Annotated in this window: 55 protein-coding genes and 1 other annotated feature (1 of these 56 only partly in view); of the genes, 40 read left to right on the forward strand and 15 right to left on the reverse strand. The window is 54.7% G+C overall.

From position 1 onward, the window contains the following. The 4 genes from dnaA to gyrB all read left to right on the forward strand — a co-directional run. Positions 1-1395: chromosomal replication initiator protein DnaA (dnaA, locus tag ACLHV9_RS00005; RefSeq protein ID WP_230122613.1), on the forward strand; the 1395-nt coding region annotated here is incomplete at its 5' end. 4 nt (positions 1396-1399) lie between these two features. Then, on the forward strand, positions 1400-2500 hold the full coding sequence (gene dnaN / locus ACLHV9_RS00010) for a DNA polymerase III subunit beta (protein ID WP_008500170.1): 1101 nt from the start codon (positions 1400-1402) through the stop codon (positions 2498-2500). Then, on the forward strand, positions 2500-3573 hold the full coding sequence (gene recF / locus ACLHV9_RS00015; protein WP_013094779.1) for a DNA replication/repair protein RecF: 1074 nt from the start codon (positions 2500-2502) through the stop codon (positions 3571-3573). Before dnaN ends, recF begins: the two co-directional genes overlap by 1 nt. Before the next feature lie 28 nt (positions 3574-3601). After that, complete coding sequence (gyrB, locus tag ACLHV9_RS00020; protein WP_028017779.1) at positions 3602-6013, forward strand: DNA topoisomerase (ATP-hydrolyzing) subunit B; 2412 nt, start codon at positions 3602-3604, stop codon at positions 6011-6013. Positions 6014-6045: 32 nt separating this feature from the next. Here gyrB and ACLHV9_RS00025 read toward each other — a convergent pair whose 3' ends face one another. After that, complete coding sequence (locus tag ACLHV9_RS00025) at positions 6046-6981, reverse strand: LysR substrate-binding domain-containing protein (RefSeq protein ID WP_407220012.1); 936 nt, start codon at positions 6979-6981, stop codon at positions 6046-6048. Positions 6982-7091: 110 nt separating this feature from the next. On the opposite strand from ACLHV9_RS00025, the gene ACLHV9_RS00030 reads away from it, so the two are divergent. The 8 genes from ACLHV9_RS00030 to ACLHV9_RS00065 all read left to right on the forward strand — a co-directional run bounded on the left by ACLHV9_RS00030 (position 7092) and on the right by ACLHV9_RS00065 (position 15274). After that, entirely contained in the window at positions 7092-8117 is a 1026-nt protein-coding gene (locus tag ACLHV9_RS00030) for an NAD(P)-dependent alcohol dehydrogenase (protein WP_407220013.1), read from the forward strand. 115 nt (positions 8118-8232) lie between these two features. Further along, entirely contained in the window at positions 8233-9045 is an 813-nt protein-coding gene (gene yidA, locus ACLHV9_RS00035) for a sugar-phosphatase (RefSeq protein WP_208594876.1), read from the forward strand. A 225-nt stretch (positions 9046-9270) separates the two neighbouring features. Beyond that, positions 9271-9960 carry a D-galactonate utilization transcriptional regulator DgoR gene (dgoR, locus tag ACLHV9_RS00040; RefSeq protein ID WP_003861109.1) on the forward strand — a complete coding sequence of 230 codons (690 nt, stop codon included), beginning with the start codon at positions 9271-9273 and terminating at the stop codon, positions 9958-9960. Then, complete coding sequence (locus ACLHV9_RS00045) at positions 9957-10835, forward strand: 2-dehydro-3-deoxygalactonokinase (RefSeq protein WP_407220014.1); 879 nt, start codon at positions 9957-9959, stop codon at positions 10833-10835. Before dgoR ends, ACLHV9_RS00045 begins: the two co-directional genes overlap by 4 nt. Next, complete coding sequence (locus ACLHV9_RS00050; RefSeq protein WP_028017784.1) at positions 10819-11436, forward strand: 2-dehydro-3-deoxy-6-phosphogalactonate aldolase; 618 nt, start codon at positions 10819-10821, stop codon at positions 11434-11436. The genes ACLHV9_RS00045 and ACLHV9_RS00050 overlap by 17 nt, the downstream gene beginning before the upstream one ends. Then, positions 11433-12581, forward strand: coding sequence for a galactonate dehydratase (gene dgoD / locus ACLHV9_RS00055; RefSeq protein WP_407220015.1), 1149 nt, complete (start codon positions 11433-11435; stop codon positions 12579-12581). The genes ACLHV9_RS00050 and dgoD overlap by 4 nt, the downstream gene beginning before the upstream one ends. A 74-nt stretch (positions 12582-12655) precedes the next feature. Continuing rightward, entirely contained in the window at positions 12656-13993 is a 1338-nt protein-coding gene (locus ACLHV9_RS00060; RefSeq protein ID WP_407220016.1) for an MFS transporter, read from the forward strand. A 51-nt stretch (positions 13994-14044) separates the two neighbouring features. Then, entirely contained in the window at positions 14045-15274 is a 1230-nt protein-coding gene (locus ACLHV9_RS00065; RefSeq protein WP_407220017.1) for a DUF3748 domain-containing protein, read from the forward strand. Here ACLHV9_RS00065 and ACLHV9_RS00070 read toward each other — a convergent pair. Continuing rightward, positions 15271-15603 (reverse strand): YceK/YidQ family lipoprotein, encoded by a 333-nt coding sequence (locus ACLHV9_RS00070; protein WP_028017788.1) that lies wholly within the window; start codon positions 15601-15603, stop codon positions 15271-15273. The two genes, ACLHV9_RS00065 and ACLHV9_RS00070, sit on opposite strands and share 4 nt — an antisense overlap. Positions 15604-15850: 247 nt before the next feature. Continuing rightward, positions 15851-15923: a sequence feature (ROSE (Repression Of Heat Shock gene Expression) occurs in the 5'-region of heat shock genes and acts as an RNA thermometer to modulate expression.), on the forward strand. On the opposite strand from ACLHV9_RS00070, the gene ibpA reads away from it, so the two are divergent. From ibpA to ACLHV9_RS00085, 3 genes are all read left to right on the forward strand, one after another. Beyond that, a complete protein-coding gene (gene ibpA / locus ACLHV9_RS00075; RefSeq protein WP_008500162.1) occupies positions 15917-16327 on the forward strand; it encodes a small heat shock chaperone IbpA in 411 nt (136 codons plus the stop codon). It overlaps the preceding feature by 7 nt. 136 nt (positions 16328-16463) lie before the next feature. Beyond that, a complete protein-coding gene (gene ibpB / locus ACLHV9_RS00080; RefSeq protein ID WP_028017790.1) occupies positions 16464-16892 on the forward strand; it encodes a small heat shock chaperone IbpB in 429 nt (142 codons plus the stop codon). A 172-nt stretch (positions 16893-17064) separates the two neighbouring features. After that, positions 17065-18726 carry a putative transporter gene (locus ACLHV9_RS00085; protein ID WP_028017791.1) on the forward strand — a complete coding sequence of 554 codons (1662 nt, stop codon included), beginning with the start codon at positions 17065-17067 and terminating at the stop codon, positions 18724-18726. Here ACLHV9_RS00085 and ACLHV9_RS00090 read toward each other — a convergent pair. Further along, positions 18694-19440, reverse strand: a complete 747-nt coding sequence (locus ACLHV9_RS00090) for a GntR family transcriptional regulator (protein ID WP_208594872.1) — start codon at positions 19438-19440, stop codon at positions 18694-18696. The two genes, ACLHV9_RS00085 and ACLHV9_RS00090, sit on opposite strands and share 33 nt — an antisense overlap. 222 nt (positions 19441-19662) lie before the next feature. On the opposite strand from ACLHV9_RS00090, the gene ACLHV9_RS00095 reads away from it, so the two are divergent. Continuing rightward, positions 19663-21285, forward strand: a complete 1623-nt coding sequence (locus ACLHV9_RS00095; protein ID WP_407220019.1) for an alpha-glucoside-specific PTS transporter subunit IIBC — start codon at positions 19663-19665, stop codon at positions 21283-21285. Then, the gene (locus ACLHV9_RS00100; protein ID WP_407220020.1) at positions 21282-22604 is read left to right on the forward strand and encodes a 6-phospho-alpha-glucosidase; all 1323 of its coding nucleotides are present in this window, start codon (positions 21282-21284) and stop codon (positions 22602-22604) included. Before ACLHV9_RS00095 ends, ACLHV9_RS00100 begins: the two co-directional genes overlap by 4 nt. On the opposite strand, the gene ACLHV9_RS00105 is transcribed toward ACLHV9_RS00100, so the two are convergent. Further along, the gene (locus tag ACLHV9_RS00105) at positions 22601-23494 is read right to left on the reverse strand and encodes a helix-turn-helix transcriptional regulator (protein WP_407220021.1); all 894 of its coding nucleotides are present in this window, start codon (positions 23492-23494) and stop codon (positions 22601-22603) included. The genes ACLHV9_RS00100 and ACLHV9_RS00105 overlap by 4 nt on opposite strands. 172 nt (positions 23495-23666) lie before the next feature. Between ACLHV9_RS00105 and ACLHV9_RS00110 the strand changes: the two genes are divergently transcribed. Genes ACLHV9_RS00110 through ACLHV9_RS00130 form a run of 5 tightly spaced genes read left to right on the forward strand, consistent with a single transcriptional unit; the run spans position 23667 to position 28684 of the window. Beyond that, positions 23667-25382: a solute:sodium symporter family transporter gene (locus ACLHV9_RS00110; RefSeq protein ID WP_128348476.1), complete on the forward strand. Its 1716-nt coding sequence runs from the start codon at positions 23667-23669 to the stop codon at positions 25380-25382. After that, positions 25379-26875 carry a sulfatase-like hydrolase/transferase gene (locus ACLHV9_RS00115; RefSeq protein WP_407220022.1) on the forward strand — a complete coding sequence of 499 codons (1497 nt, stop codon included), beginning with the start codon at positions 25379-25381 and terminating at the stop codon, positions 26873-26875. The genes ACLHV9_RS00110 and ACLHV9_RS00115 overlap by 4 nt, the downstream gene beginning before the upstream one ends. A 9-nt stretch (positions 26876-26884) precedes the next feature. After that, a complete protein-coding gene (locus ACLHV9_RS00120) occupies positions 26885-27232 on the forward strand; it encodes a YidH family protein (protein WP_128348478.1) in 348 nt (115 codons plus the stop codon). Then, entirely contained in the window at positions 27222-27581 is a 360-nt protein-coding gene (locus ACLHV9_RS00125; protein ID WP_407220023.1) for a DUF202 domain-containing protein, read from the forward strand. The genes ACLHV9_RS00120 and ACLHV9_RS00125 overlap by 11 nt, the downstream gene beginning before the upstream one ends. Further along, positions 27581-28684, forward strand: a complete 1104-nt coding sequence (locus ACLHV9_RS00130) for an anaerobic sulfatase maturase (RefSeq protein ID WP_164881348.1) — start codon at positions 27581-27583, stop codon at positions 28682-28684. Before ACLHV9_RS00125 ends, ACLHV9_RS00130 begins: the two co-directional genes overlap by 1 nt. Here the strand turns inward: ACLHV9_RS00130 and dsdA are convergent. Continuing rightward, positions 28667-29953 carry a D-serine ammonia-lyase gene (gene dsdA, locus ACLHV9_RS00135; RefSeq protein WP_407220024.1) on the reverse strand — a complete coding sequence of 429 codons (1287 nt, stop codon included), beginning with the start codon at positions 29951-29953 and terminating at the stop codon, positions 28667-28669. The genes ACLHV9_RS00130 and dsdA overlap by 18 nt on opposite strands. Positions 29954-29970: 17 nt before the next feature. After that, a complete protein-coding gene (dsdX, locus tag ACLHV9_RS00140) occupies positions 29971-31308 on the reverse strand; it encodes a D-serine transporter DsdX (RefSeq protein WP_049007066.1) in 1338 nt (445 codons plus the stop codon). Between the two features lie 204 nt (positions 31309-31512). On the opposite strand from dsdX, the gene dsdC reads away from it, so the two are divergent. Together dsdC and ACLHV9_RS00150 are read left to right on the forward strand one after the other, a co-directional pair. Then, positions 31513-32439 (forward strand): DNA-binding transcriptional regulator DsdC, encoded by a 927-nt coding sequence (gene dsdC / locus ACLHV9_RS00145; protein ID WP_128348482.1) that lies wholly within the window; start codon positions 31513-31515, stop codon positions 32437-32439. Between the two features lie 84 nt (positions 32440-32523). Continuing rightward, positions 32524-33612, forward strand: coding sequence for a cellulase family glycosylhydrolase (locus tag ACLHV9_RS00150; RefSeq protein WP_407220025.1), 1089 nt, complete (start codon positions 32524-32526; stop codon positions 33610-33612). On the opposite strand, the gene emrD is transcribed toward ACLHV9_RS00150, so the two are convergent. From emrD to tisB, 4 genes are all read right to left on the reverse strand, one after another. After that, entirely contained in the window at positions 33515-34699 is a 1185-nt protein-coding gene (gene emrD / locus ACLHV9_RS00155) for a multidrug efflux MFS transporter EmrD (RefSeq protein ID WP_407220026.1), read from the reverse strand. The two genes, ACLHV9_RS00150 and emrD, sit on opposite strands and share 98 nt — an antisense overlap. Positions 34700-34874: 175 nt before the next feature. Beyond that, on the reverse strand, positions 34875-35708 hold the full coding sequence (locus ACLHV9_RS00160) for an EamA family transporter (RefSeq protein WP_128348485.1): 834 nt from the start codon (positions 35706-35708) through the stop codon (positions 34875-34877). A gap of 62 nt (positions 35709-35770) precedes the next feature. Further along, positions 35771-36217 carry a GNAT family N-acetyltransferase gene (locus tag ACLHV9_RS00165; protein ID WP_014881927.1) on the reverse strand — a complete coding sequence of 149 codons (447 nt, stop codon included), beginning with the start codon at positions 36215-36217 and terminating at the stop codon, positions 35771-35773. 64 nt (positions 36218-36281) lie between these two features. After that, entirely contained in the window at positions 36282-36371 is a 90-nt protein-coding gene (tisB, locus tag ACLHV9_RS00170; protein WP_020684667.1) for a type I toxin-antitoxin system toxin TisB, read from the reverse strand. 521 nt (positions 36372-36892) lie between these two features. Here tisB and ivbL point away from each other — a divergent pair. The 7 genes from ivbL (at position 36893) to uhpT (ending at position 44093) form a co-directional block, all read left to right on the forward strand. Further along, positions 36893-36991: an ilvB operon leader peptide IvbL gene (gene ivbL, locus ACLHV9_RS00175; protein ID WP_057979964.1), complete on the forward strand. Its 99-nt coding sequence runs from the start codon at positions 36893-36895 to the stop codon at positions 36989-36991. Positions 36992-37097: 106 nt separating this feature from the next. Continuing rightward, the gene (gene ilvB, locus ACLHV9_RS00180) at positions 37098-38786 is read left to right on the forward strand and encodes an acetolactate synthase large subunit (RefSeq protein ID WP_407220027.1); all 1689 of its coding nucleotides are present in this window, start codon (positions 37098-37100) and stop codon (positions 38784-38786) included. Between the two features lie 3 nt (positions 38787-38789). Beyond that, positions 38790-39077, forward strand: coding sequence for an acetolactate synthase small subunit (ilvN, locus tag ACLHV9_RS00185; protein ID WP_010426528.1), 288 nt, complete (start codon positions 38790-38792; stop codon positions 39075-39077). A 77-nt stretch (positions 39078-39154) separates the two neighbouring features. Then, complete coding sequence (gene uhpA / locus ACLHV9_RS00190; RefSeq protein ID WP_407220028.1) at positions 39155-39748, forward strand: transcriptional regulator UhpA; 594 nt, start codon at positions 39155-39157, stop codon at positions 39746-39748. Next, entirely contained in the window at positions 39745-41250 is a 1506-nt protein-coding gene (gene uhpB, locus ACLHV9_RS00195; protein ID WP_407220029.1) for a signal transduction histidine-protein kinase/phosphatase UhpB, read from the forward strand. Before uhpA ends, uhpB begins: the two co-directional genes overlap by 4 nt. After that, entirely contained in the window at positions 41243-42553 is a 1311-nt protein-coding gene (locus ACLHV9_RS00200; protein WP_028017806.1) for an MFS transporter, read from the forward strand. The genes uhpB and ACLHV9_RS00200 overlap by 8 nt, the downstream gene beginning before the upstream one ends. A 142-nt stretch (positions 42554-42695) precedes the next feature. Beyond that, positions 42696-44093, forward strand: coding sequence for a hexose-6-phosphate:phosphate antiporter (gene uhpT, locus ACLHV9_RS00205; RefSeq protein WP_028017807.1), 1398 nt, complete (start codon positions 42696-42698; stop codon positions 44091-44093). A 61-nt stretch (positions 44094-44154) separates the two neighbouring features. Here uhpT and ACLHV9_RS00210 read toward each other — a convergent pair whose 3' ends face one another. After that, on the reverse strand, positions 44155-44955 hold the full coding sequence (locus ACLHV9_RS00210; RefSeq protein ID WP_108089298.1) for an MBL fold metallo-hydrolase: 801 nt from the start codon (positions 44953-44955) through the stop codon (positions 44155-44157). A gap of 197 nt (positions 44956-45152) precedes the next feature. On the opposite strand from ACLHV9_RS00210, the gene ACLHV9_RS00215 reads away from it, so the two are divergent. Continuing rightward, positions 45153-45605: a DUF1198 domain-containing protein gene (locus ACLHV9_RS00215; RefSeq protein ID WP_028017809.1), complete on the forward strand. Its 453-nt coding sequence runs from the start codon at positions 45153-45155 to the stop codon at positions 45603-45605. On the opposite strand, the gene ACLHV9_RS00220 is transcribed toward ACLHV9_RS00215, so the two are convergent. Further along, the gene (locus ACLHV9_RS00220; RefSeq protein ID WP_108089299.1) at positions 45602-46522 is read right to left on the reverse strand and encodes a LysR family transcriptional regulator; all 921 of its coding nucleotides are present in this window, start codon (positions 46520-46522) and stop codon (positions 45602-45604) included. The two genes, ACLHV9_RS00215 and ACLHV9_RS00220, sit on opposite strands and share 4 nt — an antisense overlap. A 247-nt stretch (positions 46523-46769) precedes the next feature. Between ACLHV9_RS00220 and ACLHV9_RS00225 the strand changes: the two genes are divergently transcribed. Next, a complete protein-coding gene (locus ACLHV9_RS00225) occupies positions 46770-47990 on the forward strand; it encodes an MFS transporter (RefSeq protein ID WP_108089300.1) in 1221 nt (406 codons plus the stop codon). Between the two features lie 96 nt (positions 47991-48086). Here ACLHV9_RS00225 and ACLHV9_RS00230 read toward each other — a convergent pair whose 3' ends face one another. Then, on the reverse strand, positions 48087-49085 hold the full coding sequence (locus ACLHV9_RS00230; RefSeq protein WP_108089301.1) for an aldo/keto reductase: 999 nt from the start codon (positions 49083-49085) through the stop codon (positions 48087-48089). Between the two features lie 207 nt (positions 49086-49292). On the opposite strand from ACLHV9_RS00230, the gene nepI reads away from it, so the two are divergent. Beyond that, complete coding sequence (gene nepI / locus ACLHV9_RS00235) at positions 49293-50483, forward strand: purine ribonucleoside efflux pump NepI (RefSeq protein WP_108089302.1); 1191 nt, start codon at positions 49293-49295, stop codon at positions 50481-50483. Between the two features lie 37 nt (positions 50484-50520). Here nepI and ACLHV9_RS00240 read toward each other — a convergent pair whose 3' ends face one another. After that, complete coding sequence (locus ACLHV9_RS00240; protein ID WP_108089303.1) at positions 50521-51426, reverse strand: DMT family transporter; 906 nt, start codon at positions 51424-51426, stop codon at positions 50521-50523. A 164-nt stretch (positions 51427-51590) separates the two neighbouring features. Between ACLHV9_RS00240 and ACLHV9_RS00245 the strand changes: the two genes are divergently transcribed. Next, entirely contained in the window at positions 51591-52742 is a 1152-nt protein-coding gene (locus ACLHV9_RS00245) for an IS30-like element IS30 family transposase (protein ID WP_001254932.1), read from the forward strand. 16 nt (positions 52743-52758) lie between these two features. Here the strand turns inward: ACLHV9_RS00245 and ACLHV9_RS00250 are convergent, their stop codons facing one another. Then, on the reverse strand, positions 52759-53055 hold the full coding sequence (locus ACLHV9_RS00250; protein ID WP_028017815.1) for a YicS family protein: 297 nt from the start codon (positions 53053-53055) through the stop codon (positions 52759-52761). A gap of 140 nt (positions 53056-53195) precedes the next feature. On the opposite strand from ACLHV9_RS00250, the gene ACLHV9_RS00255 reads away from it, so the two are divergent. From ACLHV9_RS00255 to ACLHV9_RS00275, 5 genes are all read left to right on the forward strand, one after another. After that, the gene (locus ACLHV9_RS00255) at positions 53196-53615 is read left to right on the forward strand and encodes a GNAT family N-acetyltransferase (RefSeq protein ID WP_108089304.1); all 420 of its coding nucleotides are present in this window, start codon (positions 53196-53198) and stop codon (positions 53613-53615) included. Between the two features lie 138 nt (positions 53616-53753). Next, the gene (gene nlpA, locus ACLHV9_RS00260; protein ID WP_028017817.1) at positions 53754-54554 is read left to right on the forward strand and encodes a lipoprotein NlpA; all 801 of its coding nucleotides are present in this window, start codon (positions 53754-53756) and stop codon (positions 54552-54554) included. Between the two features lie 124 nt (positions 54555-54678). Beyond that, complete coding sequence (locus tag ACLHV9_RS00265; RefSeq protein ID WP_028017818.1) at positions 54679-55458, forward strand: MBL fold metallo-hydrolase; 780 nt, start codon at positions 54679-54681, stop codon at positions 55456-55458. Between the two features lie 26 nt (positions 55459-55484). Next, on the forward strand, positions 55485-56438 hold the full coding sequence (locus ACLHV9_RS00270; RefSeq protein WP_028017819.1) for a GlxA family transcriptional regulator: 954 nt from the start codon (positions 55485-55487) through the stop codon (positions 56436-56438). Between the two features lie 182 nt (positions 56439-56620). Further along, positions 56621-57009, forward strand: the start of a protein-coding gene (locus ACLHV9_RS00275; RefSeq protein ID WP_407220031.1) for a ShlB/FhaC/HecB family hemolysin secretion/activation protein. The gene runs 1309 nt beyond the window's last position; only the first 389 of its 1698 coding nucleotides appear in the window; the start codon lies at positions 56621-56623; its stop codon lies beyond the right edge, outside the window.

Below are 57009 nucleotides of genomic sequence, written 5' to 3' on the forward strand. Positions count from 1 at the left end.
GTGTCACTTTCGCTTTGGCAGCAGTGTCTTGCCCGATTGCAGGATGAGTTACCAGCCACAGAATTCAGTATGTGGATCCGCCCGTTGCAGGCGGAACTGAGCGATAACACGCTGGCTTTGTATGCGCCAAACCGTTTTGTGCTCGATTGGGTAAGGGATAAGTACCTTAATAACATCAATGGACTGCTAAACGATTTCTGCGGGTCAGATGCCCCACAGCTGCGCTTTGAAGTGGGCACAAAGCCGGTCACCCAAACCGTTCGTGAAACCGTGAACGTAGCAGCGCCTGCTCAGGCTGCTCCTGCTCCGGCCCCTCGCGTCGCACCCGCTCGTCAGGGCTGGGATAATGTTCCTGCACCTGCTGAGCCAACCTACCGTTCTAACGTTAACGTTAAACACACGTTCGATAACTTCGTTGAAGGTAAGTCGAACCAGTTAGCGCGCGCGGCGGCTCGTCAGGTTGCGGATAACCCCGGAGGTGCCTACAACCCACTGTTCCTTTATGGCGGCACGGGTTTAGGTAAAACGCACCTTCTGCATGCAGTGGGTAACGGCATTATGGCGCGCAAGCCGAATGCCAAAGTGGTGTATATGCACTCCGAGCGCTTCGTTCAGGACATGGTAAAAGCCCTGCAAAACAACGCGATCGAAGAGTTTAAACGCTATTATCGTTCCGTTGACGCCCTGCTGATCGATGACATTCAATTCTTTGCTAATAAAGAACGATCGCAGGAAGAGTTTTTCCACACCTTCAATGCGCTGCTGGAAGGCAATCAACAGATCATTCTGACCTCGGATCGTTATCCAAAAGAGATCAACGGTGTTGAAGATCGTCTGAAATCCCGCTTCGGCTGGGGCCTGACTGTGGCGATCGAGCCACCAGAGCTGGAAACCCGCGTTGCGATCCTGATGAAGAAAGCCGATGAAAACGACATTCGCTTGCCGGGTGAAGTGGCGTTCTTCATTGCCAAGCGTCTGCGCTCCAACGTGCGTGAGCTGGAAGGGGCACTGAACCGTGTTATTGCTAATGCCAACTTTACTGGCCGCGCGATCACGATCGATTTTGTGCGTGAAGCGCTGCGCGATTTGCTGGCATTGCAGGAAAAATTAGTCACCATCGACAATATTCAAAAGACGGTGGCTGAGTACTACAAGATCAAAGTGGCAGATTTACTGTCTAAACGTCGTTCCCGCTCGGTGGCGCGTCCGCGTCAGATGGCGATGGCGCTGGCAAAGGAGTTAACCAACCACAGTCTGCCGGAAATCGGGGATGCGTTTGGTGGCCGTGACCATACGACCGTGCTGCACGCTTGTCGCAAGATTGAGCAGTTACGTGAAGAAAGCCACGACATAAAAGAAGATTTTTCCAATTTAATCAGAACATTATCATCGTGACGCTATGAAATTTACTGTTGAACGTGAACATTTATTAAAACCGCTGCAACAGGTGAGTGGCCCATTAGGTGGCCGCCCAACGCTGCCTATTCTCGGAAACCTGCTGCTTCAGGTCGCGGACGGTACGCTGTCGCTGACCGGCACAGACCTGGAAATGGAAATGATCGCGCGCGTTACGCTGACTCAGCCACACGACGCGGGTGCGACCACGGTTCCGGCACGTAAATTCTTTGATATTTGCCGTGGGCTGCCGGAAGGCGCTGAAATCGCCGTGCAGCTGGAGGGCGACCGCATGCTGGTGCGCTCTGGCCGCAGCCGTTTCTCGCTTTCCACGCTGCCTGCTGCGGACTTCCCGAACCTGGACGACTGGCAAAGTGAAGTTGAATTCACCCTGCCACAGGCGACGATGAAGCGTCTGATTGAAGCCACGCAGTTTTCTATGGCGCATCAGGACGTTCGATACTACTTAAACGGCATGCTGTTCGAAACCGAAGGTGAAGAGCTGCGTACCGTGGCGACCGACGGCCACCGTCTGGCGGTCTGTTCCATGCCAATTGGCGACTCGCTGCCGAACCATTCGGTGATCGTGCCGCGTAAAGGCGTGATTGAGCTGATGCGTATGCTCGACGGTGGTGATACCCCGCTGCGCGTGCAGATCGGCAGCAACAACATTCGCGCTCATGTAGGTGATTTTGTCTTCACCTCGAAGCTGGTTGACGGTCGTTTCCCGGATTATCGCCGCGTATTGCCGAAGAACCCGGACAAAACGCTGGAAGCGGGTTGCGATAGCCTCAAGCAGGCGTTTGCCCGTGCCGCCATTCTATCTAACGAGAAATTCCGCGGTGTGCGCCTGTATGTGAGTGAAAACCAGATCAAAATCACCGCTAACAACCCGGAGCAGGAAGAAGCAGAAGAAATTCTGGACGTCACCTACGCCGGAGCTGAGATGGAAATCGGCTTTAACGTCAGCTACGTGCTGGATGTGCTGAATGCACTGAAATGCGAGAACGTGCGCATCCTGCTGACCGATTCCGTTTCAAGCGTACAGATTGAAGATGCCGCATCACAGTCGGCTGCCTATGTTGTCATGCCAATGAGACTGTAATGTCGCTCACCCGTCTGTTGATCCGCGACTTTCGCAATATTGAAAGCGCGGATCTTGCTTTATCCCCGGGCTTTAACTTCCTGGTTGGCGCGAATGGCAGCGGTAAAACCAGCGTGCTGGAAGCCATCTACACGCTCGGCCATGGCCGGGCGTTTCGCAGTTTGCAGATTGGTCGCGTCATTCGCCATGAGCAGGAGTCCTTTGTTCTGCACGGGCGTTTACAGGGTGAAGAGCGGGAAACCGCCATCGGCCTGACCAAAGACAAGCAGGGCGACAGCAAGGTACGTATCGACGGTACCGACGGCCACAAGGTGGCGGAGCTGGCACTGCTGATGCCAATGCAGCTGATTACGCCGGAGGGGTTTACTTTACTCAACGGCGGCCCCAAATACAGAAGAGCGTTCCTTGACTGGGGATGCTTTCACAACGAAGCCGGTTTCTTTAACGCCTGGAGCAACCTGAAGCGCCTGCTTAAGCAGCGTAACGCTGCACTGCGCCAGGTCACCCGTTACGCCCAGCTGCGTCCGTGGGACATGGAGTTAATCCCTCTCGCGGAACAAATCAGCCGCTGGCGTGCCGAATACAGCGCAGGTATTGCCGAAGACATGGCGGATACCTGCAAACAGTTTTTACCTGAGTTCTCTCTCACCTTCTCCTTCCAGCGCGGCTGGGAGAAAGAGACGGATTATGCCGAGGTGTTAGAGAGAAACTTCGAGCGTGATCGCATGTTGACCTACACCGCGCATGGCCCGCACAAGGCGGATTTCCGCATTCGTGCCGACGGTGCGCCGGTGGAAGACACGCTGTCGCGCGGGCAGCTTAAGCTCCTGATGTGCGCGCTACGCCTGGCACAGGGGGAATTTCTCACCCGCGAGAGTGGAAGACGCTGCCTGTACCTGATAGATGATTTTGCCTCGGAACTTGACGACGCGCGGCGTGGGCTGCTTGCCAGCCGCTTAAAAGCCACGCAGTCGCAGGTTTTCGTCAGCGCCATTAGCGCTGAACACGTTATGGACATGTCGGACGAAAATTCGAAGATGTTTACCGTGGAAAAGGGTAAAATAACGGATTAACCCAAGTTGAAATGAGCGAGAAACGTTGATGTCGAATTCTTATGACTCCTCCAGTATCAAAGTCCTGAAAGGGCTGGATGCGGTGCGTAAGCGCCCGGGTATGTATATCGGCGACACGGATGACGGCACCGGTCTGCACCACATGGTATTCGAGGTGGTAGATAACGCTATCGACGAAGCGCTCGCGGGTCACTGTAAAGACATCGTGGTCACGATCCATGCGGATAACTCCGTCTCCGTCACCGATGATGGTCGTGGCATCCCAACCGGTATCCACCCGGAAGAAGGCGTGTCCGCTGCGGAAGTTATCATGACTGTGCTGCACGCAGGCGGTAAGTTCGATGATAACTCCTATAAAGTTTCCGGCGGTCTGCACGGCGTAGGTGTCTCCGTGGTTAACGCCCTTTCGCAGAAGCTGGAGCTGGTTATTCAGCGCGAAGGCAAAATTCACCGCCAGCTGTATACCCACGGCGTGCCGCAGGCACCGCTGGCCGTCACTGGCGATACCGACAAAACCGGTACCATGGTGCGCTTCTGGCCAAGCCTGGAAACCTTCACTAACGTCACCGAATTCGAGTACGACATCCTGGCAAAACGCCTGCGTGAACTGTCGTTCCTGAACTCTGGCGTCTCTATTCGTCTGCGTGATAAACGCGACAACAAAGAAGACCACTTCCATTACGAAGGTGGTATCAAGGCGTTCGTTGAGTACCTGAACAAGAACAAAACGCCAATTCATCCAAATATCTTCTACTTCTCCACCGAAAAAGACGGTATCGGCGTAGAAGTGGCACTGCAGTGGAACGATGGTTTCCAGGAAAACATCTACTGTTTCACCAACAACATTCCACAGCGTGACGGTGGTACTCACCTTGCAGGCTTCCGTGCGGCGATGACCCGTACTTTGAACGCCTACATGGACAAAGAAGGCTACAGCAAAAAAGCGAAAGTCAGCGCCACCGGTGACGATGCGCGTGAAGGCCTGATTGCTGTGGTTTCCGTGAAGGTGCCGGATCCGAAGTTCTCCTCACAGACCAAAGACAAACTGGTCTCTTCTGAGGTGAAATCGGCGGTTGAACAGCAGATGAACGAACTGCTGAGCGACTACCTGCAGGAAAACCCGTCTGACGCGAAAATCGTTGTTGGCAAAATTATTGATGCGGCGCGTGCCCGTGAAGCGGCGCGTAAAGCCCGTGAAATGACCCGTCGTAAAGGCGCACTGGACTTAGCAGGCCTGCCAGGCAAACTGGCTGACTGTCAGGAACGTGACCCGGCGCTGTCTGAACTGTACCTTGTGGAAGGGGACTCCGCGGGCGGTTCTGCGAAGCAGGGCCGTAACCGTAAGAACCAGGCTATCCTGCCGTTGAAGGGTAAAATCCTCAACGTTGAGAAAGCACGCTTCGACAAAATGCTCTCTTCTCAGGAAGTGGCGACGCTTATCACAGCACTGGGCTGCGGCATTGGCCGTGATGAGTACAACCCGGACAAACTGCGCTATCACAGCATCATCATCATGACCGATGCGGACGTCGACGGCTCGCACATCCGTACGCTGCTGTTGACCTTCTTCTATCGTCAGATGCCGGAAATCGTTGAACGTGGCCACGTCTACATTGCACAGCCACCGCTGTACAAAGTGAAGAAAGGCAAACAGGAACAGTACATTAAAGATGATGACGCGATGGATCAGTACCAAATCGCCATCGCCCTTGATGGTGCGACTCTGCACGCGAACTCCAGCGCACCAGCGCTGGCAGGTGAGCCGCTGGAACGCCTGGTGTCTGAGTTCAACGCCACGCAGAAAATGATTGGGCGTATGGAGCGCCGTTATCCGAAAGCGCTGCTGAAGGAGCTGGTTTATCAGCCAACGCTGACCGAAGCTGACCTGAGCGATGAACAAACCGTGACCCGCTGGGTGAATACCCTGGTAAGCGAGCTGAACGAGAAAGAACAGCACGGTAGCCAGTGGAAATTCGATGTTCAGCAGAACGCCGCTCAACAGTTCGAGCCGATTGTTCGCGTGCGTACCCATGGTGTCGACACCGACTATCCGCTGGAGCACGAATTTGTGACCGGCCCGGAATACCGCCGTATCTGCACGCTCGGTGAGAAGCTGCGCGGTCTGATCGAGGACGATGCGTTTATCGAACGTGGCGACCGTCGTCAGCCGGTAGCCAGCTTCGAACAGGCGCTGGATTGGCTGGTGAAAGAGTCCCGTCGCGGTCTGTCTATCCAGCGTTATAAAGGTCTGGGTGAAATGAACCCGGATCAGCTGTGGGAAACCACTATGGATCCGGAAAGCCGCCGCATGCTGCGCGTGACCGTTAAAGACGCGATTGCTGCTGACCAGCTGTTCACTACCCTGATGGGCGATGCGGTTGAACCACGTCGTGCCTTCATCGAAGAGAACGCCCTGAAAGCGGCTAATATCGATATTTAATGCCGTAATACTGCAAAACACAGGCCGCGCTTTTAGCGCGGCTTTTTTGTGGGCACAGGCATATCCAGCGACATCACTGACGGTAAACGGCTCGCCAGCGTATCTATAGCAATTCTTACCCTTAGCGGCAGATGCGGCGTCTGCTGCCAGACCGCGTGCACGTCGAAACGCACATCCGGTGCCTGCTTTAAGAGCGGGATGAGTTTTCCCTGATGAATTTCTTTGCTGACCATCCAGCAGGGCAACCACGCGATGCCGTACCCGGCCAGGGCAGCGTCGCAGATCGCCTGCAAATCATCCATATTGAGTGATGACCGGGGAATAAATGTGCGCGGCGTTCCGTCGTTGTCCATGAGTTGCCAGGGGAGCACTCTGCCTGCGCGCAGATAGTTAATGGCCGTATGCAGGGGTAAATCATCAACGCTTTGTGGCTGGCCTTTCTTCAGCAGATAATCCGGCGCGGCGCACAGCACCATGCGATGTTCCCCCAGCCTTCTGGCAACCAGCACGCTGCTGTCCTGAAGCACGCCGTTACGCACCGCCATATCAAACCCTTCCTCGACAAGATCCACCACGCGGTCACTGAATGACATTTCCAGTTCAAGTCCGGGGTGTTCCTGCGCCAGTTCAATCAACAGCGGGGCGACGCACTGGCGACCAAACAGCACCGGCATGGCAACACGCAGGCGGCCACTGACCTGCTGTTTCCCTGTTTCAAGCAGTGATTCTGCACCGCGAATTTCCTCCAGCGCGCGCAGACAGCGCTCATAAAAAAGCGCGCCGTTATCGGTCAGGCTCTGGCTGCGGGTGGTGCGCTGGAATAGACGAACGCCCAGTCGCTCTTCGAGGCGAGCGATACTTTTCCCTACCGCCGAGCGCGATAAATGCAGGCGAGTTGCGGCCTGAGCAAAACTCCCCGCCTCAACGGCGGCCACAAAAACAGGAATATCCTTCAGTGTATCAGTCATGGATTGTATCCATTATGGCGACAATAAAGAGAAAACTTATCGCCACTGGTGATGATGAGTCAACGGTAGACTGTGAGTACTGAAACTCATTTGATGGCTGGAGAAAAACAATGGCAGAGACAATGCAACGCTGGTCGATGAATGCCCTCGGGCGTGAAAACCTCAGACTCATTCAGGAACCTGTTCCACAGCCTGGTCCAGGTGAAGTGCGCGTGCGGGTGAATGCCGTTGCGCTCAACTACCGCGATAAAATGGTGATTGAAGGTAACATGCCGATTTCACGTTCCTTCCCGTTTACGCCGGCGTCTGACATGGCGGGCGTGGTGGACAGCATTGGTGAAGGTGTGACGCGTTTCAAACCCGGCGCTCGCGTCATCTCAACCTTCTTCCCTGAGTGGATCGACGGCAAGCCGCAGGCGGACGCGCGCAATTTGCCCTATAGAACGTCCGGTGGATACTTCCAGGGGATGCTGGCCGAATATGTGATTGTGAAGGCAGACTGGCTGGTGGCCGCCCCGGAAACACTGGATGACGCAGAGGCCAGCACCTTACCCTGCGCAGGGCTTACCGCATGGTTTGCGCTGGTGGAACGCGGCCAGTTACGCGCCGGGCAATCGGTGCTGGTACAGGGGACGGGCGGCGTAGCGATATTCGCCCTGCAAATTGCAAAAGCACACGGAGCTGAGGTTTTTGTCACGTCCGGAAGTGATGAAAAACTGGCACTGGCCAAAAAACTCGGGGCTGACAAAGGGATCAACAGGCTGAAAGGTGACTGGGCTGAAGCCATTCTGGCGCTGACTCAGGATCGCGGTATCGACCATATTATCGAAACCGTAGGGGGTGAAAACCTGAAGCATTCTCTGCGCGCCGTTGCCGTGCATGGACGTATCTCGGTTATCGGCGTTCTGGCCGGGACCGAAATTTCACTCCCAGCTGGCGAGCTGTTGCTGAAATCTCCGGTTATTCAGGGGATTGGCGTTGGGCATCGTCGGGCGCTGGAGGATTTCGTTCAGGCTGTCGATGTAACCGGATTAAAACCTGTGATTGAGCATCGCTACCGTTTTGACGAGCTTGAACAGGCGCTTGAGCACCTCGATCGCGGTGCGTTTGGCAAAATAGTCCTCACCCGCGAGTGAATTGTCGTTCCCCGGGATAAGCCTGAAAAGGGGTGATCTGGTTGCGCAATCTAGCTCTATTTTTGTGTGCTTAATCGCGTTAGCATGGGTTGCATTCATTTATTCCGGGGACCTCATGGCTATCAAACTCATTGCAATCGATATGGACGGCACACTGCTGCTGCCAGACCACACCATCTCTCCAGCCGTTAAAAACGCAATTGCCGCGGCACGCGCAAAGGGCGTGAATGTGGTACTGACCACTGGCCGTCCGTATGCCGGTGTGCACAGCTACCTGAAAGAGCTGCACATGAATCAGCCGGGCGATTACTGCATTACCTATAATGGCGCGCTGGTGCAGAAAGCTGCGGATGGCAGTACGGTTGCGCAAACCGCGCTGAGCTATGATGACTACCTGTTCCTCGAAAAGCTGTCCCGCGAAGTAGGTTCTCACTTTCACGCGCTCGATCGCAACACGCTCTATACCGCCAACCGTGATATCAGCTACTACACGGTACATGAATCCTACGTTGCCACCATTCCGCTGGTGTTCTGTGAAGCCGAGAAGATGGACCCGGCGACGCAGTTCCTGAAAGTGATGATGATCGACGAGCCTGAGATCCTGGATAAAGCGATTGCGCGCATCCCTGCCGAGGTGAAAGAGAAATACACCGTGCTGAAAAGCGCGCCGTACTTCCTCGAAATTCTCGATAAACGCGTGAATAAAGGTACCGGTGTTAAATCACTGGCCGATGCGCTGGGCATCAAACCTGAGGAGATTATGGCCCTGGGCGATCAGGAAAACGACATCGCGATGATTGAATACGCGGGTATGGGCGTGGCAATGGACAACGCGATCCCGTCGGTGAAAGAAGTGGCCAATTTTGTCACCAAATCCAACCTGGAAGACGGTGTGGCGTACGCCATTGAGAAATTTGTCCTGCGGTAACAGCAACCAAAATCATCAGCCTCGGTTATCAACCGGGGCTTTTTTTTGCGCTGAATTTATTTGATTGTTCTTTTTGTGATCTTGATTGTAGTACAACATTGATTGATTGTACTACATTGTCATCACGACAAAGATGAAAGGCCTCACGTTTGTACTGCAAAAGTGAGGCGAAATTCGGCGGGCACGGTAAAGTAGTGATGGACATAAAGAGCACAAGGACTCTCCATGACGCTTAACAAAACCGATCGCATTGTCATCACGCTGGGCACTCAAATTGTGGGGGGCAAATACGTCCCGGGTTCGCCGCTCCCTGCTGAGGCCGAACTGTGTGAGGAGTTTGAAACCTCGCGCAACATCATCCGGGAAGTGTTCCGCTCGCTGATGGCGAAGCGGCTGATTGAAATGAAACGCTATCGCGGCGCGTTTGTCGCTCCTCGCAACCAGTGGAACTACCTCGATACCGACGTATTGCAGTGGGTTCTGGAAAACGACTACGACCCACGGCTGATTGGCGCGATGAGTGAAGTCCGAAACCTGGTGGAACCGGCCATCGCCCGCTGGGCGGCGGAGCGCGCAACCTCCGGCGATTTGGCCCAGATTGAGTCGGCTTTAAACGACATGATCGCTAATAACCAGAACCGGGAGGCGTTCAACGAGGCGGACATTCGCTATCACGAGGCGGTGCTGCAGTCGGTGCATAACCCGGTGTTACAGCAACTTAGCGTGGCGATTAGCTCGCTACAGCGGGCGGTATTTGAACGTACCTGGATGGGCGATGAGGCCAACATGCCGAAAACGCTCCAGGAACATAAAGCGCTGTTCGATGCGATACGGCATCAGGACGGCGATGCGGCAGAGCAGGCGGCGCTCACCATGATCGCCAGCTCGACACGAAGGCTGAAGGAAATCACATGACATCTCGCTACATCGCAATTGACTGGGGATCGACCAATCTGCGCGCCTGGCTTTATCAGGGCGAGCAGTGCCTGGAGAGCAGGCAATCAGAAGCAGGCGTGACGCGCCTGAACGGTAAATCCCCCGAGGCGGTGTTAGCAGAGGTCACACAAAACTGGCGCGATGGCGCCACGCCGGTGGTAATGGCGGGCATGGTCGGCAGCAACGTGGGCTGGAAAATCGCCCCTTACCTGCCGGTTCCTGCGCATTTCTCTGCCATTGGCGAGCAGTTAACGTACGTTGATGACAATGTCTGGATTATTCCCGGCCTGTGCGTCTCTCGCGACGATAACCACAACGTGATGCGCGGCGAAGAGACACAGTTGCTTGGCGCGCGCACGCTTTCTCCTTCTTCTGTTTACGTTATGCCCGGTACGCACTGCAAGTGGGTGCAGGCCGATGCTGAGCAAATCCATGATTTTCGTACCGTAATGACCGGCGAACTGCACCATTTGCTACTGACGCATTCGCTGGTGGGGGCGGGGTTGCCAGCGCAAGAGACGTCGCCCGCAGCGTTTACCGCCGGGCTTGAGCGCGGTCTCGCATCACCTGATGTTCTGCCGAAACTCTTCGAAGTTCGCGCCTCGCACGTGCTGGGAAATCTCCCGCGCGAGCAGGTTAGCGAATTTCTCTCAGGCCTGCTGATTGGCGCAGAAGTCGCGACCATGCGCGATTTTGTCCCGACCGGGCAGGCAATCACGATTGTTGCCGGAAGCGCGTTAACGTCGCGCTATCAGCAGGCATTTCACGCTATTGGGCGTGATGTGGCGGCGATCTCCGGCGATACGGCATTTCAGGCAGGAATAAGGAGCATCGCTCATGCAGTGGCAAACTGATCTTCCCCTTATCGCGATTTTGCGCGGCATTACGCCCGATGAGGCGATCGCGCACGTAGGCGCAGTGATTGACGCCGGGTTCGATGCGGTGGAAATCCCGCTCAACTCTCCAGAGTGGAAAAAAAGTATTCCGGCCGTGGTGGATGCCTTTGGTGATAAGGCACTGATTGGCGCGGGAACCGTGTTACACCCGGAGCAGGTGGATGAGCTGGCGAAAATGGGCTGCAAGCTTATCGTCACGCCCAACATTAATCCTGAAGTGATCCGCCGCGCGGTGAGCTACGGCATGACCGTCTGTCCGGGATGTGCGACAGCTACGGAAGCCTTTACTGCCCTCGATGCGGGCGCGCAGGCGCTCAAAATTTTCCCGTCATCGGCCTTTGGCCCGGACTACATCAAAGCGCTGAAAGCGGTATTACCCGCCAGCGTGCCGGTCTTTGCCGTGGGCGGCGTAACGCCAGAAAACCTGGCGCAGTGGATGAAAGCCGGTTGTGTGGGGGCGGGGCTGGGCAGCGATCTCTATCGCGCCGGGCAGTCAGTTGAACAAACCGCGCAGCAGGCGACAGCATTTGTGAAAGCGTATCGAGAGGCAGTGAAATGAAAATTACCAAACTCACCACGTACCGTTTACCCCCGCGCTGGATGTTCCTGAAAATCGAAACCGACGAAGGCGTTGTCGGCTGGGGCGAGCCGGTGATTGAAGGGCGTGCGCGCACCGTTGAAGCGGCAGTGCATGAGCTGGGCGAATACCTGATTGGCCAGGATCCGGCGCGCATTAACGACCTGTGGCAGGTGATGTATCGCGCGGGCTTCTACCGTGGCGGCCCGATCCTGATGAGCGCTATCGCCGGTATCGACCAGGCGCTGTGGGATATCAAAGGTAAAGTCCTGAATGCGCCGGTCTGGCAATTGATGGGCGGCCTGGTACGCGACAAAATCAAAGCCTACAGCTGGGTGGGCGGCGACCGCCCTGCGGAAGTGATCGACGGCATTAAGCAGTTGCGCAATATCGGTTTTGACACCTTCAAGCTCAACGGCTGTGAAGAGATGGGCGTTATTGATAACTCGCGTGCGGTAGACCGTGCGGTAAATACCGTCGCGCAAATCCGTGAAGCCTTCGGCAACGAGATTGAGTTTGGTCTGGATTTCCACGGCCGCGTCAGTGCGCCGATGGCTAAAGTGCTGATTAAAGAGCTTGAGCCGTATCGTCCGCTGTTTATCGAAGAGCCGGTGCTGGCCGAGCAGGCAGAGTACTATCCGAAACTGGCTGAGCAGACCCATATTCCTATCGCGGCGGGTGAACGTATGTACTCGCGTTTCGAGTTCAAACGCGTGCTGGAAGCGGGCGGCATTGCCATACTGCAACCCGATCTCTCCCACGCAGGCGGCATCACCGAATGCTACAAAATTGCCGGAATGGCGGAAGCCTACGATGTGGCGCTGGCGCCGCACTGTCCGCTTGGGCCGATCGCGCTGGCCGCCTGTCTGCACGTGGACTTTGTCTCCCGCAATGCTGTGTTCCAGGAACAGAGCATGGGTATTCACTATAACAAGGGCGCGGAACTGCTCGACTTTGTGAAAAACAAAGAAGACTTCAGCATGGAAGGTGGTTTCTTTAAACCGTTAACGAAGCCGGGCCTTGGCGTGGATATTGACGAAGCCAAAGTCATTGAGCTCAGCAAAAATGCGCCGGACTGGCGTAACCCACTCTGGCGTCATGAAGACGGTTCCGTAGCCGAGTGGTAGTTCGCCGGATGGCGCTTCGCCACCGGACAAAATCCTTACCTACAAAAAATATAACCCTCTGTAAATTACAGGGCATGGTGAGCGGCTTCGCTATGCCCAAAATCTGGAGACAGATTGCGATGGATATTCCAGTTACTGCTGCAAAAACCGGGCGTCGCCGCTACCTGACGCTGATTATGATCTTTATCACCGTGGTCATTTGTTATGTCGACCGCGCCAACCTTGCCGTGGCATCGGCCCATATTCAGGAAGAGTTTGGCATCACCAAAGCGGAAATGGGCTACGTCTTTTCGGCGTTCGCCTGGCTTTATACGCTGTGTCAGATCCCCGGTGGCTGGTTCCTTGACCGCGTAGGTTCTCGTTTAACCTACTTCATCGCCATTTTCGGCTGGTCCGTGGCGACGCTGTTCCAGGGGTTCGCCACCGGGCTGATGTCGCTAATTGGTCTGCGCGCCATCACCGGGATTTTCGAAGCCCCGGCGTTCCCGACCAACAACCGCATGGTGACCAGCTGGTTCCCGGAGCATGAGCGTGCTTCTGCCGTTGGTTTTTACACTTCCGGGCAGTTTGTCGGCCTGGCGTTCCTGACGCCGCTGCTGATCTGGATCCAGGAGCTGCTGAGCTGGCACTGGGTATTTATCGTCACCGGCGGGATCGGCATTATCTGGTCGTTTATCTGGTTCAAGGTTTACCAGCCACCGCGTCTGACTAAAAGCATCACCAAAGCCGAGCTGGACTACATCCGCGACGGCGGTGGTCTGGTAGACGGCGATGCGCCAGTGAAAAAAGAGGCGCGCCAGCCGCTGACCAAAGCGGACTGGAAGCTGGTTTTCCATCGTAAGCTGGTAGGCGTTTATCTGGGTCAGTTCGCGGTTACCTCGACGCTGTGGTTCTTCCTGACCTGGTTCCCTAACTATCTGACGCAGGAAAAGGGGATCACTGCGCTGAAAGCTGGCTTTATGACTACAGTACCGTTCCTTGCGGCATTCTTCGGTGTACTGCTCTCGGGCTGGCTGGCGGATAGACTGGTGAAGAAAGGTGCCTCACTGGGGGTCGCGCGTAAGACGCCGATTATCTGCGGCCTGCTGATTTCCACCTGCATCATGGGCGCCAACTACACCAACGATCCGGTATGGATTATGACCCTGATGGCTGTGGCGTTCTTCGGCAACGGTTTTGCCTCCATCACCTGGTCACTGGTCTCATCCCTGGCGCCAATGCGCCTGATTGGCCTGACCGGTGGCGTGTTCAACTTTGTCGGTGGGCTCGGCGGCATCACTGTACCGCTGGTCATCGGCTACCTGGCACAGGATTACGGCTTTGGCCCGGCGCTGGTCTATATCTCAGCGGTAGCACTGATCGGTGCGCTCTCCTACATTCTGCTGGTGGGCGATGTGAAACGAGTAGGCTAAATCCCGCTGATGTTTTACCCTGATGCGACAACTGCGCATCAGGGTATCTCCATGAAACAAATCACCTTCGCTTCCCGCCATCACCAGCTGACCAATATCAATACCTGGACGCCGGACAGCCAGTGGCTCGTCTTTGATGTGCGCCCGTCGGGCGCATCGTTCACCGGTGAAACCATTGAGCGAGTCAATGTCAGTACGGGTGAGGTTGAGGTGATTTATCGTGCCACTGACGGCGCGCATGTCGGCGTGGTGACCGTTCATCCCGCTGAAGATAAGTATGTGTTTATCCACGGCCCGAAACACCCGGATGCAGACTGGCACTATGATTTTCACCATCGTCAGGGGGTGATTGCGCATCATGGCCAGGTGAGCAACCTGGATGCGATGGATATCACCGCGCCTTATACCGCAGGCGCGTTGCGCGGCGGCAGCCACGTACACGTCTTCAGCCCGAACGGGCAGCTCGTTAGCTTTACCTATAACGACCACGTCCTGCACGAGCGCGATCCGAAACTTGATTTACGTAACGTGGGTGTTGCCGCACCGTTTGGCCCGGTGAACCCACAGGGGAACCATCCGCGAGAATATGTCGGTGCATACTGGAGCGTGCTGGTGAGCCGCACGACGCCAACACCTCAGCCCGGCAGCGATGACATCAACCGCGCCTATGAAGAGGGCTGGGTGAGTAATGACCGGCTGGCGTTTATTGGCGATACCCTGTCAGTGCAGGGCGAGAAAGTGCCAGAACTGTTTATTGTTGAGTTGCCTGAGAACGAACAGGGCTGGAAGCAGGCGGGCGATGAGCCTTTGCAGGGTACGACAGAGACCCTGCCTGCCCCACCAGCAGGGGTTAAGCAGCGTCGTCTGACCTTTACGCATCAAAGGGCGTATCCGGGGCTTGTGAACGTGCCGCGTCACTGGGTGCGCTGTAATCCGCAAGGGACGCAGATCGCGTTTCTGATGCGAGATGATAAAGGTATTGTGCAGCTGTGGCTGATCTCTCCTGAGGGTGGCGAGACGCGCCAGTTAACCCATACGGAGAGCGGTATTCAGTCAGCGTTTAACTGGCACCCTTCCGGGAACATGCTGGGATTCGTGCTTGAAAATCGGATCGCCTGTTGCGATGCGCAGACTGGTGCGGTGACGTTTTTGACGTCCGATCACGGCAACCCACCTTCAGCAGATGCGGTAGTGTTTTCCCCAGACGGACGTTTTATTGCGTGGATGGAAGAGACAGGCGGTTTCCGTCAGCTTTGGTTAACAGAAACCGCGCAACACTAGCGTGGAGGCAATTCAGCGGGCGGAATAACGGCGTTTGTCGCCAGATTCTCCTGCTCGCTTTTTTCTACCCGTGAGCGCACAGAATTGTCCTTACGAAACATATCCCACGGCAGCAGAAGCGTATCCGCCACAGCCGTAAACGGCATATCCAGGATAACCAGGGATTTGGTGCCCCAGTTTGTATCGTCATCGGAGATCATCGCCGCGCTGGCACGTGTCCCCGGATATGTTCCTTCTTTACCGCCGGTGTGAGACATCACGCTCGAACACCCGCAAAGTAAAACTACCCCGCTGAACGTCGTCAGCTTTATCAGAACATTTTTCATCATCACTCAGTCATCATTAATGGCACTGCAAAGACCTGCAACTCAGGTTTATAGCGAGCCTTAACCAAAATGGATAGCCCGATAACCCCGCACTGTGGCAGCCATCGCAATTTAACCCTTTGTGCTGTTGTCCCAGTCTAAGCGAGATGCAAGAAAGTGCAAAAAAAAGTGCAGCTGTCGTGCTTGAAAAGCCCGGTTCAAGACCCATTTTAAGAAGGTAACCACGAAAACGAACACGCCTGATGGGTGTTCGGGGTACTAAGGCCTGTCCATGGTGGAAGGCTACATTTTCTCGCTGATTTCAGGAGTTTTATTTATGCGTAACTTCGATCTTTCTCCGCTATACCGTTCTGCAATTGGTTTTGACCGCCTGTTTAACCATTTAGAAAATAACCAAAGCCAGAGCAACGGCTACCCTCCATACAATGTTGAGCTGGTTGACGAAAACCACTACCGCATCGCGATTGCTGTCGCCGGTTTTGCAGAAAACGAACTGGAGATCACCGCCCAGGACAACCTGCTGGTGGTGAAAGGTTCCCATACGGCCGAGCAGAAAGAACGTACCTACCTTTACCAGGGCATTGCCGAGCGCAACTTTGAACGTAAGTTCCAGTTAGCTGAGAACATTCACGTTAAAGGCGCGAATCTGGTTAACGGCCTGCTGTTTATCGAACTGGAACGCGTGATCCCGGAAGAGAAAAAGCCGCGTCGTATCGAAATTAACTAATTATGCGGGTCGCCTAAGCGGCCCATCCAGAATTGCTTGCCGTAATGGGAGCATATGCGAATCCATCGGGATTTGCAGGAATAACTGCGCACAAAATTAAACTGTGCCGAACTCGCTTCTCAGAAGGAGATTTAGTATGCGTAACTACGATTTATCCCCCCTGCTGCGTCAGTGGATTGGTTTTGACAAACTGGCTAACGCCCTGCAAAGCACCACCGAGCAACAGACATTTCCGCCGTACAACATCGAAAAGAGCGATGATAACCACTATCGCATTACCCTGGCGCTGGCCGGTTTCCGTCAGGACGATTTGGATATCCAGCTTGAAGGTACGCGTCTGACCGTGAAGGGTACGCCGGAAAAACCAGAAACCGAGACCAAATGGTTACATCAGGGATTGGTCACTCAGCCGTTTAGCCTGAGCTTTACCCTGGCCGATCATATGGAAGTCTCCGGTGCGACTTTCACCAACGGGCTGTTGCATATCGACCTGACCCGTAATGTGCCGGAAGCTATCGCGCCACAGCGTATCGCCATTAGCGAGCGGCCTGCGTTAAACAGTTAACAAGCCCGCCGATCCTGTAGGTCGGGTAAGGCGTAGCCGCCACCCGACAATACTCACCGACTGCACAAAGCCCTGCTCCGGCAGGGCTTTTTTGTGCGCCATCGCCCATACAACTACGTCTGGCTCTGAGAGAATCCTCGTCATAACTAAGGTTATGCACAGGAAGTGGATCATGAGTGATATCGCGTTAACGGTTAGCGTGTTGGCCCTGGTCGCTGTAGTTGGACTGTGGATAGGTAATATCAAAATCCGTGGTGTCGGGTTTGGGATTGGCGGGGTTCTGTTTGGCGGAATTTTTGTCGGGCACTTTGCCGACAAACTCGGGCTGGTCCTCAGCGCCGAAATGCTCCACTTTATTCAGGAATTCGGTCTGATCCTCTTCGTTTATACCATCGGTATTCAGGTGGGGCCGGGCTTTTTTGCCTCACTTCGGGTTTCCGGATTACGGCTTAACCTGTTTGCTCTCGGCATTGTGGTGATGGGCGGGCTGGTTACCGCTATTCTGCATAAAGTCTTTGATATCCCATTGCCCGTGGTGTTGGGTATCTTCTCCGGGGCGGTGACCAACACGCCGGCACTCGGTGCGGGGCAGCAAATTCTGCGCGATTTGGGTATCGAACCCGGTATTGTCGACCAGATGGGGATGAGCTACGCCATGGCCTATCCGTTTGGGATTTGCGGCATTCTGCTCTCCATGTGGCTGGTACGTGTCCTGTTCCGGATTAACGTCGACAAAGAGGCGAAGGACCACGAAACCACCCTCACTAACGGCCATATGCCGATCAAAACCATCAATATTCGGGTTGATAACCCCAATCTGAACAACATGGCGATTCAGGATGTGCCGATCCTGAACAGCGCCAATATCATCTGCTCCCGCCTTAAGCGTGACGATATGCTGATGGTGCCCGCGCCCGGCACCGTCATTCAGCAAGGCGATTTGCTGCATCTTGTCGGCCAGCCAGGGGATTTAAACAACGCGCGGCTGGTGATTGGTCAGGAAGTGGATACCTCGCTCTCCACCCGCGGCACCGATATGCGCGTGGAGCGTGTGGTGGTGACTAACGAGCACGTTCTTGGCAAGAAAATACGCGATCTGCAGGTAAAAGAGCGCTACGACGTGGTGATCTCCCGTCTTAACCGTGCGGGTGTCGAGTTGGTCGCCAGCCCGGAGGCCAGCCTGCAGTTTGGGGATATCCTCAACCTGGTCGGGAGACCGTCTTCGATTGATGCTGTGGCGGATATGGTGGGTAACGCCCAGCAAAAACTGCAGCAGGTTCAGATGTTACCTGTATTTATCGGTATCGGGCTAGGCGTACTTCTGGGCTCCATTCCGCTGTACGTGCCGGGCTTCCCGGTGGCGCTCAAGCTGGGCCTGGCGGGCGGGCCGCTGATTATGGCGCTCATTCTCGGTCGTATCGGCTGCATCGGTAAGCTCTACTGGTTTATGCCACCGAGTGCCAACCTGGCGCTGCGCGAGCTCGGCATCGTGCTGTTCCTGGCCGTTGTCGGCCTGAAATCCGGCGGAGATTTTGTCGATACCCTGGTCAAGGGCGAAGGGATGAGTTGGGTCGGCTACGGGATATTTATCACGGCGATCCCGCTGCTGACGGTGGGCATTCTGGCGCGGATGTTCGCCAAAATGAACTATCTGACGCTGTGCGGTATGCTGGCGGGCTCCATGACGGACCCTCCCGCGCTGGCCTTTGCCAATAACCTGCACGCCACCAGCGGTGCGGCGGCATTGTCCTATGCCACGGTATACCCGCTGGTCATGTTCCTGCGCATCATCACCCCGCAGCTACTGGCGGTGCTGTTCTGGGGGATGAGCTAGTAATTCGTCCGGGTGGATGCGCCGCAGATGGTAGTCCACCTGGTAATCGCTGGTATTTCGGAACATCACGGAATAATTGAGGAACTCGCCGCTGTCGCTGTATGAGAGAGACGTAATTCGCAGCAGCGGCGTTTGTTCCGGCAGGTTCAGGTAACCGGCTAGCTGTTTATCTGCCAGCACCGGTGTCAGGCTCTCGTAATTACCGCTGATAGTGATCCCGCACTCCTTCTCGATGTAATCAAACTTCGACCCTTCAAGATGCGCCAGCGACAGATTGCGAAACAGCTTCACGGGCATAAAGCTGTCCTCCAGCATCAGGGGTTTCCCCTCCACGAAACGCACGCGACGCGAAAAGTAGATCCGTTCATCCACCTGTATCCGCAGCTGGCTGGCGATGGCGGGCGGTGCGGGCATGACTTCGAACTGCAACACCTTGCTCTGCACCTCTTTCCCCTGCTGACGCAGCACTTCCACCAGCCCGGTCAGGTTAGTGGTTTCGTGGTGGACATCTTTACGCGATACAAACGTCCCGCTGCCGTGGCGCCGCTCCACCAGCCCCCAACTGACCAGCAGGTCCAGTGCCTTTCGAATGGTCATTCGCGCCACGCCGAATTCCTGTGCCAACGTCTTTTCACCAGGAAGCGGGCTGCCGATGTTGTAGTCCGACGAATTCAGCCGCAGCCGTAATCTGTCGGCAATAGATTTGTAGATCACCAGTAGACCTCTCTGCCCTTTTCTGGAGGTGGATTGCGTCCTGACATGTCCATATTTACAACGAAAAGTAGACCTGACTGGTCAAAATAAAACCATGAATGCGATCACGAATCGCAGCGGCACGCCATGTTCGCGCATCAGTAAGTTCTTATGCTCACCTCAGGCCAGCAAAAAACCATAAAGGCCTCTACCCCCTACAGGTTGTTACGTGAGGATTTAAAAATGCTCAGTCAAATACAACGTTTTGGCGGTGCCATGTTTACCCCGGTGTTGCTGTTTCCGTTCGCCGGGATCGTGGTGGGAATTGCCATCATGCTTCGCAACCCGCTGTTTGTGGGCGAGGCTTTAACCGCTCCGGATAATCTTTTCGCGCAGATCGTTCACATCATTGAAGAGGGCGGCTGGGCGGTGTTTCGCAATATGCCGCTGATTTTTGCCGTCGGCCTGCCGATTGGTCTGGCGAAGCAGGCGCAGGGCCGTGCCTGTCTGGCGGTGCTGATTAGCTTCCTGACCTGGAACTACTTCATCAATGCGATGGGGATGACCTGGGGTCATTTCTTTGGCGTCGATTTCTCCGCAGAGCCCACGGCGGGAAGCGGGCTGGCGATGATTGCGGGCATCAAAACGCTGGATACCAGCATTATTGGGGCGATTGTGATTTCGGGCATCGTCACCGCGATCCATAACCGCTATTTCGACAAGCCGCTGCCGGTTTTTCTGGGGATTTTCCAGGGTACGTCGTTCGTCGTTATCCTCGCATTCTTCGTTATGATCCCCTGCGCCTGGCTGACGCTGCTGGGCTGGCCGAAAGTGCAGATGGGCATTGAGTCTCTGCAGGCCTTCTTACGTTCTGCTGGTGCATTGGGTGTCTGGGTTTATACCTTCCTGGAACGCATTCTGATCCCAACCGGATTGCATCACTTTGTCTACGGTCCGTTTATTTTCGGCCCTGCGGCAGTGGAAGGGGGGATTCAGGTCTACTGGGCGCAGCATCTGCAGGAGTTCAGCCAGAGCACGCTGCCGCTGAAAACCCTGTTCCCGGAAGGCGGATTCGCGCTGCACGGCAACTCAAAGGTGTTTGGCTCTGTCGGGATTGCGCTGGCGCTGTGGTACACCGCGTCGCCGGAAAACCGCGTCAAGGTAGCGGGGTTGCTGATCCCGGCCACGCTCACCGCCGTACTGGTGGGGATTACCGAGCCACTCGAATTCACCTTCCTGTTTATTTCGCCGCTGCTGTTTGCCGTCCACGCCGTACTGGCCGCGACGATGGCAACGGTGATGTACATCTTTGGCGTGGTAGGGAATATGGGCGGCGGCATGCTGGACCAGTTCCTGCCGCAAAACTGGATCCCAATGTTCCATAACCACGCCTCAATGATGTTCACCCAAATCAGTATCGGCGTCTGCTTTACCGGGATCTACTTCATGGTCTTCAAAACGCTGATTGAGCGTCTGAACCTCAAAACACCTGGCCGGGAAGAGAGTGAAATCAAACTCTACAGCAAGGCTGACTATAAGGCTGCGCGTGAGCAAACCACCGCCCCTGCGGCGGCCAGCCAGCAGGTTGGACAAGCTGCCGGATTCTTACAGGCACTCGGCGGTGCGGCCAATATCGAAAGCATTAACAACTGCGCCACCCGCTTACGTATCGCGCTGGTGGATATGGCGAAAACCCAAAGCGATGACGTCTTCAAAGCCCTGGGCGCACACGGTGTCGTCCGGCGCGGCAACGGCATTCAGGTGATTGTCGGCCTGCACGTTCCTCAGGTGCGCGACCAGCTGGAATCGCTGATGAAAACCCCTTTAACGAATGAACAAACCACCCTGACAGAGGCTATATCATGAAAAAATTCTCAGTTGTCATTGCAGGCGGCGGTAGCACTTTCACGCCTGGTATCGTCCTGATGCTGTTAGCCAACCGTGACCGTTTCCCGCTGCGCACGCTGAAGTTCTATGACAACGACGGCGCACGTCAGGAGACTATCGCCGAAGCGTGCAAAATCATCCTTAAAGAACAGGCTCCGGAAATTGAATTCAGCTACACCACCGATCCAAAAGCCGCCTTTACCGATGTCGATTTCGTGATGGCGCATATCCGCGTGGGCAAATACCCGATGCGTGAAAAAGACGAGAAAATCCCATTGCGTCACGGCGTGTTGGGTCAGGAAACCTGCGGCCCGGGTGGGATCTCTTACGGCATGCGCTCTATCGGCGGTGTGCTGGAACTGGTGGATTATATGGAGCAGTACTCCCCGAACGCCTGGATGCTGAACTACTCCAACCCGGCGGCGATTGTGGCGGAAGCTACCCGCCGTCTGCGTCCGAACGCCAAAATCCTCAATATCTGCGATATGCCGATCGGCATTGAAGGGCGCATGGCGCAGATTGTTGGCCTCAAGGACCGCAAAGAGATGCGGGTTCGCTACTACGGGCTGAACCACTTCGGCTGGTGGACGTCGATTGAAGATCTGAACGGCAACGATTTGATGCCGAAACTGCGCGAATACGTTGCGAAAAATGGCTATGTCCCGCCTTCGGAAGATGCGCATACCGAAGCGAGCTGGAACGATACCTTTGCCAAAGCAAAAGACGTGCAGGCGCTGGATCCGGACACCATGCCGAACACCTATCTAAAATATTATCTGTTCCCGGACTACGTGGTCGCGCACTCGAACCCGGAGCGTACCCGCGCCAATGAAGTTATGGAGCATCGTGAGAAGCACGTGTTCAGTTCTTGCCGGGCGATTATCGAAGCCGGTAACTCCGCCGCCGGTGAGCTGGAAATCGACGAACATGCGTCGTACATCGTCGATCTGGCGACGGCAATTGCCTTCAACACCCAGGAGCGCATGCTGCTGATTGTGCCGAATAATGGGGCCATCCATAACTTTGATGCCGACGCGATGGTGGAAATTCCGTGCCTGGTGGGCCACAACGGGCCGGAACCACTGACCGTGGGCGATATTCCGCACTTCCAGAAAGGATTGATGAGCCAGCAGGTGGCGGTGGAAAAACTGGTGGTGGATGCCTGGGAACAACGCTCATACCAGAAACTCTGGCAGGCGATTACCCTGTCGAAAACCGTGCCGAGCGCGTCGGTCGCCAAAGCGATCCTCGATGATCTGATAGAAGCCAACAAAGAGTACTGGCCAGAGCTGCACTAATCTTCCTGACCGGCATCATCAGGGTGCCGGTCCTTTATCTTGCTTACTGCCGAAGGCGCATAGCCGAACTTATTCTTGAATGCTTTACTGAAGTGAAAAGAGTCAAAAAAATTCAGGATGTCCGCTACCTTGTTAACCGTATTTCCTTCCTGCCGCAGCAGCGATTGCGCCAGCTCCAGCCTTGCATCAAGGTAATATTCCTTCGGCGATTTTCCCGTATAGCGTAAAAAGAGCCGCCGCAGCCAGGCTTCACTGCACTGCATCCGCTGGGCCATTTCGGCCACGCTCCAGCGCTTTTGTACGCTGGCGTGCAGCTCTGCCAGAAGGTTTTCCAGGCGCAACAGTTCGCGGTCTTTTCTGCCGTTTTCTGAAATAAGACAAATCCACTGATAAATTATTTTAGTGAGAAACGCGACGGCAAGATTGTTTTTTATGGGGGAACGTAAAGCCAGTAATTCTGCGACCTCAGTCAGCTCTTTATTAAATTGTTCACCGTTATAAATTATGCCGGTCTGTAATATGGGTATTTCCATAATATTGGTGGGGATAAATTCCATCCAGTATTGTTCCCAGACCAGCCCGTCACAGTAATAAGATGTTATATCCGTCGGTTTTAAGAATATAACGTTATTTCCATTGAGCGTAATTTCGGAATTATCTTTGAGCTGGATCTTCCCGCATCCCTGAACGGTGTAAACGGCTACCCAGGAGTTGGCAATAAGCGGTTTTTTCTTATCACGAGGCCAGATAACACGGTAACTCTCATCTGCCAGCGTATGCCAAAGTGAGATCAGTGAAATTCCGCTTGAGATCACACTTTCATCAAGAACTAACGGAATATTGTACGTTGTTTCGTTTTTTACATGCGAAATTTGAATTTTTCCATTCATTTTAATTTCCCGTCAGCAAATTATGCCCACAACCCGAAGCGGAATTTATCAGAAAATTACCGCAATGGGGAAACCAGTCTTGTCATTTAAGATATCGAATAGCCTGGACCCGGTGCGTTTTATTCCTCTGTATACCCAAATGCCGGGCATAATCATAAATAAGGGCAACAAGATGAATATTCAGCAAATTGTGAGCTTTATTGCTTTTACGCTGCTGGTGGCTGTTATCACCTGGTGGAAGTTACGTAAGGCCGATACCGGTTCGCAGCAGGGGTACTTTCTGGCCGGGCGCTCGCTGAAAGCGCCGGTCATTGCCGCGTCGTTGATGCTGACTAACCTTTCCACCGAGCAACTGGTGGGATTAACCGGCCAGGCTTACCGTAGCGGGATGTCGGTCATGGCATGGGAAGTGATATCCGCTATCCCTCTGATTTTTCTGGCGCTAATTTTTCTGCCACGCTATCTACAGCGGGGCATTGCCACCATTCCTGATTTCATTGAAGAGCGTTATGACAAAACCACGCGCATCATCGTGGACTGCTGCTTCCTGATTGCCACCGGCATCTGCTTCTTGCCTATCGTGCTCTACTCTGGCGCACTGGCGTTTAATAGCATGTTCCACGTTACTGAAGCCTTTGGTATTTCTCAACATGCCGCCATCTGGGCGATGGCTGTGGTACTGGGTATTTCTGGCATTCTTTACGCCGTCGTCGGCGGGATGCGCGCCATTGCGATTGCGGATGTCATCAACGGTGTCGGTCTGGTCATTGGCGGGCTGATGGTGCCGCTGTTTGGCCTGATGGCGATGGGGGACGGCAGCGTGATGCGCGGCATTGATAAACTCACCCACGATCACAGCGAAATGCTCAACTCCATTGGCGGCAGCCACGACCCGGTGCCCATTGGTGCTGCGCTGACCGGGCTGATTCTGGTCAATACCTTCTACTGGTGTACTAATCAGGGTATCGTCCAGCGTACGCTGGCCTCGAAAAGCCTGGCGGAAGGGCAGAAAGGAGCGCTGCTGACAGCAGTGTTAAAGATGCTCGATCCGCTGATACTGGTGCTGCCTGGCGTGATTGCCTTTCATCTGTTCCAGGATCTGCCGAAAGCCGATATGGCCTATCCGGCGCTGGTGAACAAAGTGATGCCATTACCGCTGGTTGGCTTCTTTAGCGCAGTGCTGTTCGGCGCCATTATCAGTGCGTTCTGCGGGTTCCTGAACAGCGCCAGTACGCTCTTTAGTCTGGGCATTTACCGGCGCATCATCAATGAAAACGCTTCGTCTGAACAACTGGTACGGGTGGGGCGCCGCTTTGGCCTGATCGTCGCCATCGTCTCTGTGCTGGTCGCGCCATGGATTGCCTATGCACCACAGGGGCTCTATTCATGGATGAAGCAACTCAACGGTATCTACAACGTGCCGCTGGTGACTATTGTCATCATGGGCTTCTTCTTCCCACGCATCCCTGCGGTGGCGGCCAAAATGGCGCTGTTCTTCGGCATTGTCAGCTATATCGTCATCAACTACCTGGTGAAGTTCGACTTCCACTTCCTGTATGTGCTGGCCTGCACCTTCTGTATCAACGTGGTGCTGATGCTGGTGATTGGCTACTTCTTCCCGAGAGCCACACCGTTCAAATTCCAGGATGCGTTCGCCGTCGACATGAAGCCGTGGAAAAACGCCAAAATCGCCTCTGTTGGCGTCCTGTTCGCGATGATTGGCGTCTATTCCGGCCTGGCGCAGTTTGGCGGTTATGCCAGCCGCTGGCTCACCATTTTCAGCTATCTGGTGGTGACGGTGGTGGTGGTTTATCTGATTGTCGATGCCAGACGCTCGCGCCGTAACCCTCCGCTTATCTATGCTTCCGACGTTAAGGACAAACCATGAAACGCCCAAATTTCCTGTTCATCATGACCGATACCCAGGCCACCAACATGGTGGGCTGTTACAGCGGTAAGCCGCTGAATACGCATAATATCGATAAGCTTGCGGATGAAGGTATTCGCTTTAACGCGGCTTATACCTGCTCTCCGGTATGTACACCCGCACGCGCCGGACTGTTTACAGGGATCTACGCTAATCAGTCCGGGCCGTGGACCAACAACGTTGCACCGGGTAAAAACATCTCCACGATGGGTCGCTATTTTAAAGATGCGGGTTACCAGACCTGCTATATCGGTAAATGGCACCTCGATGGTCATGACTATTTCGGCACCGGCGTTTGCCCGCCGGAGTGGAATGAAGAATTCTGGTTCGACGGGGCAAACTATCTGGCGGAACTGACCGAGGAGCAGATTAACCTGTGGCGCAACGGGCTGAACAGCGTCGAAGAGTTACAGGCTAACAATATCGATGAAACCTTTACCTGGGCGCATCGTATCAGCAATCGCGCGGTCGATTTTTTACAGCGCCCGCAGACGGATGACGAACCTTTTCTGATGGTGGTTTCCTATGACGAACCCCATCATCCGTTTACCTGTCCGGTGGAGTATCTCGAGAAATATCAGGACTTTTACTACGATTTAGGCGAAAAGGCGCAGGACTCGCTGGCGGATAAACCGGTGCACCATCGTCTGTGGTCGCAGGCCATGCCGACTCCAGTAGAGGAGGGCAGCCGTTATTACCATCATCCGCTCTACTTCGCCTGTAATGACTTTGTGGATGACCAGATTGGCCGGGTCGTGAACGTGCTGACGCCAGAACAGCGAGAGAACACCTGGGTGATTTATACCTCCGATCACGGTGAAATGATGGGGGCGCACAGGTTAATCAGCAAAGGCGCGGCGATGTACGACGACATCACCCGTATCCCGCTGATCATGCGCCCGCCGCAGGGTGCGCCGAAGCAGGTTGATACGCCGGTCAGCCATATTGATCTGCTGCCGACCATGATGGCGCTGGCAGGCATACATAAGCCTGACATCCTGCCGGGCGACAATATTCTGGCGGCGGATGCGCAGCGTGGCGTGATGGTGGAATTTAACCGTTACGAGATAGAACATGACAGCTTTGGCGGCTTTATTCCGGTACGCTGCTGGGTTACGGATGCGTACAAACTGGTGCTGAACCTGTTCACCACCGATGAACTCTACGACCGTCACAACGACCCGGACGAAATGCATAACCTGATCGACTCGCCGCGCTTTGCCGGGGCGCGTAATCAGATGCACGACGCGCTGCTGGATTATATGGATAAAATCCGCGATCCGTTCCGTACCTATCAGTGGGCGTGTCGCCCGTGGCGTGCGGATGCCGCGCCGCGCTGGATGGGCGCTTTCCGCCCGCGCCCGGAAGATGGCTATTCGCCGGTGGTGCGTGACTACGACACCGGACTGCCAACGCAGGGGGTGAAGGTGGAAGAGAAGAAACAGAAGTTTTAAGGAGAACCCATGAAAATTTCCCGCGTCGGCGAAGCGCCGGACTACCGCTTCTCGCTGGCGAATGAACGCACGTTTCTGGCGTGGATCCGCACCGCGCTGGGTTTTCTGGCTGCGGGCGTTGGTCTCGACCAGCTCGCACCCGATTTCGCCACGCCGCTGATCCGTGAAGTGCTGGCGCTGCTGCTGTGCCTGCTTGCGGGCGTGCTGGCTATCTATGGCTACCTGCGCTGGTTGCGAAATGAAAAAGCGATGCGCCTGAAAGAGGATTTACCCTATACCCGCGGGCTGCTGATTATCAGCGTCATCCTGCTGGTGGTGGCCGTGGTGGTTATGGGGCTGGTATTCTATGCCGGATAGCCGTAAAGCCCGCCGCGAGGCCGATCCCGGTCTGCAACCGGAACGGACATCACTTGCCTGGCTGCGCACGCTGCTGGGGTATGGCGCGCTTATCGCCCTGGCCATCAAACATAACTGGCACCGTTCGGGCCTGCCGTTCTGGATCTCGCTCGGCGTGCTGGCGCTGGTGGCGATTATCCTGTGGCGTTACACCCGCAGCCGTAACCTGATGGACGTTGAACGTGGGGATTTTGCTCAACCGAAAGCCGTGCGTGACAAATTTATGATCGCTCTCGCTGTTCTCTCCCTCGCATTACTGTTTGCTGTGACACACTTAAGTCAAATTATGCTGTTTCTTGAGGATGTGTGATGACAGGATGTCATGTGATGGCCAAGCCGGCCAGTTCCCGCTGTAACCTGAACTGCCGCTACTGTTTTTATCTCAATAAACGCCAACAACTGCACATGGACGACGCCACGCTGGAGGCATTTATTCGCCAGCAAATCGCCGCTCAGCCGGGTGTCGATGTTCAGTTCGCCTGGCAGGGCGGAGAACCCATGCTGTGCGGCATTGATTTTTTTCGCCGTGCGGCAGCGTTGCAACAACGTTACGGGCAGGGCAAACGTATCCAGAACGCCTTTCAGACCAACGGCGTATTACTCAACGACGTATGGTGCCGCTTTTTCCGCGAGCATGGTTGGCTGGTGGGGATATCTATTGATGGACCTGCTGAACTGCATGATATCTATCGTGTTAACCGTCGCGGTAATCCCACCCACCAAAAGGTTGTTGCGGCGATTGCGCATCTGCGTGAGCATCAGGTTTCGTTTAATCTTCTGACGGTGGTTAGCCGTGAAAACAGCCAACAACCGGAGCAGATGTACCGCTATCTTCGCACGCTCGGCACGCCGTTTTTGCAGTTTATACCGCTAGTGGAGCAGGATAACCCAGCCTCGGTCACCGGCGAGCAGTGGGGAACGTTTCTCAAAACCGTTTTTGATATCTGGGTAAGAGAAGATGTGGGTCGCGTATATGTGCAGCTCTTTGATTCAATGCTCGGTGTCTGGAGTGGATACCCCGCGCAGATGTGTTCTCTGGCCGAATGCTGCGGACATGCGTTTGCGCTGGAGGCGAACGGCGATCTTTACCAGTGTGACCACTTTGTTTATCCCGAATATCGATTGGGAAATATTCATCAGACGACGCTGGCAAAGCTTAATGCCAGCAGTGCCGCGCGCGAATTTGGTACGTATAAGCAGCGCACATTATCGGATGAATGCAGGCAATGTCCGGTGCTTCGCCTGTGCAACGGCGACTGCCCTAAACATCGCCTGAACGGTAAAAGTGTGCTCTGCGTGGGTTATCGTGACTTCTTTTGCCATACTGCGCCCTCTATGCGGGTGATGCGTGATCTCATCAGGCATCACCGCTCGCCGATTGAGCTGATGGCGATGTTAACGGCCTTTTGCTAAATATTTCGCCATCTCGTCTTCCGGTACCATTCCGCCGCCGGTCGCCCAGACCAGGTGGGTGACGTTCGCACCGGCATCCACGCGCACCGGCCCGGCCATGCCTGCCAGCGCCGACGGTTCCAGGCGGATCCCTTCCTCCTGCGCCAGCCAGCCGAGCATGTCGTACATGCTCTGATCGGAAAGCGTATAGAACCCGTCAAGCAGGCGTTCCATCGCGCGGCCCACGAAGCCGGACGCCCGTCCTACGGCCAGACCGTCCGCCGCCGTCACGTTATCAATGCCTAGATCCTGCACCGCGATTTCATCGTGCAGGCCGGTGTAGACGCCCAGCAGCATGCACGGCGAATGCGTTGGCTCCGCGAAGAAGCAATGAACGTTATCGCCAAAAGCCAGCTTAAGACCAAACGCCACGCCGCCAGGACCGCCGCCGACGCCGCATGGCAGGTAAACATACAGCGGATGTTCTGCATCCACTACGCGTCCCTGGGCAGCAAACTGTGCCTTAAGGCGCTCGCCTGCTACCGCATAGCCCAGGAACAGGGTGCGGGAGTTTTCATCGTCAATGAAGAAGCAGTTCGGATCGCTTTCTGCCGCTTTGCGCCCCTGTTCCACCGCCACGCCATAATCCTGCTCATACTCCACGACGATCACGCCGTGGCTGCGCAGTTTGGCTTTCTTCCACTCGCGGGCGTCGGCGGACATATGCACCGTCACCTTAAAGCCGATGCGTGCGCTCATTATGCCGATAGACATCCCCAGGTTGCCGGTTGAGCCTACCGCAATGCTGTACTGGCTGAAGAAGTCCTTAAAGCGCGGCTCCAGCAGGATGCTGTAGTCGTCTTCAATGCTCAGCAATCCGGCTTCCAGCGCCAGTTTTTCGGCGTGGGTCAGTACTTCATAGATGCCGCCGCGCGCTTTGATGGAGCCAGAGATCGGCAGATGGCTGTCTTTTTTCAGCAGCAGGGTGCCAGGAATGTTTGTAGCAAATTCCTTCTCCAGCCGTTTTTGCATTGCCGGAATGGCAACCAGTTCAGATTCGATGATGCCTTTGGTCGCCGCTGTTTCCGGGAATGCTTTCGCCAGATACGGCGCGAAGCGGTTGAGGCGAGCATGCGCGTCGTCCACGTCGGCTTTGGTCAGCCCGACGTAAGGCAATCCTTCTGCCAGCGTGGTGGTACGCGGGTTAAGCCAGGTGGTTTCTTTCAGGGCAATCAGATCCTCAACCAGAGGAAACTGTGCGGTTAAAGTAGTGATAGTTGCGTTTTCCATAATACGTCTCTTCGCGCTCAGATAATGAAAGAAAGCAGGAATGTGCCGGCAAGTGCAAGCACCGAGGCGATAAACGTCGCCGTCGTATAGTATTTGAAGGTCTCATTCAGGGTCGCGCCGCAGTACTGCTTCACCAGCCAGAAGAGAGAATCGGTGACGATCGTGCAGCCAATGGCGCCGGAACCGATGGCAATAGTAATGATCTCCGGGCTCACGTTCGGATAGAGCGGCAGCATCGGTGCAACAATCGCGGTGGCGCCCATCATCGCCACCGTAGCCGAACCCACGGCGGCATGCAGAACCAGCGCCACCAGCCAGGCGAGCAGGATAGGGTGCATGTGCAGGTTCGAGAGAATATGCGCCAGCGTATCCGCCAGCCCGCTGGTTTTCAGGATGGCGTTAAACGCCCCGCCCGCGCCGATAATCAGCAAAATGTTGGCGATAGAGCCAAAACCGTGCTCGGTATGGGTCAGCATTGCGCCCATGCTCATATGCTGGCGGATCCCCAGCAGGTAGTAGGCGACAAACACGGCGATAAACATCGCAGTGATCGGGTTGCCGATAAACTCCAGTAGCGTATACAGCGTGCCGTCTTTCGCCATATTTAACTCAGCGATGGTTTTCACCAGCATCAGGGCAATCGGCAGCAGCACCGTGAACAGCGTCGCACCCAGCGATGGCAGCGTATGCTCTTCCCGCACTTTCAGGTCTGAAAATTCCGCCGGAACCGGTTTAAACGGCAGACGGTTGCCAAGCAGTTTCAGGAACAGCGGGCCGCCGATCAGCGAGGCCATCAGGCCCACCAGCAGACCGTAGACGATAACCGTTCCGACGTCCGCACCTAATTTATTGGTGACAAACAGCGCCGCAGGATGGGGAGGCACCACACAGTGCACCGCCATCAATGCGGTACAGAGCGGAATGGCAAGTTTGAGCAGTGAGGTGTGGGTCTTTTTGGCAATGGAAAATGCCAGCGGTATCAGCAGCACCACGCCCACTTCCACAAACAGCGTGATCCCGCAAATCATCCCCACGAGCACCATAATCACGTCAGCTGACAGCCAGCGGCAGCGCTGCAACGCGATCCCGATGCGCTCTGCCGCCCCGGAGACTTCCATCATCTTGCCAAGAATAGTGCCAAGACCGATTACCGCCGCCAGGAAGCCCAGCGTACCGCCAATCCCGCTCTCAATGGCGTTCACCATATCCAGCGGGCTCATCCCCATCATGGCGCCGACGAAAAAGCTCGCCAGCAGCAGCGCGAGGAACGGGTGAAACTTCAGTTTTACGATGGTTAAAACAATCAACACGATGCTGACAAGCAGCGTTGCCACAACCCAGACCTGAGATCCCATATCTCACCTCACCCTTAAGTAATCTACGGGTATTGGACGAAAAAACGGCATGGGCTGACAAACGATATAAATTGGCTTTCAGATGAGCCAGATTGGATCAACTGAGTGACTAAACTCTAAAAAGTGCACTAAATTCGTATTAGGTTCACATAAATTCATCTTTGAACGGTATGCTGAACATGAAAATAAGACGTGGGAATTGTGATGAACGATGTGAATGAAGCCCGAAACCGGCTGTTAAACGGCTGGCAGCTGTCGAAAATGTACACCTTTGAGGTAGCTGCCCGGCACGAGTCCTTCGCGCTGGCTGCGGAAGAGTTGTCGCTCAGCCCCAGCGCGGTGAGTCACCGCATCAACCTGCTGGAAGAGGAGCTGGGCATTCAGCTGTTTGTCCGCTCGCACCGTAAAGTCGAGCTGACGCAGGAGGGAAAACGCGTTTACTGGACGCTAAAATCTTCACTCGACACCCTGAACCAGGAGATCCTGGATATCAAAAACCAGGCGCTGTCCGGTACGCTGACGGTCTACTCCCGACCGTCGATTGCCCAATGCTGGCTAGTCCCCATGCTGGGGGATTTTACCCGTCGCTACCCGTCTATTTCTCTCACCATCCTGACCGGCAACGATTACGTCAATATGCAGCGAACGGGCGTCGATCTGGCGCTGTATTTTGACGATACGCCGCCAAACCACCTTTCTCATCACTTCCTGATGGACGAAGAGATTTTGCCCGTCTGCTCACCGCAGTATGCCCGCGAGCATGAACTGCTGAAAAACCCCGATAACCTCAGCCACTGCACGCTGCTGCACGACCGTCAGGCCTGGAGCAATGATTCCGGTACGGATGAGTGGCTTAGCTGGGCGCAGCACTTTGCGGTGAATATGCCGCCATCGTCGGGCATTGGTTTCGATCGTTCCGATTTAGCGATTATCGCGGCCATTAACCATGTCGGCGTCGCGATGGGCAGAAAGCGGCTGGTGCAGAAACGGCTGGAACGAGGCGAGCTGATTGCCCCGTTTGGCGAAAAGACCCTGAAATGTCATCAGCACTACTATATTTCGACGCTTTCTGGCCGTCAGTGGCCGAAAATTGACGCCTTTATCGGCTGGCTAAGAGAACTGGCAGGTTGAAGAATTATTACGCTTTCGCTCTACACCAAATGTGAAAAAGCGTGCTAAATACAGGTAATGCTTTCGATTTATCCAGGGTAAACCGTGTTAAAGCTTTTTATTGCCTCTGCATTACTGATCTCTTCCGGCTGGGCGATTGCCGCTGAGCCGCCGCTGACGGCCGCCCTTTATGCGCAGCAGCTGGGTGTCGGGATGGATGTGGACTGGGCGCGCACCGAGCGCGGCATACGTGAATTCGACCCGCTGGTGGTACGCGATTTTCGAGCAAAAGGCATTACCCACGTGCGCATCCGCGTCGCCGATGAGCCGACGGAAGCGCGGCTGATCCACCTGCGCAAGCTGGTGGAAGCCTGCGAGCAGTATGGCGTGATCCCGATAGTCGCGTATCAGGCAGATGAATATAAAAACGACCCGAAAGCCGATAACGAGAAAGAGACGGTCAACTGGTGGATTGCCGTGGCGCACTATTTCGGTCAGAGCTACCCTCTGCTGGGTTTTGACCTCATCTATGAGCCGGCCGACAAGCTCAACCACAACCTGGCGTCGTTAAACCGCGTCTATGAAAAGACCATTAAAGCGATCCACGACATTGACCCGCAGCGCATGATCTTCATTGCGCCGCGCCTGCGTGCCGCGCCGGAGGATTTATCCAACCTGAAGCTGCCCGCGCACAGCCAGAACTACCTGCTGGCGGAGTGGCATATTTTCCCGTGGGGGCCGCTGAAGAATGGCGGCAAATACCCGTGGACGTCCGGCACGGCGGCAGAGAAAGCGGCTATCCGTAACCGCATCAATGCCGCGCTGCACTGGCAGCAAAAAACCGGGCACGTTAGCTGGATCGGGGGTTGGGGCGTTGGGGAATCAAGCCGTTTCACCCCAACCGCTTCGCAAATGGCCTTTGCCACCTTTATGGCCTGCGAGCTGCAAAAGGCGAAAATCCCGTATGCGCTTAACGCGGATTTCCAGTTTTACGACGGGGAGGAGGGCGCCTGGCGGCCTGCGCCAGAGCCGTTATTGCAGGCGATGATCGCCCCTGTCTGTGAAAAGCCCAGCGAAAAGCCGGGCCATCATGCGGTTAAACAGGCTGCTCGTGATGCAGGACACGCGACGCCAGCGGCAGCCAGCACAGTAAAATCAGCAGTCCCATCAGCGTCATCAGCAGGCCCAGACTAGCCTGCCCGGTCTGCGGCATCATGGCGGATAGCCAGGCCAGCGCGCCGGAACCGATGTTCTGCAAACCGCCCACCAGCGCCCCCGCAGTGCCTGCAAGGAACGGGAACGGCTCCATCGCGCCGCTGGTGGCGAGCGGGAACAGCATCCCCGCACCGAAGAAGAACAGTGCCGCCGGGATCAGCAACGTCCAGACGGTCATTACGCCGAACAGCCCCGGAACCCACATCATTACGCCTGCCAGCAGGCAGCTAATGACCGATTGCCACATCAACGTCGAGAAACGTTTGTTGGGACGTCCGGCAAACCAGGCGCCGAAGAACGCTGCAGGAATAGGCAGAATAAACAGAATACTGACCACCATGCTGCTCAGGCCAAGCCCTGCGCCCAGGAGTACACCTGAGCAGGCTTCGAACACCGCAATACCCGCGAGGCCACCGATCAGCATCAGCAGGTAACAGGTAAACGCTCCGTTACCGAATAGCGTTTTATAGCTGGCGATAAGCTTCGTACGCGGTGCGTCTTGCGGGCGCGTTTCCGGCATCCAGCGCGCCATGCTAAAAGTGACGATCATGCACAGCACCAGCAGGAAAGCGTAACAGGCCCGCCAGGACCACATCGTGTCCAGCAGGCCGCCAATCAGCGGGGCCAGCAGCGGGCTGACCAGAATTCCCATGTTCAACAAACTGTTAGCATGGCGAAGCTGAGTGCCCTGATACATATCCCTCGGTAAGGTACGCGCCATCACCCCGCCGACGCCGGTGCCGACACCCTGCAGGGCGCTGGCGGCAATCAACACGGTCAGGTTGTGGGTGGTCATCGCGATCGTCGTGGCGACCATGAAAATAGACATACCGACTAAAATCACCGGGCGGCGGCCGATACGGTCAGAGAGCGGCCCATAGAACAACTGCGAAACGCCATAGGTCAGCAGGTAGGCTGCCATCACGCTTTGTACTGCGCCCTCACGGACGTTAAGTTCCTTTGCCATGTCGGCAATCGCCGGAATGTAGATGGTTTGTGCCATCTGACCGACGGCCACCAGTAACACCAGCATCAACAATAAGTTAACGTTCCTTTGTTTTTTCATGTCGCTGAATACTTTTGCCAAAAGAGAAAAATGAAGAATAAGTGACTGCGCATTCCCATAAATGCGCGAGGAATCTACCACAGTGAGATGACAATTTAAGCATTGTCGTGGTGAATGAAAAAACCGGTAAAGGCAGGATTTGTAAACAAGATCGGCAACTAATGTTGCCAGTGGATTACGCCAGGCGTAGCAAGATAGCCCCGCCGGCAATACCCAGCGCAGCAGCGATGCGCAGACCAGCAACCTTCTCTTTCAAAAGCACAAAAGCAATTAACGCACCGAAGAGAATTGAGGTTTCACGTAGCGCGGCGACAACCGCAAGCGGAGCCTGAGTCATCGCCCATAATGCCAGGCCATACGATCCCATCGTCCCGACACCGCCGAGCAGCCCTTTTTTCCAGTGCAGACCCAGGTAACGAGAGGCTTCGCGTCGTCGCGCTACCATCGCCCAGCACAGCAGACAGAAGCCGTTCATAAAGAAGGTCCAGAGCGTATAACCCAGTGCAGTGTCGGATAAACGTACGCCCGTGCCGTCCACCAGCGTATACCCGGCGATAAAACAGGCGTTGAGTAGCGCCAGCCATATCCCTTTGCGCGACCGCATCCGGCCATTCATCGCCATGGCCAGAATCGACAGGCAGATCACGCCGATGCCGGACCATGCGAGCCATGAGAGGCTATCCCCGAGCACCAGCACGCTGATCAGCGCCACCAGCAACGGGGCTGTCCCGCGCATCAACGGATAGGTCTGGCTCATGTCTGAGACCTGATACGTCTTCGCCACCAGTACGGTATACACCACCTGTAAGGCACAGGAGACAATCAAAAACGGCCAGCTTTCTGCAGAAGGCTGTGGGGAAAACGGCAGTAAGACCAGAGCGATAACCGTGGCGGAGCCGCTGACGCTAATCGCGGAATAGAGCTTGTCCGTTCCGGCTTTGACGATGGCGTTCCAGCTGGCATGCAGCAGTGCGGCGAAGAGCAAAATGCAGAAAACGGTGATGGTCATGGGGTATCGGCTGATGAATTGTCACTCAACTGTAACATTCACACCCTGATGCTGCCAGCCGGTTACACCGCACAAAAAAGGCGGTGCGTCACCCGTGGTTCGTCCGAGACCAGCGTAAAACCCGCCCGGCGATAGAACCCGTAAGCGGTGTCAGGCGCGTGGGTATTGAGAAAATCAAACCAGATGCTGGCATCGGCCATCACCACGGTCAAAAGCTGTTTGCCAATGCCCAGCCCACGGCATTTCTCGCTGACATAGAGGTGGCGAATGCGCCCGGCACGCGGCTGCTGGCTGAAGGGATCGCGGTTGAGGCCGCACACGCCTACCAGTTTGCCGTTGAGAAACGCCCCCAGTAGCTTTTCACCCGGCGCGTTAAAGCGGTTCTCACCACGCTGCCAGTTCTCTTCCAGCCTGCGCAGCATGTTGAAATTCAATGCGATACTTTCCGCCTTCAGGGCGATGTAGCCCGGCTCATCCGGGGTGACGGGCTCAATTAACAGACGCGACATAGCATTCCCTCGTTATTAAAGAGGGGCGGTTTCCCGCCCCTCTCAGGTGCGACTTGAACCTGAATCACCGAAGGTATTTCAGGACAGCATCAAGCAGTTGCAGTACAGCAACAATGAGTTTGAGGATAAGTATCACCATATCCACTACGCTCATACGCGTCTCCTTTTGGTAAAAAGGAGCACGATGCTGGCGTACCTTTCCGCCGCCTGTTGCCAGCACCTGGATTGACGTAACACAGTGTGCTCACTTCAGGGGTTAAGGCACTGACGGCACCACCCGTTTCAGCCAGGACTTTGTTGCGCCGGTAGAACAGCGGCCCCCTCGCGCACTGCGAACACCCTCAGTATAGATAAATACTGTATGCATGAACAGTATTTTATGGACAAAATTAGGAAGACGATCCATACTCAAAAACGTCAAAATCCGTGCCTGAATTGCGCGTTCTCCTGCGATCGCGTATAATTTTTGCGTTGACGTAACACAGTGTGTTCTGCGGCGACCAACCGCAAAACCCTGATAAAAACCTCGCTTAGGCGGGGTTTTTTGTTTTCATCACCCAACAAACGAAACGTGATCCCTGACGCATTTTTGCGCAGATGAAAATATTTCCATTGTCATGCCAGAAAACCTGTGTTTGTATAAATTCCATCAATGATTCCAAACACAGGTCCCCAATGACTTCATCCATCTTCACTTCGACCCTACTAAAAACTGCGCAACCAGCCGCAGTGGTCGTCGTGCGTGTGGTGGTGGTCGTCGGCAATGCGCCGTAGGGACTGGATCAACACACGAATCCAAAACCCCGCCGGCGCAAACCGGGCGGGGTTTTTCGTTTAAGAGCCTCCCCGGAAAGTCGGCCCAGAAGAAAAGGACTGGAGCATGGCAAGTTCGGGCACAACATCCACCAAGACGCGTTTTACTGGCGCGCAGTTAATCGTTCATTTACTGGAACGACAGGGCATCACCACGGTTGCGGGTATCCCTGGCGGGACGGTACTGCCGTTGTATGATGCGTTAAGCCAAAGCACGCAGATCCGCCACGTCCTGGCGCGTCACGAGCAGGGGGCGGGATTTATCGCCCAGGGCATGGCGCGTACGCAGGGTAAACCGGCGGTCTGTATGGCCTGTAGCGGCCCGGGGGCGACCAACCTGGTGACCGCCATCGCTGATGCACGTCTCGACTCCATTCCGCTGATCTGCATTACCGGCCAGGTACCATCCTCAATGATTGGTACTGATGCGTTCCAGGAAGTGGATACCTACGGCATCTCTATCCCCATCACCAAACATAACTATTTAGTTCGCGATATCGCCGAGCTTCCTCAGGTTATCAGCGATGCGTTCCGCATTGCGCAGTCCGGCCGTCCAGGCCCGGTGTGGATAGACATTCCTAAGGATGTCCAGACCGCAGAGATCGAGATCGACGTACTGCCTGAGCCGGGCGGCCGTGCCCCTGCCCCGGAATTCAGCGCTGAAAGCGTACGTGACGCCGCAGCCATGATTAACGCCGCCAAACGCCCGGTGCTCTATCTGGGCGGCGGGGCGATTAATGCCTCTGACGCGGTGCGTGAGTTGGCAGAGAAAGCCAACCTGCCCACCACCATGACGCTGATGGCGCTTGGTATGCTCCCGAAAGCACACCCGCTGTCACTGGGGATGCTGGGGATGCACGGTGCGCGCAGCACCAACTACATTCTGCAAGAGGCTGATTTGCTGATTGTTCTCGGCGCGCGTTTTGATGACCGGGCGATCGGTAAAACCGAGCAGTTCTGTCCGAACGCCAAAATCATTCACGTGGATATCGATCGCGCCGAGCTGGGTAAAATTAAACAGCCGCACGTCGCGATTCAGGGTGACGTTGCCGAGGTACTGGCACAGCTGATCCCGCAAACTGAGGCGACCGGGCGTGAAGAGTGGCGTCAGCTGGTAGCCGACCTGCAACAGGAATTCCCTGGTGCAATCCCAACGGAAGGTGACCCACTCAGCCACTACGGGCTGATTAACGCCGTGGCTGCCTGCGTGGACGACAGCGCGATCATCACCACCGACGTAGGCCAGCATCAGATGTGGACCGCGCAGGCCTACCCGCTGAACCGTCCGCGCCAGTGGCTGACCTCTGGCGGCCTCGGGACCATGGGCTTTGGCCTGCCTGCGGCAGTAGGCGCGGCGCTGGCGAATCCGGACCGCAAGGTTATCTGTTTCTCCGGTGATGGCAGCCTGATGATGAACATTCAGGAAATGGCGACCGCGGCCGAAAACCAGTTAGACGTGAAAATCATCCTGATGAACAACGAAGCGCTGGGGCTGGTGCATCAGCAGCAGAGCCTGTTCTATAAGCAGGGCGTGTTTGCCGCGACCTATCCCGGTATGATCAACTTTATGCAGATTGCCGCCGGCTTTGGCCTGCATACCTGCGATTTGAACGCTGAAGAGGATGCCCACGTGGCATTGCAGGAAGCGATTTCACGCCCGGGCCCGGCGCTGATCCACGTGCGTATCGACCCTGAACAAAAAGTGTATCCGATGGTGCCGCCGGGTGCGGCAAATACTGAGATGGTGGGGGAATAAGCCATGCAGAAACAACATGATAACGTCATTCTGGAACTCACCGTCCGCAACCACCCTGGCGTCATGACGCACGTCTGTGGGCTATTCGCCCGTCGCGCGTTTAACGTTGAAGGCATTCTCTGTCTGCCGATTCAGGGCAGCGAGCACAGCCGCATCTGGCTGCTGGTCAACGACGATCAGCGCCTGGAACAGATGATGGCGCAGATCGATAAGCTGGAAGATGTCACCAAAGTGGCGCGCAACCAGTCCGATCCCACCATGTTTAATAAAATTGCGGTGTTCTTCGAATAAATCGCTCATTGCTTGAACACCCACGCGCTTATCGTTAAGGTAAGCGCGATTTTTTATCTGCTCGCCAGGAACGCGCCATGACGACCATCGCTCTTATCGACGACCACCTTATCGTCCGCTCCGGATTTGCTCAGCTTTTGAACCTTGAACCTGAATTTCAGGTCGTCGCAGAGTTCGGCTCCGGGCGCGAGGCGCTGGCGGGTTTACCCGGACGTGGCGTGCAGGTCTGTATTTGTGACATCTCAATGCCGGATCTCTCCGGGCTGGAGCTGCTGAGTCAGTTACCGAAGGGAATGGCGATCATTATGCTTTCGGTCCATGACAGCCCGGCGCTGGTGGAGCAGGCGCTCAATGCGGGGGCGCGCGGGTTCCTTTCAAAACGCTGTAGCCCGGACGAACTGATCGCCGCCGTGCGCACCGTCTCCACCGGCGGCTGCTACCTGACGCCGGATATCGCCATCAAGCTGGCCGCCGGGCGACAAGATCCGCTAACCAAACGCGAGCGTCAGGTGGCGGAGAAGCTCGCTCAGGGGATGTCGGTGAAAGAGATTGCCGCTGAGCTGGATCTGTCGCCGAAAACGGTTCACGTTCACCGCGCCAACCTGATGGAAAAACTCAACGTCAGCAACGACGTCGAGCTGGCGCGCCGCATGTTTGATAGCTGGCAATGAGCCCCGTGCTTTCGCGGCTGATCGCCGTCGTCGCCAGCTTTTTTATCTTCTCTGCCGCCTGGTTTTGCCTGTGGAGCATCAGCCTGCATCTGGTGGAGCGCCCGGAACTGGCAGTACTGCTGTTCCCATTCGGCCTGCGTCTGGGGTTAATGCTGCAGTGCCCGCGTGGCTACTGGCCCGTTTTGCTGGGCGCAGAATGGCTGATGCTGGTCTGGCTGGCACAAGAAGTGGCGCTGGCGCATCTGCCCTTATTGATGACCGGAAGCCTGCTCACGCTTCTCCCTGTTGCCCTTATTTCCCGCTACCGCCACCAGCGCGACTGGCGCACGCTGTTGCGTCAGGGGGCGGCGCTGATTGCCGCCGCGCTGCTGCAATCTCTCCCGTGGGTCGGCGAGAAAGAGATGCTCAACGCTCTGCTACTGACCCTTACCGGTGGCCTGACGCTCGCGCCAACCTGTCTGGTGATCTGGCATTACCTCACCAGTACCGTCTGGCAGCCGCTGGGCCCCGCGCTGGTTTCTCAGCCGGTGAACTGGCGCGCACGGCACCTCATCTGGTATCTGCTGCTGTTTGTGGTAAGCCTGTGGCTGCAGCTTGGTCTGCCCGCTGAGCTCTCGCGCTTTACCCCGTTTTGTCTGGCCCTGCCGATTATTGCGCTTGCGTGGCACTACGGCTGGCAAGGGGCGCTTATCGCCACCCTGATGAACGCCATTGCGCTGATTGCCAGCCAGACCTGGCACGATCATCCGGTAGATTTACTCCTCTCCCTGCTGGCGCAAAGCCTGACCGGGCTGCTGCTCGGGGCGGGCATTCAACGGCTGCGGGAACTGAACCTGTCTTTGCAAACCGAGCTGGCGCGCAATCGTCGTCTGGCCGAACGCCTGCTGGAAACCGAAGAGAGCGTACGGCAGGAGGTCGCGCGCGAACTGCACGATGACATCGGCCAGACCATTACCGCCATCCGCACGCAGGCGGGCATCGTTCAGCGTCTGGCGGCGGAAAACGCCGGCGTGAAGCAGGGTGGGGCGCATATCGAACAGCTCTCGCTGGGTGTGTATGACTCGGTAAGGCGTTTGCTCGGAAGGTTACGTCCACGCCAGCTGGATGATTTGTCTCTGGAGCAGGCGGTGCGATCGCTCATGCGCGAGATGGAGCTGGAAAGTCGCGGGATTGTCAGCCATCTCAACTGGCGGATTGAAGAGTCGCTGCTGAGTGAAGGCCAGCGTGTGACGCTGTTTCGGGTGTGTCAGGAAGGGCTGAATAATATTGTGAAGCACGCCAATGCCAGCGCGGTAACGTTGCAGGCCTGGCAGCAGGACGAGCGTCTGATGCTGGTAATTGAAGATGACGGCTGCGGCCTGCCGCCGGGCTCCGGCCAGCAGGGATTTGGTCTGGCGGGGATGCGCGAGCGCGTGAAGGCGCTGGGCGGCACGCTGAATATCTCCTGCACCCACGGAACGCGCGTCAGCGTCAGTTTGCCGCTGAGGAGTTACCATGTTTAAAGCCCCGGCTAATGCCACCCCGATCGGCGATAAAAATGAAATTGACGCCCGCTATCGTTACTGGCGACGCCATATCCTGATCACCATCTGGCTCGGCTATGCGCTGTTCTACTTCACCCGCAAAAGCTTCAACGCCGCCGCACCGGAGATCCTCGCCAGCGGCGTGATGGCCCGCACCGATATCGGCCTGCTGGCGACGCTGTTTTACATCACCTATGGCCTGTCGAAGTTCTTCTCCGGCATCGTCAGCGACCGCTCCAACGCCCGCTATTTTATGGGCTTCGGGCTGATTGCCACGGGAGTGGTGAATATCCTGTTTGGTTTTTCCACCTCGCTGTGGGCTTTTGCGCTGCTGTGGGCGCTGAACGCCTTTTTCCAGGGGTGGGGCGCGCCGGTTTGTGCCCGATTACTTACCACCTGGTACTCGCGCAACGAGCGTGGCGGCTGGTGGGCAGTCTGGAACACCGCGCATAACGTGGGTGGTGCGCTGATCCCCATCGTCGTCGGCGCAGCGGCGCTGCATTACGGCTGGCGTGCAGGCATGATGATTGCGGGCGGGTTAGCGATTATCGCCGGGTTGTTCCTCTGCTGGCGTTTGCGCGACAGGCCGCAGACCGTAGGACTTCCCGCGGTGGGTGACTGGCGTCATGATGAGATGGAAATTGCCCAGCAGCAGGAAGGGGCGGGGTTAACCCGCAAAGAAATCCTCACCAAATACGTGCTGAAGAACCCCTATATCTGGCTGCTGTCGCTCTGTTACGTGCTGGTCTACGTGGTGCGCGCGGCGATCAACGACTGGGGTAATTTGTACATGTCTGAGACGCTTGGCGTGGATCTGGTGACGGCCAACTCGGCGGTGACCATGTTTGAACTGGGTGGGTTTATCGGCGCGCTGGTGGCGGGCTGGGGATCGGACAAGCTGTTCAACGGCAACCGTGGCCCGATGAATCTCATTTTTGCTGCCGGGATTTTGCTCTCGGTAGGCTCGCTGTGGCTGATGCCGTTTGCCAGCTACGTGATGCAGGCGGCGTGCTTCTTCACCACCGGTTTCTTTGTGTTTGGCCCGCAGATGCTGATCGGCATGGCGGCGGCGGAGTGCTCGCACAAAGAGGCGGCCGGTGCGGCGACGGGCTTTGTCGGGCTGTTTGCCTACCTTGGCGCATCGCTCTCCGGCTGGCCGCTGGCGCGGGTCATCGACATCTGGCACTGGAGCGGTTTCTTCGCGGTGATCGCCATCGCGGCGGGGGTTTCTGCTCTGCTGCTGTTGCCGTTTTTGCACGCCCAGGTGCCGCGCGAAGCGTGATACGTCTCACCTTTTCGCCCCGAATGGGGCAAAACTAGGAAATATTCCCGGTTTCACCTGGACGCTGTCTCAGGCGTCTCTCCCGGCTGATTTTTACAATGCCTGCCATTCGCAGGTATAAAAATCAGCTCAGGAGCAAACCATGCTGGCCTTCTTAAACCAGGTGCGCAAGCCGACCCTGGATCTGCCGCTCGACGTGCGGCGTAAAATGTGGTTCAAACCGTTCATGCAGTCCTACCTGGTGGTCTTTATTGGCTACCTGACCATGTACCTGATCCGCAAAAACTTTAACATCGCGCAGAACGACATGATCTCCACCTACGGGCTGAGCATGACGCAGCTGGGGATGATTGGCCTGGGCTTCTCCATCACCTACGGCGTGGGTAAAACGCTGGTTTCCTATTACGCTGACGGCAAAAACACCAAGCAGTTCCTGCCGTTTATGCTGATCCTCTCCGCCATCTGTATGCTCGGCTTTAGCGCCAGCATGGGCGCAGGTTCGGTTAGCCTGTTCCTGATGATCGCCTTCTACGCCCTGAGCGGTTTCTTCCAGAGTACCGGCGGGTCGTGCAGCTATTCCACCATCACCAAATGGACGCCGCGCCGCAAGCGTGGTTCGTATCTTGGCATGTGGAATATTTCCCACAACCTCGGCGGGGCGGGGGCGGCAGGTGTGGCGCTGTTCGGTGCCAACTATCTGTTCGACGGCCATGTGATCGGCATGTTTATCTTCCCGTCTATTATTGCCCTGATCGTCGGTTTTATCGGTCTGCGCTTCGGCAGCGATTCCCCGGAATCTTATGGCCTCGGCAAAGCTGAAGAGCTGTTTGGCGAGGAGATCAGCGAAGAGGATAAAGAGACCGAAGAAAACGAGATGACCAAATGGCAGATCTTTGTTGAGTACGTGCTGAAAAACAAAGTGATCTGGCTGCTCTGCTTTTCGAACATCTTCCTGTACGTGGTGCGTATCGGTATCGACCAGTGGTCAACCGTGTATGCCTTCCAGGAGCTGAAGCTCTCTAAAGAGGTCGCGATTCAGGGCTTTACCCTGTTCGAAGTGGGCGCGCTGGTCGGTACGCTGCTGTGGGGCTGGCTCTCGGATCTCGCCAACGGCCGTCGCGCGCTGGTGGCCTGCATCGCGCTGGCGCTGATTATCGCCACCTTGGGCGTTTACCAGCATGCCAGCAACCAGTATGTGTACCTGGCGTCACTGTTTGCGCTCGGCTTCCTGGTGTTTGGTCCACAGCTGCTGATCGGCGTGGCCGCCGTTGGTTTCGTACCTAAAAAAGCGATCGGCGCTGCCGATGGGATTAAGGGCACCTTCGCCTATCTGATTGGTGATAGCTTCGCCAAGCTCGGTCTGGGGATGATCGCCGACGGCACGCCAATTTTCGGCCTCACCGGCTGGGCTGGCACCTTCGCCGCGCTGGATGCGGCAGCGATCGGCTGTATCGTCCTGATGGCGATGGTCGCGGTGCTGGAAGAACGTAAAATTCGCCGCGAAAACCGCGCGCAGAAGCAGAAATTGAAAGCAGCCTGAGTGTGCAGGTGACTTCTTTGCCCGGCTGACCGCCGGGCTTTTTTATTAACTGAGTTAAGACCTACCCCAAAACAAAAATATCCCCTGTTGACGGGGTGACTGTGCCGGGCAACCACAAATTGCCCCATTTACCCGTACAGTGGCAGCCCATTATTTTGTCCGGTTTTAGGCCGTGTAGAAACTGCCTGACTGCCCAGAGCTTACGAGGTGATGCACTGCGAAGATGGAAACCACCGAAAATTGCATGGATGTGATTGATGCCAGTTATGCTCTGGCAGTGACGCACAATATCCATCAGACCCCGGTGACCGCAGCCGATAAAAATGATCAGTCCAAGGTCAGATTTATAAATCAGAGCCCCTTCATCTTTTACATAGTCCGCATTCGCTTTTTTTCTGCCGATAACACCGTATGCGTGCGGTTTGGCGACAGGAATCTCCCCTGACCACATAAAACGCTTTCCAATCTGAAGCGGGGTACTGCTGTATTCCATGCGATAGCGTGAATAATCATTATTCAGCGACAATTTTTTTAGTCTGGCGGTATACCCTAAAAAAGGTATTGCCGAGTAGCGCTCGCAGGCCACGTGGGGATGGCATACGATCCGGCAATTATCCGGTAACCACGGAACGCCGCCGCAATGGTCATAGTGCCCGTGAGAAAGTACCGCTGCGGTCAGGCGGGTCAAATCGATGCCCATTAGACCAGCGTTATACAGGAAGCTATCATCAGGACCGGTATCAAACAGAATGGAATCATTTTCATCCTGTATAAACAGGCTAAGTCCTGCTTTGGCCCGCAGTAAGTTTTTACCGCCGGGGTTAGCCCGATTCTCCAGCAGGACACTGATTGTTATGGACATGTTCGCTCTTTCCCTGAAGTGATTATTTGTTACCGCCAGGCATTGACCATACACTGTGGATATACAATCGTCCCAATAAAAACCAAAGTGGCTTTCCTGCCCTTTTTCCAGCGCTTTTCAGTTCACTATTATGGTTCTGCCCGCTTTTGACGCCGTGTGTTTCCCGCTATGATGAGCGGCTATTCTAAGGAGAACGCATGGTCTGGATAATGCTGGCAACGCTTGCTGTGGTGTTTGTGGTCGGATTTCGGATCCTGACCTCGGATTCCCGACGCGCCATCAAACGCTTAAGCGAACGTCTGGGGATCACCCCGATGCCCGTTGAGTCGATGATCGACCAGTTTGGCAAAACGCCGGGGAATGAGTTTATTCGTTATCTTGAGCGCCCGGACGAGGCGCACCTGCAAAACGCGGCACAAGTGTTGCTGATCTGGCAGGTCTGCATCGTCGATGGTAGCGAAGAGAACCTGCACACCTGGCACCGCATGCTGCGTAAAGCCCGCCTGGCTGCGCCAATCACCGATGCGCAAGTCCGACTCGCGCTCGGCTTTATGCGCGAGATCGAGCCCGATCTGCAGGAACTTAATGCCTTCCAGCTACGCTACAACCAACTTTTCTTGCCGGAAGAGGGCGTGTTTTACCTGCATTAAGCCATTTTGCCGCACAAGATATTCTGCGCGTTCAGAATTTCTTCTCTGTTTTCATTGAGGCGGGTTGCCGCGTAGATATCAATATTTAATCTCTTTGCTTCATCGTCCGTTAGCTCCCGGTAGCATAGCCCCTCCTGATTGAAGGTGCATTTTGACTGCGGTAGCAGCGCAAATCCTTTCCCTCTCGCTATTCGACTCAGCATCACGAGTGAATCGTCCGGCTCTTTTATTCGTTTCAGCGGTGTTTTCAGCGTGTCGAAGTAGTTTTCACATTTGTCGTAAAATGAAGGGTTTGCACTTCTGGAAAACCAGAAAATGGGTAAGTCACTGATATCTTCGAGGGAGACTTTTTCTTTCAGGCTGGCAGGGTGTAAAGAGGGCATGGCGATGAGTAACGGCTCCTGACAGACCCAACGGTACTGAACAATATCTTCATGGCCTGTCCCTTTTTCCCCGGTTAACACCAGATCCAGCATATTTTTTGACAAGCTTTGCAGCAGCTGGGCTGACGTCAGGTCCGGTGTTTCGACATCATCCCCGGCGTTCAGTTTTTGCAGCTGGCTATTCACCGGTTCAATATATTCAAAATTAAGCGTTCGCGTGAGTCCGATACGCAGGTTGGTTTCAGAAGAGAGTGAATCCGATTTTAGTTCACTGATTTCGCGTAGGATTTTCTCAGCTTGTACCACCAGTGCACGTCCCGCTTCAGTGAGGCTGACGTCGTGCGTACTCCGACTGAAAAGCTGGCGCTGCAAAACGGCTTCAAGACATTTTATCTGGCGAGTCAGGGGGGGTTGCGTCATCCGCAGACGTTCAGCAGCCTTGCGGAAGTTCAACTCATGTGCAACAGCGAGAAAGCATTGCAATTGTTTGATACTGGGAAGGTTATTGCTGATTAAATGTTCTGCTGTAGCCATAACGGTGATCCTGAAAAGCGAAAAGGTATTTTCGTCTATTTTCTCGTCTCAGATCTTACACGGTAATGCTTAAAATAAAAACCTAATTCAATAGTAATACAAAAACTATATTACAGATTTAATAATTCCATTTGGACGCTGAGTTGATAAATTCTCCCTGTAATTATTACTCTTTATTACAAGAGAAATGTGCCCTTTAAAATGTTTTAGTATTCGCATTATTTAAATAATTATTGAGGTAAGTAATATGGATTCAGAAAAACCTAGGCAAAAGATGACCATAAAGTCGTGGCTTGCTTTATTTATTCTGGCGATTTCAACGTTCACCATTGTCACCACTGAATTGGCACCTGTAGGGTTATTAACGCCTATCGCCGAAGGTCTTCATTCTTCAGAATCCGCGATTGGCATGACCGTTTCTCTTTATGCATGGGTCGGGGCATTAAGTGCACTGTTTGCCTCTGTGTTTTTGGGGAATGTGGCAAAGAAGCGTCTTTTACTGGTGCTCACCGTCGTTCTTATGATGTCCAATGTCCTGGCCGCTACGGTAGACACTTACAATGTACTGCTCAGTGCACGCGTATTGGGTGCACTTGCGCATGGGGCATTCTGGGCGATGATCGGCGTGACAGCGGTAGCCATCGTTCCTGCAAGATATATCGGGACGGCCACATCAATCGTGTTTGGCGGCGTATCTGCCGCAAGCGTGTTTGGTGTACCGATATCTAACTATATTGGCATTCATTTCGGCTGGAGACAGGCATTCTGGCTGATGGCGACGCTCAGCGTCGTGGCTTTTGTGGGGATTACTGTTCTTGTTCCACAGATCACCAGTAAGAGTGCAATTGGTCTTGATGCGCTGAAAAGCGTGCTGAAATCATCCACGCTATGGAAAATTTACTCTGCCACATTGCTTGCCGTTACCGCCCACTTTGCCGCATTTACCTACATTGAGCCCTGGTTACATACGCAGAGTTTACTCACCGCTGCTTTTATTCCGGCTGTGCTTTTTGTTTACGGCATCGCGGGTCTGGCCGGGAATTTCCTGACCGGGGTATTGATTGATAAATATCTTAAGATGACGGTGGCTTTATCCGTTCTCCTTATCTGTGCAGTGTTGATCACCCTGGGATTGTCAGGTTCTTCGCTCTCTGCCGCATGCATTTTGACTGCCATGGTTATCTGGGGTGTAGCGGTGTCAGGCATCTTTGTCGGCTTCCAGACATGGGTATTACGGATGGCGGAAGATAAAACGTTTCCTGCCTCGGCACTCTATGTTTCGTTTTTTAATATCGCCATTGGTATTGGTGCGTCAGTGGGTGCCTGGATGGTGTCATCATTCTCGGTCCCTCTTCTGTATATCGTAGCAGGTACAGCCATCGGCCTTTCCGTTCTGCTTGTTGCGATCGTTCCTGCAAGTCTTACTGCTAAACACTCTCACGTTGAGAAATCGTATGAGCCAAATTAATGGCAGCAGGCGGTACAGCGGAGAAATAAAAATATCATGAGTTCTTCAGATATAAAAAAACCGGGTAACCCGGTTTTTTATTTTTATGATAACGTATCAGGCATTCACCCCTTTCATACCCTCTGCAGAATAGCGATCGCCTTTTATGTCTATTTGTCGATGAAGAGTGTTCAACGAATCAATATCTGTATTCTCAAGCACAATGTCGGCAGCGCGCGCATTCTCGGTCAGATAATTGAGGTGCTTCGTGCCCGGAATGGGGACCAGCTTATCGTATTGCGCTAACAGCCATGCAAGCGCAATCTGACCTGCGGTACAGCCATATTTTGTCGCCAGCGGAGTAATGATATCGAGCAGCTGGCGATTATGATCGAGACTGGACTGAATAAAACGCTCGTTATTCTTGCGGAAATCACCCTCTGCAAAATCACTGTTGTTCAGGTATTTCCCGGTAAGGAAGCCTCTACCGAGAGGCGAGTAAGGAACCAGGCCGATATCCAACTCTTTCACGACCGGCAGAACGGTATCTTCAATATCACGCGTCCACAGGGAATATTCTGTTTGCAGCGCGGTGACAGGATGTACTTCATGGGCTCGTCGCAGCGTGGAAGCTGAAACTTCACAAAGACCAATATGGTTAATTTTACCTTCTTTAACGAGCGCACTCAGGCAATCCATGCTTTCTTCGATCGGTGTTTCGTTGCTCACTCTGTGAAGGTAAAAGAGATCGATGCGCTCAACGCCAAGGCGCTTAAGGGATTCGTTACAGCAACGGATGATATAGTCGGGTGTGTTATTAATGGAGCGGGCATAGGACTCGTCGGGAGAGCGATCGATACCGCACTTCGTGGCAATTTTAAACTGCTCGCGTGTGCTTTTATCCAGCCCGGCAAGAAAGTGACCGATCAGCCTTTCATTGTGACCGCGGCCATACAGATTTGCGGTATCAATGAACGTCACGTTCAGTTCAATGAGCTTATGCAACACCTCAAGTGATGCATAGTCATTCGCCTGCCCGTAAAATTCACTCAGCCCCATCGCACCAAAGCCAATAGAACTAACAGTAAGATTTTGAGATAAGTTACGAGTTTTCATAGTTTCTCCTTTTCAGACGCTATGATTGTTTCACCTCAAATGTGGATACTGAATTTTCATTTTCGTTATGCTGAAAAGGTATCAGTTCCCGCCGATCTGCCTCCCGGAAAATTAAAAACGACAAAAGTTGTCAAATCGTTAAATTCGTCACACTTTTGATGATAAACTGCGCGACTTTTCCGCACGTTTTTATCTTCAGGTGACGCCATGACAGAACATATCCAGCCCACGACCAGACCGCAGACCAAAGAGGTTTCACGCCCGAACTGGTCGGCGGTTTTCTCCGTGGCATTCTGCGTCGCCTGCCTGATTACCGTTGAGTTTTTACCGGTCAGCCTGCTGACGCCCATGGCGCAGGATCTGGGCATTTCCGAAGGTGTGGCGGGACAGTCTGTTACCGTAACTGCCTTTGTGGCGATGTTCGCCAGCCTGTTTATCACCCAGGTGATTGGTACCATTGACCGCCGCAAAGTGGTTATTCTGTTTAGCGTGCTGCTGACGCTCTCCTGCCTGCTGGTTTCTTTTGCCAATAACTTTACCCTGCTGTTGCTTGGACGCGCCTGTCTGGGTTTAGGCTTGGGCGGCTTCTGGGCAATGTCCGCCTCACTGACCATGCGGCTTGTACCTGCCCGCACGGTGCCAAAAGCGTTGTCCGTTATCTTCGGTGCGGTCTCTATCGCGCTGGTGATCGCCGCGCCGCTGGGCAGTTTCCTTGGTGGGATTATCGGCTGGCGAAACGTGTTTAATGCGGCGGCGGTAATGGGTTTTCTGTGCATTATCTGGGTGTGGAAAGCACTGCCGTCTCTGCCCGGTGAAGCCGCTCATCACAAACAGAACATGTTCAGCCTGCTGAAGCGCCCGGGTGTGCTGGCGGGGATGACTGCTATCTTTATGTCTTTCGCCGGGCAGTTTGCCTTCTTCACCTACATCCGCCCGTTGTTTATGACCATGGCGGGATTTGACGTGGATGGCCTGACGCTGGTGCTGTTGAGTTTCGGTATCGCCAGTTTTGTGGGCACCTCACTCTCGTCCCAGTTCCTGAAACGCTCCCTGAAAGTGGCGCTGGCGGGCGCACCGCTGGTGCTGGCTATCAGTGCCACGGTACTGGTGCTGTGGGGTAGCGATAAATGGGTGGCGTCGGCGATTGCCATTATCTGGGGCTTTGCCTTTGCGCTGGTGCCGGTGGGCTGGTCAACGTGGATCACCCGCTCACTGGCCGATCAGGCGGAAAAAGCCGGTTCCATTCAGGTGGCGGTGATCCAGCTGGCGAACACCTGCGGTGCTGCCATCGGCGGTGTTGCGCTCGACCATCTGGGGTTGACGTCACCGCTGGTGATTTCCGGTACGCTGATGCTGCTGACGGCGCTGCTGGTGGCGGGTAAGGTTAAAGCGAAGTAGTGGTTTTCTCCCTCTCCCCGTGGGAGAGGGAATCTGGCTACGCCGATGTCTGAACCCGTCTTCTCGAATCCATCGAAATCAGCACTACCGACGACACAATCAACAGCGTGCCCAGCCAGTCCGGCAGGGTGAACGCCACGCCCAGCAGGATAACCGACAATAGCGCGCTGCTCAGCGGCTCGGCGCAGCTCAGAATGCTCGCCTTTGGCCCGCCAATCATCTGCGCACCTTTCAGGTACAGGCTGAACGTCAGCGCCGTACCGATCACCACCAGGTAGAAGAACGCCAGCAGCAGGCTGCCATCAATGACAAACGTTGTCCCGCGCCCGGCGTAGAACGGGGTCAGCATTACCCCGGCAATCAACATACTCCAGCCAACAATCGGCAGCGTGCCGTAGCGGGCGATCAGCGTTGACGGGTAAGTGGTATAAAACGCGGCGGCAAAGGCGGAAGCGATCCCGAAGAACAGCGCCGCAGGCGAAATAGAGAGTGAGGTCGGGTCGCCATGCGTCACCAGCAGGAACGTGCCGACAAGCGACGTCATTATCGCGGATAAGACAAAAACACCAGGGCGCTTTTTCCGCGCCAGCGCAAACCACGCCACGATGATGGTCGGCGACAGGAATTGCAGCACGGTGGCGGTTGCTGCGTTGGATTTTTCAATCGTCAGCAGGAAAGTAAGCTGCACGGTGAGCGCGCCAACCAGCGAGAAAATCAGCAGGCTGATGGCATCTTTTCGATTTTTGATGACCGAGAAAATCTTGTCGCCGTGAACAAAGGAAAGCGTAAGCAGGATCACGCCGGTAAACAGCAGGCGAACCATGGTCAGATAAGGCGAAGAAATATGGCTTTTCTCCATGATGTACTGCGCGCAAACTCCTGAGCTTCCCCATAAAACGGCGGCGATCAGGACGTTCAGCATCCCTTTACGTGTGGAACCCATGTTCTCCCCTGTTATGTTGATTTTTTCCCAGCATAACACGGGTCGATTACCTGTGGCGTGCAGCCAGGAGCCCTAAACCAGACTCGTCATGGGAAACGTAGCTGTAGATTCAATTGGTCAACGCAACAGTTATGTGAAAACATGGGGTTGCGGAGGTTTTTTGAATGAGACGAACATTTACAGCAGAGGAAAAAGCCTCTGTTTTTGAACTATGGAAGAACGGAACAGGCTTCAGTGAAATAGCGAATATCCTGGGTTCAAAACCCGGAACGATCTTCACTATGTTAAGGGATACTGGCGGCATAAAACCCCATGAGCGTAAGCGGGCTGTAGCTCACCTGACACTGTCTGAGCGCGAGGAGATACGAGCTGGTTTGTCAGCCAAAATGAGCATTCGTGCGATAGCTACTGCGCTGAATCGCAGTCCTTCGACGATCTCACGTGAAGTTCAGCGTAATCGGGGCAGACGCTATTACAAAGCTGTTGATGCTAATAACCGAGCCAACAGAATGGCGAAAAGGCCAAAACCGTGCTTACTGGATCAAAATTTACCATTGCGAAAGCTTGTTCTGGAAAAGCTGGAGATGAAATGGTCTCCAGAGCAAATATCAGGATGGTTAAGGCGAACAAAACCACGTCAAAAAACGCTGCGAATATCACCTGAGACAATTTATAAAACGCTGTACTTTCGTAGCCGTGAAGCGCTACACCACCTGAATATACAGCATCTGCGACGGTCGCATAGCCTTCGCCATGGCAGGCGTCATACCCGCAAAGGCGAAAGAGGTACGATTAACATAGTGAACGGAACACCAATTCACGAACGTTCCCGAAATATCGATAACAGACGCTCTCTGGGGCATTGGGAGGGCGATTTAGTCTCAGGTACAAAAAACTCTCATATAGCCACACTTGTAGACCGAAAATCACGTTATACGATCATCCTTAGACTCAGGGGCAAAGATTCTGTCTCAGTAAATCAGGCTCTTACCGACAAATTCCTGAGTTTACCGTCAGAACTCAGAAAATCACTGACATGGGACAGAGGAATGGAACTGGCCAGACATCTAGAATTTACTGTCAGCACCGGCGTTAAAGTTTACTTCTGCGATCCTCAGAGTCCTTGGCAGCGGGGAACAAATGAGAACACAAATGGGCTAATTCGGCAGTACTTTCCTAAAAAGACATGTCTTGCCCAATATACTCAACATGAACTAGATCTGGTTGCTGCTCAGCTAAACAACAGACCGAGAAAGACACTGAAGTTCAAAACACCGAAAGAGATAATTGAAAGGGGTGTTGCATTGACAGATTGAATCTACAGCGGCGTACTTAATAATCTTCCATACAATCCACCTGACCAATCGCTGCCCAGTAGGCGTCCAGATTGTCGCGCTTCACGGCGGTAATGGCGTTTTTGATCAGGAGTTGATTGGCCTCGGATGACAAAATCATCTCCTGCCAGGCTTTATCGCTCTGCTTTTTCTGTGGCGTACAGGTTTTCTTAATATCTTTAAGGACCTGCTGCTTTATTTGTGCCTCTTTCGCCGGGTCGTCCTTTTCCTGTGCATGGACAAACGCGGCGAAGAGCAGACAAACCAGCAGGCAGACCAGGTGCGCAGCTTTCATCAAAACCCCCTTTAGAAGTCACATGCTTCCTATGAAATATATCGTTACATTCAGTGTAGCGGCTCCAGTCGAAAGTATGAATTTTCTCCAGGATGAGTGTGTGAGATAGTGAAACGGCACAGAAAAATAAGGAGAAAAATATGCACCTGAGCATTACTGATACAGTCACCACGCAAGAGAAAGAGGAGTTACTGACGGGGCTGAGAGCCTATAACGGGCAGTTTCTCGATCTATCGAATTTTAGCGGTGAAATTGGCGTTTACATGCGAGATGAAAATGGCGTGATGCTGGGCGGATTAATTGGCGTACGTAAAGGCGACTGGCTGAATATCGACTTTCTCTGGGTCAGCGATACCGTGCGGGGTTCCGGTGTGGGTAGCCAGATCATTAAATCGGCCGAAGAGGAAGCCAGACGCAACGGCTGTAAACATGCGCTCGTCGACACCGCCAGCTTCCAGGCGCGCCCGTTCTATGAAAAACAGGGGTACCAGCTACAGATGTCTTTGCAGGATTATCCTTATCCTGGCATGCAGCGACATTATCTGGCGAAAGCGCTTTAAATCCCGAATCTGTAGGCAGGATAAGCCCAGCAATCGACCGCATATAACTTATCCTTCTTATTGATTCTTTTTCGGTTTTTAGCTCATCGCCGCGTTGTCGATATAGTCATCAAAACGTTTATCAAAAGGAACTGTATCGTGAAACTCCGATTGGGTGTGCTTCTTCTGACTGGCCTGCTGCTGGCGGGCTGTGACCAAAGTGGCAATGATGTTAAGCACATTAAAGTGGGCGTCATCAATGGCGCCGAACAAGACGTGGCGGAAGTTGCCAAAAAGGTGGCGAAAGAGAAATATGGCCTGGATGTGGAGCTGGTGGGCTTCAGCGGATCGCTGCTGCCCAACGATGCCACCAACCACGGTGAACTGGATGCCAACGTCTTCCAGCATCGCCCATTCCTTGAAGAAGATAACAAGGCGCACGGCTACAAACTGGTCGCCGTGGCGAACACCTTTGTTTTCCCGATGGCCGGGTATTCCCGCAAGATCAAATCCGTGTCCGATCTGAAAGATGGCGCGACCATTGCTATTCCGAACGACCCGACTAACCTCGGCCGCGCGCTGTTGCTGCTGCAAAAAGAGAAGCTGATTACCCTCAAGCCAGACGTTGGCCTGCTGCCGACGGCGCTGGATATCACGGCAAATCCCAAAAACCTGAAAATTATGGAGCTGGAAGGGGCGCAGCTGCCGCGCGTGCTGGATGACCCGAAAGTTGATGTTGCCATCATCAGCACCACCTATCTCCAGCAAACCGGGCTGTCGCCGGTGCATGACGGCGTATTTATCGAAGACAAAGATTCACCGTACGTGAACATTGTGGTGACGCGTGAAGACAACAAAGACGCAGAAAACGTGAAGGAGTTTATTCAGTCGTATCAGTCACCTGAGGTGGCGAAAGCGGCGGAGACGATCTTTAACGGTGGGGCGGTACCAGGCTGGTAAGCATGCTGGCGGGGAAACCCGCCTTTTCCTATTGGCCCGATTCCATCGATCATTGCCCTTTAGCCCACATCGCAAAACTGCCCCTCTGGCTATTCTCCTTATCACACCAACCGGAGGATACCCTATGAACATCACCCAAATTCGCAATGCCACTCAGCTGATTACCTACGCCGGAAAACGTTTATTAATTGACCCAATGCTGGCACCAAAAGGCGCGTATCCCGGTTTTCCGGGCACGGCGCGTGCAGACATTCGCAACCCGATGGTCGACCTGCCCGTTGACGTAAAAACGCTGCTGGATGCCGATGCCGTGATTGTCACCCACACCCATGACGATCACTGGGATCAAACGGCCATTGAGCTGATCGCCAAAGACAAACCGGTCTACGTGCAAAACGACAGCGACGCCGCGTTGCTGCGCACCCAGGGGTTTACCCACCTGACGGTGATGACCGAAGAGACTCGCTTTGGCGATATCCGCATCACGAAGACCCACGGTGGCCAGCACGGTACCGATCGTGCTTATGCGGTGCCAGAGCTGGCAGAACGTCTGGGCGAAGCCTGCGGTGTGGTGTTGCGCCATCCTGATGAGAAGACGTTGTACATCGCAGGCGATACCATCTGGCGCGAAGAGGTGGCGACCGATCTGCAAAAACACCAGCCGGATGTGGTAGTACTGAATGCCGGTTACGCGCATGTGCTGGGTTTCGGGCCGATTATCATGGGCGAGCAGGACGTGCTGAACGTCCATTTCCTGCTGCCGCAGGCACAGATTGTGGCGGTCCATATGGAGGCGATCAACCACTGCCTGTTAACCCGCCACGCACTGCGTGAGTACGCCGAAGCCAACCAGTTCAGTGATGCGCTGAGCATTCCACAGGATGGCGAAAGCGTTATATTCTGAGTGTTTAACGGGGAAGGGAGAGACAGATGCCGCCAGTAAACGTCGCGATTGTTGCGGTGGACGGGTTTAGCCCGTTCCATTACTCCGTTCCCTGCATTCTGTTTGGTGATACGGTATCCGGTGAAAAGCGCTTTAACGTGACGATCTGCGCCGAAACGCCGGGTTTTCTCACCTCAAAAGACGGATTTGCCCTCAACGCCACGCAGGACTACACCGCTATTGGTCAGGCCGATATTGTTGTCGTTCCCTACTGGCAGCATGTCCTTGAACGCCCGCCTCAGGTGCTGCTCGACAGCCTGGCGCAGGCAAGAGACAACGGCGCGGAAATCGTCGGGCTTTGTCTGGGATCATTTGTGCTGGCCTATGCGGGCATTCTCGACGGCAAACGTGCGGCCACGCACTGGGAGTTTGAGCACCAGTTCCAGTTGCTTTTCCCGAACGTTCAGTTGGATATCAACGCCCTCTACGTGGATGACGACAACATCATCACTTCAGCGGGCACCGCCGCTGCGCTGGATTGTTGTTTGTACATTATCCGCCAGCGCTTTGGCAGCGTGGTCGCGAACCAGATTGCCCGGCGGATGATTGTGCCGCCGCACCGTGAAGGCGGACAGGCGCAGTTTATTGCCCAGCCGGTGCCAAAAGACACCCGCGATGCGCGGATTAACTGCCTGATCGATTATCTCCAGCAGCACATTACCGAGCCGCATAATCTGGACTCGCTGGCGGAGGTGGTTTCCATGAGCCGCCGCACCCTGACTCGCCATTTTATTAACGCTACGGGGATGAGCGTCGCCGACTGGCTAACTGCGGAACGGTTGCGACGCAGTCAGATATTACTGGAAGCCGGAAATATACCGATTGAACGCGTGGCAGAACAGGTGGGATTTGTGTCGGCGGTGACGTATCGCCAGCAGTTTAAAGCGCGTTTTGGGGTCAGCCCGGCGGAATGGCGAAAAACCTTCCGTCTTCACTGCTAGTGTATTAGGGCTTACTCAAGATTTAAGGGTTAGTTAAATCATTTCGTATTTATTCTTAATACCCTTCTCACTTTTCTGAAAGAAAGATTTATTTTAGGTTCCCTAACGTAAATTACATATACTCACTTTAGGAATACTCTTATATTACTAAAATAATAATTTCGAACATTTTTGTGGCATGGATGAATAGCTCCGGAATAAAAAATAGAATAATTTCATTAGTAAATTATGCTGCTGCTATCTTATTAGCTGTGTTTTTTTTAGCGAGCGCAAATGCTGCGCCGCTGTCGCCAGCCGATCGCGACTCCATTCAACAGCAACAGCAGCAGCTTTTATTACAAAACCAGCAACAGCGTGAAGAACTGGAGCGCAGTATTCCTCGCCCCGCGCCTGCCAGACCGCTACCTGTTACCGGATCCGGGCCCTGTTTCACCATTCATACCATTACCCTTTCCGGTGCGACCTTAATCTCCCCGAAAACCCGTCAGACCCTTGTCGCACCGTGGCAGGGGCGGTGTCTGGATATGGCGAAAATAACGGAACTTCTCGCCCATATTTCTGACTGGTATAT

Origin of the sequence: Enterobacter sp. CPE_E890 (assembly GCF_046521475.1) — a bacterium.
Classification (GTDB): domain Bacteria; phylum Pseudomonadota; class Gammaproteobacteria; order Enterobacterales; family Enterobacteriaceae; genus Enterobacter; species Enterobacter adelaidei.

Coding starts and splice junctions, on each gene's coding strand:
- ACLHV9_RS00230 (WP_108089301.1), bottom strand. CDS start 49,085: ATGAAAACTCGTAACTTATCTCAAAATCTTACTGTTAGTTCTATTGGC.
- gyrB (WP_028017779.1), top strand. CDS start 3,602: ATGTCGAATTCTTATGACTCCTCCAGTATCAAAGTCCTGAAAGGGCTG.
- recF (WP_013094779.1), top strand. CDS start 2,500: ATGTCGCTCACCCGTCTGTTGATCCGCGACTTTCGCAATATTGAAAGC.
- ACLHV9_RS00220 (WP_108089299.1), bottom strand. CDS start 46,522: ATGGCTACAGCAGAACATTTAATCAGCAATAACCTTCCCAGTATCAAA.
- ACLHV9_RS00245 (WP_001254932.1), top strand. CDS start 51,591: ATGAGACGAACATTTACAGCAGAGGAAAAAGCCTCTGTTTTTGAACTA.
- dsdX (WP_049007066.1), bottom strand. CDS start 31,308: ATGGGATCTCAGGTCTGGGTTGTGGCAACGCTGCTTGTCAGCATCGTG.
- ACLHV9_RS00100 (WP_407220020.1), top strand. CDS start 21,282: ATGAAAAAATTCTCAGTTGTCATTGCAGGCGGCGGTAGCACTTTCACG.
- ACLHV9_RS00165 (WP_014881927.1), bottom strand. CDS start 36,217: ATGTCGCGTCTGTTAATTGAGCCCGTCACCCCGGATGAGCCGGGCTAC.
- ACLHV9_RS00065 (WP_407220017.1), top strand. CDS start 14,045: ATGAAACAAATCACCTTCGCTTCCCGCCATCACCAGCTGACCAATATC.
- uhpA (WP_407220028.1), top strand. CDS start 39,155: ATGACGACCATCGCTCTTATCGACGACCACCTTATCGTCCGCTCCGGA.
- ACLHV9_RS00225 (WP_108089300.1), top strand. CDS start 46,770: ATGGATTCAGAAAAACCTAGGCAAAAGATGACCATAAAGTCGTGGCTT.
- ACLHV9_RS00215 (WP_028017809.1), top strand. CDS start 45,153: ATGGTCTGGATAATGCTGGCAACGCTTGCTGTGGTGTTTGTGGTCGGA.
- ACLHV9_RS00070 (WP_028017788.1), bottom strand. CDS start 15,603: ATGATGAAAAATGTTCTGATAAAGCTGACGACGTTCAGCGGGGTAGTT.
- yidA (WP_208594876.1), top strand. CDS start 8,233: ATGGCTATCAAACTCATTGCAATCGATATGGACGGCACACTGCTGCTG.
- uhpB (WP_407220029.1), top strand. CDS start 39,745: ATGAGCCCCGTGCTTTCGCGGCTGATCGCCGTCGTCGCCAGCTTTTTT.
- ibpB (WP_028017790.1), top strand. CDS start 16,464: ATGCGTAACTACGATTTATCCCCCCTGCTGCGTCAGTGGATTGGTTTT.
- ACLHV9_RS00160 (WP_128348485.1), bottom strand. CDS start 35,708: ATGACCATCACCGTTTTCTGCATTTTGCTCTTCGCCGCACTGCTGCAT.
- dgoR (WP_003861109.1), top strand. CDS start 9,271: ATGACGCTTAACAAAACCGATCGCATTGTCATCACGCTGGGCACTCAA.
- ACLHV9_RS00255 (WP_108089304.1), top strand. CDS start 53,196: ATGCACCTGAGCATTACTGATACAGTCACCACGCAAGAGAAAGAGGAG.
- ACLHV9_RS00240 (WP_108089303.1), bottom strand. CDS start 51,426: ATGGGTTCCACACGTAAAGGGATGCTGAACGTCCTGATCGCCGCCGTT.
- dnaN (WP_008500170.1), top strand. CDS start 1,400: ATGAAATTTACTGTTGAACGTGAACATTTATTAAAACCGCTGCAACAG.
- ACLHV9_RS00130 (WP_164881348.1), top strand. CDS start 27,581: ATGACAGGATGTCATGTGATGGCCAAGCCGGCCAGTTCCCGCTGTAAC.
- ACLHV9_RS00045 (WP_407220014.1), top strand. CDS start 9,957: ATGACATCTCGCTACATCGCAATTGACTGGGGATCGACCAATCTGCGC.
- tisB (WP_020684667.1), bottom strand. CDS start 36,371: ATGAGCGTAGTGGATATGGTGATACTTATCCTCAAACTCATTGTTGCT.
- ilvN (WP_010426528.1), top strand. CDS start 38,790: ATGCAGAAACAACATGATAACGTCATTCTGGAACTCACCGTCCGCAAC.
- ACLHV9_RS00105 (WP_407220021.1), bottom strand. CDS start 23,494: ATGAATGGAAAAATTCAAATTTCGCATGTAAAAAACGAAACAACGTAC.
- ACLHV9_RS00050 (WP_028017784.1), top strand. CDS start 10,819: ATGCAGTGGCAAACTGATCTTCCCCTTATCGCGATTTTGCGCGGCATT.
- emrD (WP_407220026.1), bottom strand. CDS start 34,699: ATGAAAAAACAAAGGAACGTTAACTTATTGTTGATGCTGGTGTTACTG.
- ACLHV9_RS00025 (WP_407220012.1), bottom strand. CDS start 6,981: ATGACTGATACACTGAAGGATATTCCTGTTTTTGTGGCCGCCGTTGAG.
- dsdA (WP_407220024.1), bottom strand. CDS start 29,953: ATGGAAAACGCAACTATCACTACTTTAACCGCACAGTTTCCTCTGGTT.
- nepI (WP_108089302.1), top strand. CDS start 49,293: ATGACAGAACATATCCAGCCCACGACCAGACCGCAGACCAAAGAGGTT.
- ACLHV9_RS00125 (WP_407220023.1), top strand. CDS start 27,222: ATGCCGGATAGCCGTAAAGCCCGCCGCGAGGCCGATCCCGGTCTGCAA.
- ACLHV9_RS00085 (WP_028017791.1), top strand. CDS start 17,065: ATGAGTGATATCGCGTTAACGGTTAGCGTGTTGGCCCTGGTCGCTGTA.
- ACLHV9_RS00095 (WP_407220019.1), top strand. CDS start 19,663: ATGCTCAGTCAAATACAACGTTTTGGCGGTGCCATGTTTACCCCGGTG.
- uhpT (WP_028017807.1), top strand. CDS start 42,696: ATGCTGGCCTTCTTAAACCAGGTGCGCAAGCCGACCCTGGATCTGCCG.
- ACLHV9_RS00110 (WP_128348476.1), top strand. CDS start 23,667: ATGAATATTCAGCAAATTGTGAGCTTTATTGCTTTTACGCTGCTGGTG.
- ivbL (WP_057979964.1), top strand. CDS start 36,893: ATGACTTCATCCATCTTCACTTCGACCCTACTAAAAACTGCGCAACCA.
- ACLHV9_RS00115 (WP_407220022.1), top strand. CDS start 25,379: ATGAAACGCCCAAATTTCCTGTTCATCATGACCGATACCCAGGCCACC.
- dsdC (WP_128348482.1), top strand. CDS start 31,513: ATGAACGATGTGAATGAAGCCCGAAACCGGCTGTTAAACGGCTGGCAG.
- ACLHV9_RS00270 (WP_028017819.1), top strand. CDS start 55,485: ATGCCGCCAGTAAACGTCGCGATTGTTGCGGTGGACGGGTTTAGCCCG.
- ACLHV9_RS00030 (WP_407220013.1), top strand. CDS start 7,092: ATGGCAGAGACAATGCAACGCTGGTCGATGAATGCCCTCGGGCGTGAA.
- ACLHV9_RS00250 (WP_028017815.1), bottom strand. CDS start 53,055: ATGAAAGCTGCGCACCTGGTCTGCCTGCTGGTTTGTCTGCTCTTCGCC.
- ACLHV9_RS00060 (WP_407220016.1), top strand. CDS start 12,656: ATGGTGAGCGGCTTCGCTATGCCCAAAATCTGGAGACAGATTGCGATG.
- ACLHV9_RS00120 (WP_128348478.1), top strand. CDS start 26,885: ATGAAAATTTCCCGCGTCGGCGAAGCGCCGGACTACCGCTTCTCGCTG.
- dgoD (WP_407220015.1), top strand. CDS start 11,433: ATGAAAATTACCAAACTCACCACGTACCGTTTACCCCCGCGCTGGATG.
- ACLHV9_RS00210 (WP_108089298.1), bottom strand. CDS start 44,955: ATGTCCATAACAATCAGTGTCCTGCTGGAGAATCGGGCTAACCCCGGC.
- ibpA (WP_008500162.1), top strand. CDS start 15,917: ATGCGTAACTTCGATCTTTCTCCGCTATACCGTTCTGCAATTGGTTTT.
- ilvB (WP_407220027.1), top strand. CDS start 37,098: ATGGCAAGTTCGGGCACAACATCCACCAAGACGCGTTTTACTGGCGCG.
- ACLHV9_RS00200 (WP_028017806.1), top strand. CDS start 41,243: ATGTTTAAAGCCCCGGCTAATGCCACCCCGATCGGCGATAAAAATGAA.
- ACLHV9_RS00265 (WP_028017818.1), top strand. CDS start 54,679: ATGAACATCACCCAAATTCGCAATGCCACTCAGCTGATTACCTACGCC.